44 protein-coding genes and 3 tRNA genes (1 of these 47 only partly in view) are annotated in these 47348 nt (G+C 66.7%); 26 read left to right on the top strand and 21 right to left on the bottom strand.

What is annotated here, in order from left to right; all coding sequences use genetic code 11:
* Positions 1-494 precede the first annotated feature (494 nt).
* Both A5767_RS21425 and A5767_RS21420 read left to right on the top strand, forming a co-directional pair.
* Positions 495-1640 (top strand): DNA cytosine methyltransferase, encoded by a 1146-nt coding sequence (locus tag A5767_RS21425; RefSeq protein WP_064853105.1) that lies wholly within the window; start codon positions 495-497, stop codon positions 1638-1640.
* 11 nt (positions 1641-1651) lie between these two features.
* Complete coding sequence (locus tag A5767_RS21420) at positions 1652-2101, top strand: very short patch repair endonuclease (protein ID WP_024102729.1); 450 nt, start codon at positions 1652-1654, stop codon at positions 2099-2101.
* A 30-nt stretch (positions 2102-2131) separates the two neighbouring features.
* Here the strand turns inward: A5767_RS21420 and A5767_RS21415 are convergent, their stop codons facing one another.
* From A5767_RS21415 to A5767_RS21395, 4 genes are all read right to left on the bottom strand, one after another.
* Positions 2132-3280: an acyl-CoA dehydrogenase family protein gene (locus A5767_RS21415; RefSeq protein WP_064853104.1), complete on the bottom strand. Its 1149-nt coding sequence runs from the start codon at positions 3278-3280 to the stop codon at positions 2132-2134.
* A complete protein-coding gene (locus tag A5767_RS21410; protein WP_064853103.1) occupies positions 3280-4512 on the bottom strand; it encodes an acyl-CoA dehydrogenase family protein in 1233 nt (410 codons plus the stop codon). The genes A5767_RS21415 and A5767_RS21410 overlap by 1 nt, the downstream gene beginning before the upstream one ends.
* A 1339-nt stretch (positions 4513-5851) precedes the next feature.
* A tRNA-Arg gene (locus A5767_RS21400) sits at positions 5852-5924 on the bottom strand.
* A 37-nt stretch (positions 5925-5961) separates the two neighbouring features.
* Positions 5962-6053 (bottom strand) — tRNA-Ser (locus A5767_RS21395).
* A gap of 148 nt (positions 6054-6201) precedes the next feature.
* On the opposite strand from A5767_RS21395, the gene hisC reads away from it, so the two are divergent.
* Positions 6202-7281, top strand: a complete 1080-nt coding sequence (gene hisC, locus A5767_RS21390) for a histidinol-phosphate transaminase (protein WP_064853102.1) — start codon at positions 6202-6204, stop codon at positions 7279-7281.
* Between the two features lie 100 nt (positions 7282-7381).
* The gene (locus A5767_RS21385) at positions 7382-9079 is read left to right on the top strand and encodes a bifunctional metallophosphatase/5'-nucleotidase (RefSeq protein WP_033097816.1); all 1698 of its coding nucleotides are present in this window, start codon (positions 7382-7384) and stop codon (positions 9077-9079) included.
* Between the two features lie 21 nt (positions 9080-9100).
* Here the strand turns inward: A5767_RS21385 and A5767_RS21380 are convergent, their stop codons facing one another.
* The gene (locus A5767_RS21380; protein ID WP_039584726.1) at positions 9101-10099 is read right to left on the bottom strand and encodes an alpha/beta hydrolase; all 999 of its coding nucleotides are present in this window, start codon (positions 10097-10099) and stop codon (positions 9101-9103) included.
* Between the two features lie 175 nt (positions 10100-10274).
* Positions 10275-12116, bottom strand: coding sequence for an NAD(P)/FAD-dependent oxidoreductase (locus tag A5767_RS21375; RefSeq protein WP_033097818.1), 1842 nt, complete (start codon positions 12114-12116; stop codon positions 10275-10277).
* Between the two features lie 147 nt (positions 12117-12263).
* Between A5767_RS21375 and A5767_RS21370 the strand changes: the two genes are divergently transcribed.
* From A5767_RS21370 to A5767_RS21360, 3 genes are all read left to right on the top strand, one after another.
* Positions 12264-13526 (top strand): helix-turn-helix domain-containing protein, encoded by a 1263-nt coding sequence (locus A5767_RS21370; RefSeq protein WP_019290322.1) that lies wholly within the window; start codon positions 12264-12266, stop codon positions 13524-13526.
* 81 nt (positions 13527-13607) lie between these two features.
* Positions 13608-14006, top strand: a complete 399-nt coding sequence (locus A5767_RS21365; protein ID WP_006553498.1) for a flavodoxin domain-containing protein — start codon at positions 13608-13610, stop codon at positions 14004-14006.
* A 31-nt stretch (positions 14007-14037) separates the two neighbouring features.
* Positions 14038-14781 carry an MBL fold metallo-hydrolase gene (locus A5767_RS21360; RefSeq protein ID WP_064853101.1) on the top strand — a complete coding sequence of 248 codons (744 nt, stop codon included), beginning with the start codon at positions 14038-14040 and terminating at the stop codon, positions 14779-14781.
* 245 nt (positions 14782-15026) lie between these two features.
* On the opposite strand, the gene A5767_RS21355 is transcribed toward A5767_RS21360, so the two are convergent.
* Both A5767_RS21355 and A5767_RS21350 read right to left on the bottom strand, forming a co-directional pair.
* Positions 15027-15114 (bottom strand) — tRNA-Ser (locus A5767_RS21355).
* A gap of 51 nt (positions 15115-15165) precedes the next feature.
* A complete protein-coding gene (locus A5767_RS21350; RefSeq protein WP_033097821.1) occupies positions 15166-15636 on the bottom strand; it encodes a MarR family winged helix-turn-helix transcriptional regulator in 471 nt (156 codons plus the stop codon).
* Positions 15637-15755: 119 nt separating this feature from the next.
* Between A5767_RS21350 and A5767_RS21345 the strand changes: the two genes are divergently transcribed.
* Positions 15756-16742 carry an NAD(P)H-quinone oxidoreductase gene (locus A5767_RS21345; protein WP_064853100.1) on the top strand — a complete coding sequence of 329 codons (987 nt, stop codon included), beginning with the start codon at positions 15756-15758 and terminating at the stop codon, positions 16740-16742.
* Here the strand turns inward: A5767_RS21345 and A5767_RS21340 are convergent.
* Positions 16739-17938, bottom strand: a complete 1200-nt coding sequence (locus A5767_RS21340) for a cysteine desulfurase-like protein (RefSeq protein WP_006553481.1) — start codon at positions 17936-17938, stop codon at positions 16739-16741. The genes A5767_RS21345 and A5767_RS21340 overlap by 4 nt on opposite strands.
* A 146-nt stretch (positions 17939-18084) precedes the next feature.
* On the opposite strand from A5767_RS21340, the gene A5767_RS21335 reads away from it, so the two are divergent.
* The 3 genes from A5767_RS21335 (at position 18085) to glfT1 (ending at position 20481) form a co-directional block, all read left to right on the top strand.
* A complete protein-coding gene (locus A5767_RS21335; protein WP_033097823.1) occupies positions 18085-18669 on the top strand; it encodes a bacterial proteasome activator family protein in 585 nt (194 codons plus the stop codon).
* Positions 18670-18746: 77 nt separating this feature from the next.
* Entirely contained in the window at positions 18747-19598 is an 852-nt protein-coding gene (gene wzt / locus A5767_RS21330) for a galactan export ABC transporter ATP-binding subunit Wzt/RfbE (RefSeq protein ID WP_085989319.1), read from the top strand.
* Complete coding sequence (gene glfT1 / locus A5767_RS21325) at positions 19591-20481, top strand: galactofuranosyltransferase GlfT1 (RefSeq protein WP_016692663.1); 891 nt, start codon at positions 19591-19593, stop codon at positions 20479-20481. Before wzt ends, glfT1 begins: the two co-directional genes overlap by 8 nt.
* A 12-nt stretch (positions 20482-20493) precedes the next feature.
* Here glfT1 and A5767_RS21320 read toward each other — a convergent pair whose 3' ends face one another.
* Genes A5767_RS21320 through A5767_RS23860 form a run of 3 tightly spaced genes read right to left on the bottom strand, consistent with a single transcriptional unit; the run spans position 20494 to position 23969 of the window.
* Positions 20494-20982 (bottom strand): hypothetical protein, encoded by a 489-nt coding sequence (locus A5767_RS21320; RefSeq protein WP_039584705.1) that lies wholly within the window; start codon positions 20980-20982, stop codon positions 20494-20496.
* Complete coding sequence (locus A5767_RS21315; RefSeq protein ID WP_064853099.1) at positions 20979-23438, bottom strand: molybdopterin oxidoreductase family protein; 2460 nt, start codon at positions 23436-23438, stop codon at positions 20979-20981. Before A5767_RS21315 ends, A5767_RS21320 begins: the two co-directional genes overlap by 4 nt.
* A 60-nt stretch (positions 23439-23498) precedes the next feature.
* A complete protein-coding gene (locus A5767_RS23860) occupies positions 23499-23969 on the bottom strand; it encodes a hypothetical protein (protein ID WP_156665181.1) in 471 nt (156 codons plus the stop codon).
* A 225-nt stretch (positions 23970-24194) separates the two neighbouring features.
* On the opposite strand from A5767_RS23860, the gene A5767_RS21305 reads away from it, so the two are divergent.
* Positions 24195-25976: an AMP-dependent synthetase/ligase gene (locus A5767_RS21305; RefSeq protein WP_064853097.1), complete on the top strand. Its 1782-nt coding sequence runs from the start codon at positions 24195-24197 to the stop codon at positions 25974-25976.
* Between the two features lie 43 nt (positions 25977-26019).
* Here A5767_RS21305 and A5767_RS21300 read toward each other — a convergent pair whose 3' ends face one another.
* Both A5767_RS21300 and A5767_RS23215 read right to left on the bottom strand, forming a co-directional pair.
* Entirely contained in the window at positions 26020-28512 is a 2493-nt protein-coding gene (locus A5767_RS21300; protein WP_064853096.1) for a response regulator, read from the bottom strand.
* 388 nt (positions 28513-28900) lie between these two features.
* The gene (locus A5767_RS23215; protein ID WP_156665180.1) at positions 28901-29068 is read right to left on the bottom strand and encodes a hypothetical protein; all 168 of its coding nucleotides are present in this window, start codon (positions 29066-29068) and stop codon (positions 28901-28903) included.
* Positions 29069-29241: 173 nt separating this feature from the next.
* Between A5767_RS23215 and A5767_RS21295 the strand changes: the two genes are divergently transcribed.
* Both A5767_RS21295 and wzm read left to right on the top strand, forming a co-directional pair.
* On the top strand, positions 29242-29655 hold the full coding sequence (locus A5767_RS21295; RefSeq protein ID WP_006553472.1) for a DUF2628 domain-containing protein: 414 nt from the start codon (positions 29242-29244) through the stop codon (positions 29653-29655).
* Positions 29656-29784: 129 nt separating this feature from the next.
* The gene (gene wzm / locus A5767_RS21290; RefSeq protein ID WP_006553471.1) at positions 29785-30633 is read left to right on the top strand and encodes a galactan export ABC transporter permease subunit Wzm/RfbD; all 849 of its coding nucleotides are present in this window, start codon (positions 29785-29787) and stop codon (positions 30631-30633) included.
* Here the strand turns inward: wzm and A5767_RS21285 are convergent.
* The 3 genes from A5767_RS21285 to rfbB form a co-directional block, all read right to left on the bottom strand.
* Entirely contained in the window at positions 30621-32126 is a 1506-nt protein-coding gene (locus A5767_RS21285; RefSeq protein ID WP_064853095.1) for a glycosyltransferase family 39 protein, read from the bottom strand. The two genes, wzm and A5767_RS21285, sit on opposite strands and share 13 nt — an antisense overlap.
* Before the next feature lie 3 nt (positions 32127-32129).
* On the bottom strand, positions 32130-34034 hold the full coding sequence (locus A5767_RS21280) for a glycosyltransferase (RefSeq protein WP_006553469.1): 1905 nt from the start codon (positions 34032-34034) through the stop codon (positions 32130-32132).
* 143 nt (positions 34035-34177) lie between these two features.
* Positions 34178-35185: a dTDP-glucose 4,6-dehydratase gene (rfbB, locus tag A5767_RS21275; protein WP_064853094.1), complete on the bottom strand. Its 1008-nt coding sequence runs from the start codon at positions 35183-35185 to the stop codon at positions 34178-34180.
* A 33-nt stretch (positions 35186-35218) separates the two neighbouring features.
* Here rfbB and rfbA point away from each other — a divergent pair, with 33 nt between their 5' ends.
* The 3 genes from rfbA (at position 35219) to A5767_RS21260 (ending at position 37212) form a co-directional block, all read left to right on the top strand.
* Positions 35219-36094 (top strand): glucose-1-phosphate thymidylyltransferase RfbA, encoded by an 876-nt coding sequence (gene rfbA, locus A5767_RS21270; protein ID WP_006553467.1) that lies wholly within the window; start codon positions 35219-35221, stop codon positions 36092-36094.
* A complete protein-coding gene (gene rfbC, locus A5767_RS21265; protein ID WP_064853093.1) occupies positions 36095-36697 on the top strand; it encodes a dTDP-4-dehydrorhamnose 3,5-epimerase in 603 nt (200 codons plus the stop codon).
* Positions 36698-36768: 71 nt separating this feature from the next.
* The gene (locus tag A5767_RS21260) at positions 36769-37212 is read left to right on the top strand and encodes a hypothetical protein (RefSeq protein ID WP_064853092.1); all 444 of its coding nucleotides are present in this window, start codon (positions 36769-36771) and stop codon (positions 37210-37212) included.
* 47 nt (positions 37213-37259) lie between these two features.
* On the opposite strand, the gene A5767_RS21255 is transcribed toward A5767_RS21260, so the two are convergent.
* Both A5767_RS21255 and A5767_RS21250 read right to left on the bottom strand, forming a co-directional pair.
* Entirely contained in the window at positions 37260-38108 is an 849-nt protein-coding gene (locus tag A5767_RS21255) for a DUF559 domain-containing protein (protein ID WP_230826324.1), read from the bottom strand.
* A gap of 117 nt (positions 38109-38225) precedes the next feature.
* Positions 38226-38759, bottom strand: coding sequence for a GtrA family protein (locus A5767_RS21250; protein ID WP_231913246.1), 534 nt, complete (start codon positions 38757-38759; stop codon positions 38226-38228).
* 19 nt (positions 38760-38778) lie between these two features.
* On the opposite strand from A5767_RS21250, the gene A5767_RS21245 reads away from it, so the two are divergent.
* Both A5767_RS21245 and A5767_RS21240 read left to right on the top strand, forming a co-directional pair.
* Complete coding sequence (locus A5767_RS21245) at positions 38779-40203, top strand: FAD-binding oxidoreductase (protein ID WP_019290337.1); 1425 nt, start codon at positions 38779-38781, stop codon at positions 40201-40203.
* Positions 40203-40964, top strand: a complete 762-nt coding sequence (locus tag A5767_RS21240) for a decaprenylphospho-beta-D-erythro-pentofuranosid-2-ulose 2-reductase (protein ID WP_006553461.1) — start codon at positions 40203-40205, stop codon at positions 40962-40964. The genes A5767_RS21245 and A5767_RS21240 overlap by 1 nt, the downstream gene beginning before the upstream one ends.
* A gap of 60 nt (positions 40965-41024) precedes the next feature.
* Here A5767_RS21240 and A5767_RS21235 read toward each other — a convergent pair whose 3' ends face one another.
* Positions 41025-41345: a hypothetical protein gene (locus A5767_RS21235; RefSeq protein ID WP_024102694.1), complete on the bottom strand. Its 321-nt coding sequence runs from the start codon at positions 41343-41345 to the stop codon at positions 41025-41027.
* Positions 41346-41500: 155 nt separating this feature from the next.
* Between A5767_RS21235 and A5767_RS21230 the strand changes: the two genes are divergently transcribed.
* Positions 41501-43429, top strand: coding sequence for an arabinofuranosyltransferase (locus tag A5767_RS21230; protein WP_197483285.1), 1929 nt, complete (start codon positions 41501-41503; stop codon positions 43427-43429).
* Here the strand turns inward: A5767_RS21230 and A5767_RS21225 are convergent.
* Positions 43404-43844, bottom strand: coding sequence for a DoxX family protein (locus A5767_RS21225; protein WP_006553458.1), 441 nt, complete (start codon positions 43842-43844; stop codon positions 43404-43406). The genes A5767_RS21230 and A5767_RS21225 overlap by 26 nt on opposite strands.
* A 128-nt stretch (positions 43845-43972) precedes the next feature.
* Here A5767_RS21225 and A5767_RS21220 point away from each other — a divergent pair, with 128 nt between their 5' ends.
* The 6 genes from A5767_RS21220 to A5767_RS21195 form a co-directional block, all read left to right on the top strand.
* A complete protein-coding gene (locus A5767_RS21220; RefSeq protein WP_064853090.1) occupies positions 43973-44275 on the top strand; it encodes an SAV_915 family protein in 303 nt (100 codons plus the stop codon).
* A complete protein-coding gene (locus A5767_RS21215; protein ID WP_006553456.1) occupies positions 44272-44547 on the top strand; it encodes a hypothetical protein in 276 nt (91 codons plus the stop codon). Before A5767_RS21220 ends, A5767_RS21215 begins: the two co-directional genes overlap by 4 nt.
* Entirely contained in the window at positions 44544-45704 is a 1161-nt protein-coding gene (locus A5767_RS21210) for a hypothetical protein (protein ID WP_064853089.1), read from the top strand. The genes A5767_RS21215 and A5767_RS21210 overlap by 4 nt, the downstream gene beginning before the upstream one ends.
* A gap of 8 nt (positions 45705-45712) precedes the next feature.
* Positions 45713-46372: a hypothetical protein gene (locus A5767_RS21205; RefSeq protein ID WP_024102688.1), complete on the top strand. Its 660-nt coding sequence runs from the start codon at positions 45713-45715 to the stop codon at positions 46370-46372.
* A gap of 200 nt (positions 46373-46572) precedes the next feature.
* Positions 46573-47028 carry a hypothetical protein gene (locus tag A5767_RS21200; protein WP_231913245.1) on the top strand — a complete coding sequence of 152 codons (456 nt, stop codon included), beginning with the start codon at positions 46573-46575 and terminating at the stop codon, positions 47026-47028.
* A protein-coding gene (locus A5767_RS21195; protein WP_064853087.1) for a hypothetical protein crosses the window boundary here: on the top strand, positions 47022-47348 show its 5' end (the start). The gene runs 333 nt beyond the window's last position; 327 of the gene's 660 nt are visible here — the first part of the coding sequence; it begins with the start codon at positions 47022-47024; its stop codon lies off the right edge, out of view. Before A5767_RS21200 ends, A5767_RS21195 begins: the two co-directional genes overlap by 7 nt.

Raw genomic sequence — 47348 nt, 5'->3', positions numbered from 1 at the left:
GATGGAGCGGAGTACCAAAAATATTTGGCACTGACATTCATCGGCACACTGTTGAGTTCTCAAAGAACACGCACACATCATCACGCTCCGGACTGACGTCCGACCCGCTCTGAGGCAACTGTTCCAGCCTACTTCCTCATCCTCACGAACGCAAGTCCGTGTGGCTTTCGGAACCAGGGGCGGCTCGAAACCTTACCAGAAGGTTCGCAGCCATCACATTCGCAGGCGCCTTCGTCCAACCTCGTTGTCCCGTTCCTCTCGGCCCGGGTCGGTGTCCGTGTCGCTCTGACCTGGAATAAGTTACGCGAACATCTCCCAGAACACCAAATCGCCAGTTCAATGGCTGTTTCGATGGCCCGTAGCCCTTCACCGGAGGGGTAGGACGACCCCTCCATCGTGGTGCTCGTCGCGTCCGCTCACGGATCGTCCTACTTCTCGAGTAACGTTCACCGTTGAGCTGAGCGAGGAAGGGTGCCGTGACGTCGACGGGGAACATGGTGGGGTTGTTCGCCGGTATCGGCGGACTGGAGCTCGGACTCGGGCGACACGGGTGGAACACCGATCTCCTCTGCGAGATCGAGCCGGGTGCTCAGGCAGTACTACGTACGCGCTTCCCCGACGTTCCGCTTCATCCGGACGTCACGCGTCTCCGCTCTCTCCCCCGCGATACGGAACTGGTCGCCGCAGGCTTCCCGTGCCAGGACCTCTCCCAGGCCGGACGCACGGCCGGCATCACGGGATCGAAGTCCGGGCTCGTCGACGAAGTGTTCCGTCTCGTGAAGCGTAAGAACGGCCCGCGCTGGCTCGTCGTCGAGAACGTTCCCTTCATGCTGCAGCTCGGCCGCGGTGCGGCGATGCGTCACATCACCGACGCTCTCGAGGAGCTCGGCTACATGTGGGCCTACCGCGTCGTCGATGCCCGCGCCTTCGGTCTCCCCCAGCGTCGGCACCGCGTCCTGATGGTTGCCTCTCGTACGGACGATCCCCGCACGGTGTTGTTCGGCCAGGACGCCGGCATGCCCATGGAGGGCAATCCCGATCTGTTCCCCTGCGGCTTCTACTGGACCGAGGGGGTGCGCGGTCTCGGATGGGCAGTCAACGCCGTGCCCACGCTCAAGGGCGGTTCGACGCTCGGTATCGCCAGCCCTCCGGCCGTGCGACTGCCGTCCGGTGAGATCGTCACCCCCGGCCTGACCGACGCGGAGAGACTCCAGGGCTTCGACGCCGACTGGACGGCTCCTGCCGTCGAGGCCCCCGGTGTCCGCGCCGGACACCGGTGGCGTCTGGTCGGCAATGCGGTCAGCGTGCGGATGGCGTCGTGGGTGGGCCACCGTCTGAACAACCCCATCGCGTACAGCTCCGACCACGAGACCCCGCTCCTTCCGGGCGACACCTGGCCGACCGCCGCGTGGGGCGCCCGCGGACAGGCGTTCCGCGTGCACGAGTCGCAGTGGCCCGTTCAAGCTCCCTACGAGGACCTCGGCGGTTTCCTCCTCGACGCCCGTCTGCTGTCGGCGCGGGCGACGGCAGGATTCCTCCGACGCGCACGCTCCGGCAACCTGCGCTTCCTGCCCGGATTCCTCGAGGACGTCGAGAACCACCTCGAACGCATGGGTGGCTTCCCGCGAGTGGCGGCCTGAAAGACACCGTGATGGCGGCGTCGGATCGGCCCGGGACGGATCCGCGTACGAGTGCGCGGATGAGCCGGCAACGCCGACGCGACACCGTTCCCGAAGTGGCGTTGCGCAAGGAACTGCATCGCCGGGGGCGGCGGTTCTTCGTCGACCGCGCTCCTCTGCCGGGGATGCGACGCCGGGCCGACCTCGTCTTCCCTCGTCGTCGGGTCGCGGTCTACGTGGACGGCTGCTTCTGGCACAGCTGCCCGCAGCATGCGACGTTCCCGAAGAACAACGCCGAGTGGTGGGTGGCCAAGCTCGCTGCCAACGTGCAGCGCGATCGGGACACCGATGCGCGCCTGCAGGCCGCGGGCTGGACGGTGGTGCGGGTGTGGGAGCACGAGGATCCCGTCGTCGCCGCGACGCGCGTGGAGGATGCTCTGTCGGCTCCGCCGGAAACGGATGCGGGGCCGGCGCAGGGGTGATCCCCCGCACCGGCCCCTGGACCGATCCGATCAGCCCTTCGTGAGCTGTGCGTACCGGGCGACGTGCTGTTCGGCGGTGCCGAACTCGTACTCGATCGCGGTCAGTCGCTTGAAGTAGTGCCCGACGGCGAGTTCCTCCGTCATGCCCATGCCGCCGTGGAGCTGGACGGCGTTCTGGCCGACGAAGCGTGCCGCACGGCTGATCGTCGCCTTCGCGGCCGAGACCGCGCGTGCCCGCGTGGCGTCGTCGCTGTCGAGATGAAGAACGGCCAGGTAGACGGCGGACACCGCCTGCTCGACCTCCATGTACATGTCGACCATGCGGTGCTGGAGTGCCTGGAAGCTGCCGATGGGCTGACCGAACTGCTGACGCTGCTTGGCGTACTCGACGGTGTCGGCGAGCACCTTGCGCATCAGACCCACGGCTTCGGAGGACGCGGCGGCGGTCGCCTCGTCGATGCCGCGCGAGACGGACGGCCATGCGCTGCCCTCCTCGCCGAGCAACGAGTCGGCGGGTAGTCGCAGACCCGAGAAGACGATGTCGGAGGCGCGTCGGTCGTCGATCGTGCGGTAGGAGTGGATCTCCACACCGGTCGGCGGGTTCGTGGGGTCGAAGTCGACGAGGAACAGCGAGATGCCGTCGGTGTCGGTGCGCTCGCCCGACGTGCGGGCGGTGACGAGCAGGTGCGTTGCGAGCGGAGCGCTGGTGATGACGGTCTTCTCACCGTCGACGACCCACTCGTCGCCCTCGCGACGCGCGGTGGTGGACACGTCGTGGAGGACGTATCCGGAGGTGGGCTCGGTCGCGGCGAACGCCGTGACGGCTTCACCGGCAGCGATCGCCTCGAGGACGGACCGGGCTCGATCGACCCCTGCACGACCGAGCAGCCCGCCCCCGAGGACGACCGTGTCGACGTACGGTTCGATGACGAGTGCGTGCCCGAGCGCTTCGGACACCACCATCAACTCGACCGGTCCGCCGCCCATCCCCCCTACCTCTTCCGGGAGCGTGGCCCCGAGGATTCCGAGATCCTCGGCGAATGCCCGCCACACCTCCGGTTGCCAACCTTCGCCGGTGGTCGCGACCTTCCGGCTTTGCGCCAGGTCGTAGCGACCGGCGAGGAACTTGGTGACCGAATCGCGAAGGAGCTCCTGCTCCTTGCTCAAACCGAAGTCCATCAGAGCCCCAATGCTGCTTTGGCGAGGATGTTTCGCTGGATCTCGTTGCTGCCGGCGTAGATCGACCCGGCGCGGTCGTTGAAGTAACGCAGCGGCGCGACAGCCTGCCACTCCTCACCGCTGACGTAACCGTCGGCGGGCGGCACGTAGTCGGCCACCGGACCACCGGGCGCGGTGATGTGCGGCTGGTAGACCCGACCGCGCGGACCGGCCGCCTCGAGGGTCAGCCGGGTGATCGTCTGGCTGAGTTCGGTGCCCAGGATCTTGAGCATCGACGACGCGGGGCCGGGGTTCTTGCCCGCGGATAACGCTGCAAGAGTGCGGTATTCGAGGATCTCGAGTACGTCGGTGCGGATACGTGCCTCGGCGAGCTTGGCGGAGAACGCCGGATCGTCGATGAGCCTGCCACCCGACGGACCGGGCTGTTCGGCGGCCTCCTCGGCGATTCGTTCGGCCATGACCTGCAGGGCCGGCGCTGCCGCCGCTCCCCCGCGTTCGAAGACGAGCAGGTATTTCGCGACGGTCCAGCCGTCGTCGATTTTCCCGAGCACGTTCTTCTTCGGGACGCGCACACCGTCGAAGAAGACCTGGTTCTGCACTTCCTCACCGGACGTCATGACCAGAGGGCGGATCTCGATGCCGGGCGAGGTCATGTCGATGAGCAGGAAGGTGATGCCCTGCTGCTTGCGACCGGTCTTCGACGTGCGCACGAGCGCGAACATCCAGTTCGCCTCGGTGGCGTGCGTGGTCCAGATCTTGCTGCCGGTGACGATCAGGTCGTCGCCGTCGTCGACCGCCGCCATGCTGAGCGACGCGAGGTCGGAGCCGGCCTCGGGCTCGGAGTAGCCCTGACAGAAGAAGACCTCACCTGTGAGGATCCGGGGCAGGAAGTAGCTCTTCTGTTCTTCGGTGCCGTAGGCGACGATCGCGTGCGCGACCATGCGGATGCCCATCGGCGACAGGTTCGGGGCGCCCGCGAGGATCGACTCGCGGCTGAAGATGTAGTGCTGCGTTTGCGTCCAGTCGCATCCGCCGTACTCGACCGGCCAGGCCGGCGCCGCCCAACCACGCTCATGGAGGATGCGCTGCCACTCCATGCTCGCTTCGTGGTCGGAGTACACGCTCGTCGCGAGTCGGCCGGCCCGCCGCAGTTCGGGCGTCAGCTTCTCCTCGAGAAACGATCGCACCTCGTCTCTGAAGGCGGCGTCGGCCTCTGACCACGCAAGTTCCATGTCTTCTCCCCGCAGAGCGCGACCGCCGTTGCCGGACCATCGTGCGAATTCTCGTTAACTTTTTGAGAGTGGTACGAAATCTACTTCCACCCCAGCGGGCTCGTCAATAGACGGATATCACCTGCGGTACCGGCAGGATCTCCGACCGGGGACACGAACGATCGAGTCCCCGACTCCAGGTGGAGGGTCAGCTCGACACAAAGACGGAACGTTCACTCGTAGCGCAGGACCGGGGACGGTGGCGTTTCACCTCATGACTGCGGTCACACACTCTGATGGAACCTTGTTCTTGATAATGTAAACGTCACTCTTTCATCGTCGGCGCGCATCGAAAATTCGGAGGGCATTCGAGTGAAGTTCCGTAGCGGGACCGCATTCATGAAGGCCACGGAGATGCCGGCCGCCGCCCGCATGCTCGACGACGCCGGATTCCACGGCCTGCTCGTCTCGGACCACCTCATCTACCCGAAGGAGTTGAAGACGGTCTACCCCGGGCACGAGAGCGGCAAGCCGTTCTGGTCGCCGGAGACCGGGTCTCCATCGGACTGTCCGCGCGCCGATCGAGGACTTCGCCGGGAGGATCATCGCGAAGCCCACGTGAGCGCAACCGGAAACAGCAATCCTCGAACGAGAAAACCCTCACCGACAGGATCGATGAGGGTTTGGTCTGTGTGCCCGAACTGGTCGAACCTAGCCTGTCAGGCGTTTGCAGCCAGTTCCCGGCCCTGAAAGTACCTGGAGTGCGTGCGACGAAGCGTCTCGAGGGAGTCGCTCACCAGCGAAACAATCTCCACATCTTTGTCCGTTCGAGACTTCTCGAGCTCGAGACGCCGACGCATAGCAGCACGTCGTCCGTCGACGCCGGGGAATGACGTAACCGTCCGGTCGGCAGTCTTCCGGTTGTACTCGATCACGAAAGCCGTCACTGTTCCATCCCCTTCCGCTGTGCGTCTCGAAGCAGCTTCTCTACATCGTCGAGCATAGGAGAGAGTTCGGCTTCGTCTTCCAGCACCTTGCACCCGAGCTGGCGCCGTGAACCTCTGCCGCCAACTCGTCGTACCAGATCATGACGTCGTCGTAGTCGGGAGCGCCCTCCGGTGTCGCGACATTGTCACGGAGGCACTGGGCAAGAATCTCCATCTGTTTGTTGGACCAGGACCGATCTTGCACACACCCTCCTGTAGTCCGGGGAAGTCACGTGACGTCCCTTGCCGAGTGAAGATAGCCACAAAGATGTCGCTGAAGCCGGTCAGCAAGCCGTGTCGATTCTGTGTCGTGGCGACTCCGTAACCAGATACGAGAAAACCCTCACCGGAGTACCGGTGAGGGTTTTCGTGTGTGCGCCCGAAGGGATTCGAACCCCTAACCTTCTGATCCGTAGTCAGATGCTCTATCCGTTGAGCTACGGGCGCATGTGTATTCAATTGTCGTTGGTGACGCTACACCAACTGGCGGAGGCGAGAGGATTTGAACCTCCGGTCCCCGGTAAGGGGGACAACTCATTAGCAGTGAGTCCCATTCGGCCGCTCTGGCACGCCTCCTCGGGGATTCGATGCTCTCGAACCGCCGGATCGAAACATTACACATGCCCCCAGGGGAAACGCAAAACGCCTGGTCAGAGGCGTGTAGATGGACGGTCTCCCCCATCCTGCCGACCGGCGGTCACACGACGAGGCGCATAATCGGCTCGTGACTCCACAGACCCGCCCCGACCTCGAATCGATCCCCGCCTACGTTCCGGGCCGCTCGTTCCCCGGTGCGGTGAAGCTCGCCAGCAACGAGACGACCATCGGTCCGCTCCCCAGCGTCCGGGAGGCGATCGCCGACGCTGCCGCCGGCCTCAACCGCTACCCCGACAACAGCGCGACGGAGCTCATCGCGGCACTGTCGGAACGACTCGGCGTCCCGACCGAGCAGATCGCCGTGGGCTGCGGATCGGTGAGCCTGTGCCAGGAGCTCGTGCAGATCACGTGCGATGCGGGCGACGAGGTGATCTTCGCGTGGCGGTCGTTCGAGGCGTACCCGATCATCGCGGCCGTCGCCGGCGCGACCGCCGTGCGCGTCCCGAACACCGCGGACCACGGTCACGACCTGAAGGCCATGCTCGCCGCGATCACCGACCGCACGCGGCTGATCTTCGTGTGCAATCCCAACAATCCCACCGGGTCGCTGCTGGGCAAGGAGGAGCTCGCGCAGTTCCTCGACGCCGTCCCCGAGCACATCGTCGTCGCCCTCGACGAGGCGTACTTCGAGTACGTCCGCCCCGAGCCCGGTGAGGATCTGGCCGACGGTCTCGAGCTCGCGGAGGGTCGCCGCAACGTCGTCGTGCTCCGCACCTTCTCCAAGGCCTACGGTCTCGCCGGTATCCGCGTCGGATACGCGGTCGCCGACCCGTCCGTCGTGACGGCGCTGAGCAAGGTCCACACCCCGTTCTCCGTGAACTCGCTCGCCCAGACGGCTGCCGTGGCCTCGCTCGCCGCCGCGACCGAGTTGCTCGCGCGCACCGAGGGCGTCGTCGCCGAGCGGGAACGGGTCCACGCGGCACTCGTCGAGGCCGGCTACGAGGTGCCCACGAGTGCCGCGAACTTCCTCTGGCTGCCGCTGGGTGAACGCTCCGCCGCGTTCTTCGAAGCCGCAGCGGAGGCAGGCGTGGTGCTCCGCAACTTCACGGGCGAGGGCACCCGGGTGACGATCGGCGACCCGCATGAGAACGATCTCTTCCTCGACTTCGCAACCGGGCAGGGACGGGCACTCGCCGGCATCGGCTGATCCTGTGACGAGACCCAACCGTTATAGCTGGGTATCGGTGGCGTGATCCGGCCCTGACAGACTCGGGCGGTCGGATCGGGTCGGGTGGCGGAGGAACTGCATGGGGGCAGGCAAGGTGCGGCGCGCCCTGTCGACCTGCGCAGTCGTCGGCTCACTGGTCGCCTTCGGTGGTGCGGCACCTGCCGGAGCCGCGCCGACGAGCACAATCCCCTCGAACGCCGTCCCGCTCCGGGTGATCGCATTCGGCGACCTGCACGGAAATCTGCTGCCCCCGCAGGGACTGCACGGCGAGGTCGTCCGGTCGGACGGCGTCTCGGTCCCCGCGGGGGGTGCGGCCTATCTCGCCGCCTACGTCCGGCAGCTCAGGGAACAGGCCGACAACTCCGTGCTCTACGCCGTGGGCGACACGTGGGGTTCGTCGCCGCTCGAGTCGGGCCTGTTCCACGACGAGCCGACCATCGCCCTGCTCGACGAACTCGATCTCACCGCCGCGACCCTCGGCAACCACGAACTCGACCGCGGCTACGCCGAACTCGAGCGACTGCGGGACGGCGGTTGCCACCCGAAGGAAGGGTGCATCTACACCGAACCGTTCGAGGGCGCGAACTTCCCGATCCTCGGCGCCAACCTCACCACGACGGACGGCACACCGGCCGCACTCCCCTACAGCATCGACTACGTCGACGGACTGCCCGTGGGCGTCATCGGTGTCGTGCCGAGCAACACCCCCGACATCATCCGGCCCGACGCGATCGCGGGACTGCAGTTCGAGGACGAGATCGCCGCTGTCAACCGCACCGCCGACAGCCTCGGTGCGCTCGGCGTCCGTTCGATCGTGGTGCTCTACAAGGGCGACATCGGGGCCATCGACGGCGACGATCCGTGTCCGAGCGGGGACGACGGAGCGGCGGCGATCGCGACGTCCGTCTCCCCCGACGTGGACCTCATCGTCACCTCCGACGGCGACCGGCACTTCAACTGCACCTACACCGACCCGGCGGGCAGGCCGCGCACCGTCGTGCAGGGTGCTTCGCACGGGCGCATCCTGTCGGTCGCCGACCTCGTCATCGACCGGCAGAGCCGGGAGGTGCTGCGCGACCGAACCGTCGTGTTCACGCAGGTCGTCACGCACGACATCGATCCGGATCCGACCACTCTCGAGTTCGTCGACCGGGCAGTCGAGAAGTCGGCGGAGGTCGCGAACCGGTCCATCGCGCGCATCGGCGCCGACGTCACGCGCAGCGAGAGCCCGAGCGGAGAGTCGGCGCTGGGCAATCTGGTGGCCGACGCACAACTCGCGGCGACGCGGCATCTCGGCGCGCAGATCGCGCTGATGAACCCCGGCGGACTCCGCGGCGACCTCCTCGCCGGCGACGGCACCGTCTCGTACCGGGAGACCTACGCCGTGCAGCCCTTCGGGAGCATGCTGCAGGTGCTCGACCTCACCGGAGCCCAACTCGACGTGCTGCTCGAGCAGCAGTTTCAGGACAGCCCGGTCGGCTCGGAGGTCGAACGCATCCTGGCGCCCTCGCACAATCTGACCTACACGCTCGACCGCCTGGCGCCGCGCGGCGAACGGATCCGTTCGATCACGATCGACGGCGAGGCCGTCGACCCCGAGCGTGTGTACAAGGTCGTGATGAACAACTTCCTGGCCGGCGGCGGAGACGGTTTCACCGTGTGTACGGAAGCGCACGGACTGGTCGGCGCGGGCAAGGATCTCGACGCCCTCAACAACTATCTGGCGACCCGCTCACGCGTGGAGCCGCCGGCCGTCGACCGCATCCGCCTCCACTGAGACGGTGCCGTCGACGCGCGATCAGCGGAGTCGGAGTGCGTCGGCGAGGGTCGGCCACGCGGCCTTGATGTCGTCCTGCCAGTAGCCCCACGAATGCGTGCCCCACGGGCGGTAGACGACCTGCGCGGGGATACCGAGTTCGCGGAGGCGACGGTCGTAGGTGACGGTGCACACGAAGGTGCCGATCTCGAGCGGCGCGCCGACGGTGAGCACGTCCTGGCCGGCGCCGAGATCGTGCGGGCCGAGCAGGCCGTTGCCGGTGCTGAGGAAGACCTCCTTGCCGCGCAGCTTCTCGGCGTGCAGGTAGGAGTCGTGCTCCTCCCATCGGGCGTCGTCGGGCGGTCCCCACATGTTGTCGGGGTTGCCGCCCTTGTACGCGACGGTTCCGCGGACGGTGTCGCGGGAGCGGTCGCTGGAGGTGTCGTAGCAACCGCTGAGCGCCGCGACTCCCTGGTAGAGGTCGGGATTGCGGGTGATCAGGGACATCGCCCCGGTGGCGCCCATCGACAGGCCCGCGACGGCGTTGGTGCCGTTGCCGTCGAACTCGGCGTCGATCAGCGGGGGTAGTTCCTCAGTCAGGAAGGTCTCCCACTTGTTGATCCCGAGCACGGGGTCGGGGTTGTTCCAGTCGGTGTAGTAGCTCGCGGTGCCACCCACGGGAAGGACGACGTTGGTGTTCTTGTCGGCGAAGAACTCCGCGATGTCGGTGCGTTGGGTCCACGTGCTCTCGCGGAATTCGGACTCCTCGCCGGCGCTGACGCCGTCGAGCAGGTAGAGGGTGGGGCGCGGCCCCGCCGAGGCCGGGTGCAGCACCTGCACCGGCACGACCCGGTTCATCGCGGCCGAGTGGACGAACAGCTTCGTCTGCCTGTCGCCGACCCGCTCGACATGGTCGATCCTGGCCGACACCGGCTGCACGTGCGCCGGTTGTGCATGGATCGGTTGGGCATGGGCGATCGTCGTGCCGGAGACCGGCACCATCAGGGCCACCGCTACAGCCGCCGCGCGTCTCTTCACCATCGAACTCCCCGTCCCCCGACGACCTGCAGTGATCTCACAGTCACTACCTGTACCCGGTCAAGCGGACCTGCACGCGACCCTAATATTCACCCTCCTATTCGTGACGAATCGGAGGATCCACGGCCGCGTCGCCCCCGCCGGGCGGCGGGAGCGACGCGTGGGAGAGCTGTGTCGGTCAGCGGAGGTGGTGCACCTCCTGCAACCCGTAGACCGGGGTCGGGAGGCCCTCGTAACGCGCCTTGAGTTGCAGCGCCAAGTAGAGCGAGTAGTGCCGCGACTGGTGCAGGTTGCCGCCGTGGAACCACAGGCCGTCCTGCTGCGTGGGCTTCCACATGTTGCGCTGCTCACCCTCCCAGGGGCCGGGGTCCTTGGTGGTGTCGGAGCCCAGGCCCCAGCACTTGCCCACCTTGTCGGCGACCTCCTGCGAGATCAGGTCGGCGACCCAGCCGTTCATCGAGCCGTAGCCGGTCGCGTAGACGACGAGATCGGCCTCGAGTTCGGTGCCGTCCTCGAGGATCACCGACGTCTCGGTGAGTTCGCGGACGTTGCCGTGGGCGAGCTTGATGTCGCCGTTCGCGACGAGTTCCGAGGCACCGACATCGATGTAGTAGCCGGATGCGCGACGCAGGTACTTCATGAACAGGCCCGAACCGTCGTCACCCCAGTCGTGCTGGAAGCCCGCCTTCTCGAGCCGGTCGTAGAACTCGGCGTCGCGTTCGCGGATCTTCTCGTAGATGGGGATCTGGAACTCGTGCATGATCCGGTACGGCAGGGACGCGAAGGTCAGGTCGGCCTTCTGGGTGGTGACGCCGGCGGCGAGGGCCCGCTCGGAGTACAGGTCGCCGAGACCGAGATCCATCAGCGAATCGGACCGGACGATGTGCGTCGACGAGCGCTGCACCATGGTGACGTCGGCGCCCACCTCCCACAGGGCACCGCAGATGTCGTGGGCACTGTTGTTGGCACCGATCACGACGGCCTTCTTGCCGGCGTAGGCGTCCGGACCCGGGTGGGCGCTGGAGTGGTGCTGCTCGCCGCGGAACAGGTCCATGCCGGGGAAGTCGGGGATGTTCGGCTTACCCGACATGCCGGTCGCGATGACGAGCTGCTTCGGCCGGAGGACCACCGGTTCGCCGTCGCGCAGGACGTTGACGGTCCATTCGCCCGTTGCCTCGTCGTAGCTCGCGGAGGTGCACTCCGACTTCGACCAGTAGGGGACCTCCATCACCTTCGTGTACATCTCGAGCCAGTCCGCGATCTTGTCCTTGGGCGCGAAGACCGGCCAGTTGTCGGGGAACGGCATGTACGGCAGGTGGTCGTACCAGACGGGGTCGTGCAGACACAGCGACTTGTAGCGGCTGCGCCACTGGTCGCCGGGACGGTCGTGCTTGTCGAGCACGATTGCGGGAACACCGAGCTGACGCAGGCGCGCACCGAGCGCGATACCGCCCTGACCACCACCGATGATCACGATGTAGGGCTGACGCGTGTAACCGAGTTCGCGTTCCTCGATCTCGCGCTGCTCCGACCACGTGACCCTCTGCTTGTCGGCGCCGTGCTTCGTGCCGCGGGGACGACGCGTGCCCTTGTTCTCCTCGTATCCCTTCAGCTCCTGCATCGTGGTCAGCAGCGTGAAGGCGCGGTCCTGGCCGCTCTCCTCGTCGCGCTTGAGACGCAGGTGGCCGACGCCGCGACCGACCGCGGTCTCGAACGCGATCCAGGCGCTGAGTACGCCGTCGTCGTCGCTCGCTGGTTCGGTGGTGCGGAAGCCGCTGGGATCGGTGTCGGCGAGTCGCGCGTGCAGCATGTCCGAGACGCCCTCGCGTCCCTCGACGGTCTTGAGGTTCCAGGTGAAGGCGACCAGGTCGCGCCAGAAGGAATCGGTGCCGAACAGGCCCGCAGCGGCGTCGACATCGCGCTGTGCGAGGGCGGTTTCGAAAGCTCGCAACCAGGCGTCGACGCGTTCGTCGGGCGTCGCGGTGCCGGAGGTCGTGGGCTTGTCGAGGGTGTCGGTCATGGTGAGTCCTTTCCCGTGGTGATGTGATCCAGGACACTCCTCGCGGCCGGTTCCCCGCAAGCGTTGCGTCACGTTGCACGGCGCCCCACTTGTGGCGCAGCACACATTTGCCACCTATGCTCCGAGGACGACGACGAAGAGGAGACCGTGACCACGTTCAGCGCGATCGCGCCCGGCACCGACCTGTCGCGCTACGCGCGCGAGTTGACGCGGATGCACGACGCGGTCATCGGCGGCGCCCGGTCACCCATGCGACCCCGTCCGCTCGTGTCCCGTTCGTGGCAGCGCGTGCTCGACGCGGGCCTCGATCCCACCGGCACCAACGAACGCAGCCGGCTGCCCGTCGCGGAGATCGAGCGACGTCGCCGCGCGTCCGCCCTCTCCGCGGTGATCGGCGATCTCGAGCAGGTCATCACACCCGTCGCCGACGCCTCGCATCTGCTGCTGGTGGTGACCGACGCCGACGGCGTGATCCTCTGGCGCAGCGGTTCGGCACCGATCCGGTCACGCGCCGACGCCCTCGGTTTCCAGGAGGGAACTGTGTGGACCGAGTCGACCGTCGGCACGAACGCCATCGGCACGGCGCTCGCGGAGGCCGCGCCCGTGCAGTTGTTCTCGGGTGAACACTTCGAGACGACCCAGCATCCCTGGTACTGCACCGCTGCGCCGATCCACGATCCGATCCGCGGCGACCTGCTGGGCATCGTCGACGTCAGCGGTCCCGCGCTGACCCTGCACCCGGCCATCATCGCCCTCGTCGACACCGCCGTCCGGCTCGCCGAAGCACAACTGTGGCGACGGCACGAGGTGCGACTCGAACGGCTGCGCACCGAGGCTGCTCCGTTGCTGTCGTCGACGCGGGGACCGGTGCTGCTCGTCGACGAGGACGGTTGGGTCGCGCACGCCTCCGGTATCGCCGCCGAGCGGGTCGCGGTTCCGCGGCACGCACGCCCACTGACCGTTCCCGGTATGGGACTGTGTGTGCCCGAGCGGCTTTCGCACGGCTGGCTGATCCGCGGCGCGGCCTCGTCGTCGCGCATGCGGATGGTGCTGCACGTGTCGTCGTCGCCCACAGTGGAGGTCTTCGGGGACGACGACTCGTGGCACAGCATCGTCACCGCACGTCAGGCCGAGATCCTGCTGTTGCTGCACGAGCGCGGCCCGGACGGCATGACGGTCGCAGCGCTCAGCCGGGCCCTCTACGGGGACGACGACCATGCCGTGTCGGTCCGCGCCGAGGTGTCGCGACTGCGACGCGCGATCGGGGACGTGATCGAGAGCAAGCCCTACCGGCTCGCCACCACCGTCGACCTGTCGCTGGATCTCGGTGCGGACGAACGCCTCGCCGACTCCGAGTTCGTCCGCCGGTCGGGGGCGCCGGGGGTGCGGGCACTCGGCGTCTACCGCTGACACGGCCGGGGGCATGTTTCCGCCCCTCGGGGACCGGGAACGCACCAGTGAACCCAAGTCGCCGAACATGCTGGAGACACAATGACCGTTCTCGTCGTCACGGACAGCCCCGAAGGTCCGGCACAGAAGATCGCCCGGCTCGTCGCCGACGCGCTGGGAGAGCGGGACATCGACGTCACCGTCGGTGACACCTCCGATCTCGAGCGGTCGGAAGAGTTCGAGGGCGTCGTCTTCGGAGGCGAGGTCGACGCCGGCGAGTACTCGCCCGACACCGTCGAACTGTTGTCGTCGCGGGCCTCCGGGCTGAGTCAGCAGCTCGTGTGGTTGTTCGCGGTGGGCGACGAAAGCACCGAGGACACAACAGATCTGGTGTCCGAACTCGCCGCGCTCGACTACCGGTCGTTCAGTCCGTCCGCAGGCGAGGACGAGGTGCGGTCGTGGGCCGCCTTCATCGCCGACGAGATCGACGGACACAGCTGAACCCGCACGTTCACCCGAGCGAAGGGCCGCCATGCTCCACACGGATGTCGCACCGGGCGTGCATCGCCTCGCGCACGCCGACGTCAACGTCTACCTGATCGAGGACGACGCCGGAGTGACCGTCGTCGACACGGGACTACCCGCGACCGCTGGTCGCATCGAAGAGGCGATTTCACGCATCGGTCGCCGGATCGACGACGTGCAGGGAGTCGTCCTCACGCACGCCCACTTCGATCACGTCGGGTCGGCGAAGCGGCTGCGTGAACGGTGGCGGGTTCCGGTATGGGCGCATCGCGACGAGAAGTTCCTCGCCGCCCACCCCTATCGTTACCAGCACGAACGCAACCGGCTGCTCTATCCCGTTCGATATCCCGCCTGCATCCCCGTTCTCGCCCGGATGACCGTGGCCGGTGCGCTGTGGGTGCGCGGGGTCCACGACGTGACGCTCTTCCAGGACTCCCAACCGCTCGACCTGCCGGGCCGCCCCGTCCCCCTGCACACACCCGGCCACACCTACGGGCATTGCGCGCTGCATCTCCCGGACCGCGACACCGTGATCGTCGGCGACGCCATCGTCACCCTCGATCCGTACACGGGCAGGCACGGTCCGCAGATCGTCTCGGGTGCGGCGACCGCCGACAGCAGGACGGCCCTCGCCTCGCTGGCGGCCATCGCCGGCACCGGCGCGAAGCACGTCCTCGTCGGCCACGGTGAGCCCTGGCACGACGGTGCGGCCGTGGCCGTGGAACGAGCGGTGGCCGCCGGACCGAGCTGACAGATGTGATCGGTCCACGGGAACCGGGGACATGCCCGCACTGCGCGGGCACACCGGCCGCATGAATGCTCTCGGTGCCACTCTTCTGACCGGCGTCGCCGACCCGAAGCTCGGGGCTTTCTCACGGTTCGACGGAAGCTGGGGACGAGGGGCGCACCTGGATCCTCGAGGAGAAGATGGTCGCCACCCGGCGGTAGAAACGAGAAGAGGCTCCGACTCCCTGACGGGTGCCGGAACCTCTTCCGTGGCGGAAGCGGAGGGATTTGAACCCCCGTTGGTGTTACCCAAGCTCGCTTTCAAGGCGAGTGCATTCGGCCGCTCTGCCACGCTTCCGTGGCAGATCCTAACCGCTCCGCGCAAGCAGGGCATAACCGATTCGCGACCTCAGCGGTCGGCCAGAGTGTGCTCGACGCGCGCGAAGACCCGCGCCAGCATGTCGAGCTCGTCGGCCGACAGCAGGTCGATGAGGTAGTTGCGCACGTCGTCGACGTGGGTGGGGGCGGCCTCCGCCAGACGCCGCCTGCCTTCGTCGGTGATGGTGGCGAGCACACCGCGACCGTCGTCGGGGCACGAGCTGCGCACGACCATCTTCTCCTGCTCCATCCGCCGGATCTGATGGGTGAGCCGGCTGCGTGAGGAGAGCACGCCGTCGGCGAGATCGCTCATGCGCAGGGCGCCGTCGGGGGCTTCGGAGAGCATGACCAGGATCCGATATTCCGCCAGCGACAGGTCGTGTCGGTCGTTGAGAGACCGACTGAGGGCGCTCATGAGACGGTTGTTGCCGTCCATGTAGAGACGCCAGGCCTCCTGCTCCTTTGCGGTCAGCCACTTGGGTTCGTCTCGTTCGCTGGTCACGCCGGGAGTGTAATGCCGACGGCCCGATCCGGTTACCGCACGGTAGCTTCGAGCAGGTGAGCGCGCGGCGAGCGGCGTGATCGTCTCCTCACTGCCCCGCACGCGATAGCGTCGAACACATGTATGCAATCGTCGCCACCGAACCCGGTGGTCCAGAAGTTCTCCGGTGGACCGAGCAGCCCGACCCGGACCTGCCTCCCGGGCACGTAATTCTCGATGTCGCGGCGACCGCGATCAACCGCGCCGACCTGCTGCAACGGCGCGGCCTCTACCCGCCGCCCCCGGGGGCGAGCGACATCCTGGGCCTCGAATGCTCCGGAGTGATCTCCGAACTCGGCGAGGGTGTGACGGGCTGGAACATCGGCGACAAGGTCTGTGCCCTCCTCACCGGTGGCGGTTACGCCGAGAAGGTCGCGGTCCCTGCCTCCCAGCTGCTGCCCGTCCCGAAGGGCATGGACATCGCGGTCGCCGCGTCGCTTCCCGAGATCGCGTGCACGGTGTGGTCGAACGTCGTGATGACCGCCGGCCTGAAGCGCGGCGACGTCCTGCTCGTCCACGGTGGCGGCGGAGGCATCGGCACACATGCCATCCAGGTGGGCAAGGCGCTCGGCGCGAAGGTGGCGGTGACGGCCTCGGCCGGCAAACTCGACCGCTGCCGCGAACTCGGCGCCGACCTGGCGATCGACTACCGCGAACAGGACTTCGTCTCCGAGGTGCGCACTGCCTTCGGTGGCGCCGACGTGGTGCTCGACAACATGGGTGCGAAGTACCTGTCCCGGAACATCGACGTCCTCGCTCCGGACGGACGGCTCGTCGTCATCGGCATGCAGGGTGGCACGAAGGGTGAACTGCACCTCGGCAAGTTGCTCGCCAAGCGCGGTCACGTCATCGCGACCGGTCTGCGCGGCCGTCCGGACTCGGGGCCGTCGGGCAAGAGCGCGATCATCGACTCCGTGCGCGCCGATCTGTGGCCGCTCATCGAGGAGGCGAAGGTCCATCCCGTCGTGCACGCCGAGCTGCCGATCACCGAGGCGGCACAGGCGCACGAACTGCTCGACAGCCCCGAGACCGTCGGGAAGGTCGTGCTGCGGATCGAACGGAACTAGAGGTTGCGGAGCTCACGGACGAGCTGATCGACCTCGAAGCTCGTGGTGTAGGGGGCGAGGCCGATGCTCACCGCTCCCCCTTCGTCGCTGACGCCGAGGGAGTCGAGGAGCCGGCTCGATCCGCGGGTGCTCGCCACCGTCGCGATGCGGCGGTCGGCAAGATGCGCGGCGACCTTCTCGGCCGGGACCCCGTCGACGGTGAAGCTGAGGGTGGGGACGCGGCTCGACGCGCGGCCGAGCACGATCACGCCGGTGAGACTGTCGAGCTGTCGCATCAGACGGTCGAACAGCACGTCCTGGTAGTTCTGCATCGAGCTGATCGAGATGTCGAGACGCTCGCGGCGCGAGCCGGTGGCGTCGTCGTCCAGTGAGGCCATGAAGTCGATGGACGCGGGGATACCGGCGAGCAGACCGAACTGGTGACCGCCCACCTCGAGGCGTTCGGCGCCGCGCGCGTGCGGGTTCAGCGACATGGCCGGAACCCGTTCGAGATGCGCGGGGTCGGAGAAGACGAGCGCACCGATCTGCGGGCCGCCCCACGAGGCGATGTCGACGGTGATGACGTCGGCGCCGAGATCGTCGATGTCGACGTGGGCGTAGGGGGCAGCGCCCGCGGCGTCGACGACCATGAGCCCACCGACCTCGTGGACGAGATCCGCGACGACCCGCACGTCGGGCGCGGTGCCGACGATCGACGACGCCGCGGTGAGCGCGACGAGCCGGGTGGTGGGCGTGACGAGTTCCTCGTACTGCCAGGTGGGCAGCTCGCACGTCTCGATCTCGACCTCGGCCCAGCGCACCTGCGCGCCGTAGCGGCTCGCGACCCGCAACCAGGGAGCGATGTTCGCCTCGTCGTCGAGCCGTGAGAGCACCATGCCGGTGCCGAGCCCGAGGCGGGAACTGAGTGCTTCGGCGAGCCAGGCGAGCAACACCGCGTGGCTCGGGCCCAGGACGACCCCGTCCGGATCGGCACCCACGAGTTCCGCGACCGCGACGCGCGCCTCCTGGAGGATCGCGGCGCTGCGACGTGACGACAGGTGCCGTCCGGTCGACGACGCGGCCGAGTTGCGGAAGGCAGTGGACACGGTGCGCGACACCACATCGGGGATCTGCATACCTGCCCGTGGATCGAGATGGATCCACCCGTCCCCGAGCGAGGGGATCAACCCCCGGATCCGGGCAACGTCGTAAGCCATGGCAGACACTCTAGGTCCCGATGTCAATGGGACGCGCCGTACCTGCACTCGGCGTTGCCCTCTCGGTAGGCTCGATCGGGGTACCCGGCACTCCGGGTCCCTCGGGTAACCGGGCACCCCCGAGGTGGGAAAGGGAGAATGGAGCCATGACACATCCGGACAACGACCAGGTTCTCGTGATCGGCCCCGACGGCCGGCCCATCCGTGTCTCCCGCGAGGAGGCGGCCCGCGTGGAGGCCGACGTCCGGCCGGAGGAGGAGAAGACCGAGAACGGCGGCGAATCCCTGGCCGACATGGTCGAGCAGCCGGCGAAGGTCATGCGGATCGGCACCATGATCAAACAGCTCCTCGAAGAGGTGAAGGCCGCGCCGCTCGACGACGCCAGCCGCACCCGGCTCAAGGACATCCACCTGTCGTCCATCCGCGAACTCGGTCAGGGCCTCGCCCCCGATCTGCGGGAGGAACTCGAGCGGCTCGCGCTGCCCTTCGGTGAGGACGCGGTGCCCTCCGACGCCGAGCTGCGCATCGCGCAGGCTCAGCTCGTCGGTTGGCTCGAAGGTCTGTTCCACGGCATCCAGACAGCGCTGTTCGCTCAGCAGATGGCGGCTCGTGCCCAGCTCGAGCAGATGCGTCAGGGAGCGCTTCCTCCCGGCGTCGCGCAGGGCGGTCGCGGCCAGAACGATCAATCGTTTCCCGGTCAGACCCACCCCGGAACCGGCCAGTACCTGTAGTCCCACCGGGTACGCCCCGGGACTCGGGTATCGGCGCGACGGGTACGCTCGGGTCCCGTGTCAGCGTCTGGAGCAGCATCGTGAGTCGGGTCAGCATCGAAACGCGCGGCGCGTGCGTCGACTTTCCCATCTTCGACGCCAAGACCCGGTCCTTGAAGAAGGCCTTCCTGGGTAAGGCGGGCGGGGCGATCGGCCGCAACGACTCCGATGTCGTGGTCGTCGAGGCTCTGCGCGACATCACGATGTCGTTGAAGGAAGGCGACCGCGTCGGGCTCGTCGGCCACAACGGTGCCGGCAAGTCCACGCTGCTGCGTCTGCTCTCCGGGATCTACGAGCCCACGCGCGGCCACGCTCGGGTGAAGGGTCGCGTCGCGCCGGTGTTCGACCTCGGCGTCGGCATGGACCCGGAGATCTCCGGCTACGAGAACATCATCATCCGCGGCATGTTCCTCGGGATGAGCCGCAAGCAGATGCTGGCCAAGGTCGACGAGATCGCGGACTTCACCGAACTCGGCGACTACCTCAACATGCCGCTGCGCACCTACTCGACCGGTATGCGGGTGCGTGTCGCGCTCGGCGTGGTCACCAGCATCGATCCCGAGATCCTGCTGCTCGACGAGGGCATCGGCGCGGTCGACGCGGAGTTCATGAAGAAGGCGCGGGTGCGTCTGCAGGATCTCGTCGCGCGCTCCGGCATCCTCGTGTTCGCCAGCCATTCGAACGAGTTCCTCGCCCAACTGTGCGACCAGGCGATGTGGATCGACCACGGCCAGATCCGCGAGCAGGGCGACATCGAGCACGTGGTGCGCGCCTACGAGGGCGACGAGGCCGGCGATCACGTGCGCACGATCCTCCACGAGCTCGAGCGTGAGCGGATCGCGAAGTCCGCCCCCGACGCCGCGGCCTCGACGGGTTCGAACGGTGGCTGACGAACGGATCATCGGCGTCGTCGTCACACACCGCCGACGCGAACTGCTGGCGGATTCGCTGAAAGTTCTTGCCTCGCAGTCCCGTCCGCTCGACCATCTCGTGGTGGTCGACAACGGCGACGAGGACGCGGTGCGTGAGCTCGTCGACGCGGTGGACCTGCCCACGAGTTATCTCGGCTCGAAGCACAATCTCGGTGGAGCAGGCGGCTTCGCCCTCGGCATCCTGTACGCGCTGTCGCTGGGAGCCGACCGGGTGTGGCTCGCCGACGACGACGGCCGCCCAGAGGGACCGGACGTGCTCGCGACGCTGCTCGACTGCGCGCAACGCAACGGCCTGGCCGAGGTGTCGCCGGTCGTGTGCGACATCGCGCAACCCGACCGCCTCGCCTTCCCGCTGCGTCGCGGTGTGGTGTGGCGGCGGTGGCGGCACGAACTCGGCGACGAGGACCTGTTGCCCGGCATCGCCTCGCTGTTCAACGGTGCGCTCTTCACCGCCGCGGCGATCGACGCGGTGGGTGTGCCCGACCTGCGCCTGTTCGTCCGTGGCGATGAGGTCGAGGTGCACCGGCGTCTCGTCCGCTCGGGACTGCCGTTCGGCACCTGCCTGCAGACGGCCTATCTGCACCCGGACGGTGCCGACGAGTTCAAGCCGATTCTCGGCGGCCGGATGCACACGCAGTATCCGGACAACGACACCAAGCGCTTCTTCACCTACCGCAACCGCGGCTACCTGCTGTCGCAGCCGGGACTGCGCCGGTTGCTGCCCCAGGAATGGGTGCGGTTCGGCTGGTACTTCCTGATCACGCGCCGCGACCCGGCCGGTCTGCGCGAGTGGATCCGGTTGCGCAGACTCGGGCGCGAGGAGAGATTCGAACGCCCCTGACGGTGCCGTCGCTCAGTCGGTGATGACCGTCTGCGCTGCGATCTCCTTGAGTTTCGCGTTCGCCCAGCGCAGTTGGCGCAGGGTCTGCGGATGGCAGCGTTCGGAGAGGGCGAGCAGTTCGCGGTCGCTCAGGGCCTGCGCCGTCTGGGCGAGGATCTCCCAGTCGAGTGAGACACCCGCCGCCCTGCGGTGCACGGTGCGCAGGTCCCGCAGCAGCAGGACACTCGGGGTGTGTCGGCGTCCGAGCATCTCGCTTCCCTTCCGCCGCACCTCAGCGAGCACCTCGTGGACGCCCTGAGGCTCGTCGTCGAGGTCGAGGTCGTAGTCGTGGCCGGCGCGGGCGAGTTCGCGCACATGCTGCTGCGACCAGCCGGCGATGTCACGCGCAACGTGGAAGATCTCGTGGTCGACCTTGTGCCGGTCCGCCGTGCGCAGCAGTTCGGTCGCCAGGTCGTTCTCCGAGCGGTGCAGTTCGCGGATCGCCAGGGAAACCTTGTTCATCGCGGTCCTCCGTCGTCGAGCGTCTCGGTGATCTCGGCGTCCGGCCCACCCGAGGTGGCGGGCACGCTGCCGGAGACCGGTGCCGAGGCGGTGGTGGTCGGTGCCGCGGACGGCCCGCCCTCGGCGACGGCGACCCGTTCGGCGCGCGCGGCGCCCGACTTGAACAGGGGTTGCTTCGACGCCGGGTCCCAGTCGGTGAAGGTCAGTTCGTTGGCCGCGCGCCCCTCGAGCGCCGGTTCGTGGCCCGCCGGGGTGTCCCAGTAGCCGTAGTGGAACGGCAGGAACAGCACCCCGTTCCGGATCCCGCTGATCCGCAACCGCGCGGTGACGTGCCCGCGCGGGGTGTCGATCCGCAGCAGGTCGCCCTCCGACCAGCCGTGCCGCTCGGCGTCGCCCGCCGACATCTCCACCCACACCTCCGGTGCCGCGCGTTGCAGTTGCGGGGCGCGGCCGGTCTTCGTGCGGGTGTGGAAGTGGTAGAGCGTGCGGCCGGTGGTGAGTAGATAGGGATACTCGTCGGAGACCGTCTCGTGCGGGGGAAGATACTCACCCGCCTTGATGATCGCCTTGCCGAAGGGGTTCAGCGCCCGGTACTCGGTGGGTTCGACCGGCGCTCCGGTGACCATGTCCCGTCCGTAGTTCTCGCAGTAGTCCGGTGCGGCCCAGAACTTTCCGCCCTCGTAGAGACGTTCGGTCCCGTCGGGTGCGTCGGCGTTGCACGGCCACTGGATTCCGCTTCCGCCACGTAGTTTTTCGTAGGTGATGCCCGTGTAGTCGCAGGGCCGCCCGGCCGTGCACTCCTTCCACGCCTCGAATGCCTCCTCGGGCGTGGACCACTTCACGAGCGGGTCTCCGTCCTTGTCACGCAGATCGATCCGGCGCGCGTAGTCGACGAAGATGTCGAGATCGGGTCTGGCCTGTCCGGGTGGTTCGACGGCCTTCTCCGACAGGTGCACGGTCCGGTCGGTGTTGGTGAACGTCCCGGTCTTCTCACCCCAGGTCGCAGCGGGCAGGACGACGTCGGCCAGCTGCGCGGTCTCCGACAGGAAGATGTCCTGCACAACGAGGAAAAGCCTGTCCAGGGAGAGGATCTCACGCACCCGGCGCAGTTCCGGCAGGGACACCGCCGGGTTCGTCCCGCTCACGTAGAGGAAGCGGATCGAGCCGTCCTCGACGTACCGCATCATCTGCATGAGGTGGGTGGGCGCGGTGTAGTGCGGGATCCGCATCGGATCGATGTTCCACACCCGGGCGAGGTCCTCGACGTGCGATTCGTTGGCCCAGTTGCGGAAGGCCGGCAGGTCGCCGTCGGCGCCGCATTCGCGGGTGTTCTGCGCGGTGGGCTGCCCATTCATCTGGAGGACTCCGCAACCGGGCCTACCGAGCATGCCGCGCACGAGATGGATGTTGTTCACCTGCACGGCAGCCGCGGTGGCCTGATGGGACTGGTAGAAGCCCTGCAGGACCGTCGAGAGCAGCCGCTCCGCCGTGCCGAGCAGTCGAGCGGTCTCCCGCAGATCCTCGATGGGGACGTCGCAAGTCTCGGCGGCCTTCTCGAGGGGATAGTCGTCGAGTTGGGTGCGCAGTTCGTCGAATCCGACGGTGTGGTCCTCGATGTATTTCTCATCGATCCACCCGCGTCGCAGGATCTCGTGCAACAGCCCGTTCATGAGGACGACGTTGGTGCCCGGGCGCGGGGCGAGGTGCACCGTCGCGGCCCGCGCGACCGGCGTCCGCCGCGGATCCACACAGATCACGGCCGGCGGATTCGGTCCGGCGAGCCGATCGAGGACCCGCGTCCATGTCACCGTCTGCGTCTCGGCCATGTTGTGTCCGTAGAGCGCGATGACGTCGGCATGATCGATGTCGGTGTAGGAGCCGGGCTGGCCGTCGCACCCGAAGGACTGTTTGAGGGCGGCAGCCGCCGTCGCTGTGCACAGCCTCGTGTTGCCGTCCATGTGGTTGGTGCCGATGCCACCGTGACCGATGAGCGCGAGGGTGTAGTACTCCTCCAGGAACAGCTGCCCGGTGGTGTAGAAGCCGACCGAACTGGGGCCGCGCTCGTCGAGCAGTTGTTTCGTGCGACCGGCAACGGCATCCATCGCGGTGTCCCAGTCGGTCTCGACGAGTTTGCCGTCGCGGCGGATCAACGGCACGGTGAGCCGGTCTTCCGAGTGGTTCGCCTGCCAGCCGAACAGATCCTTGGGGTCGAGCCGCCCGTGGTTGACCCGGTCGACGGCGCGTCCGCGCACCCCCACCATGCGTCCGTCCTTGACGGCGATGTCGAGGCCGTCGCCGTTGGAATGCAGGATGGTCGCCGACTGCACCCATCTGTCGACATCGTCCTCGGTCAGTCCGTCGGCGAGATAGGTGTCGACGCGGGTGGGCCAGCGTTGCCCGCGTCCGTAGGGTGTGCGCGAACCCCACGGATCCGCGATGCGATCCACGGTGGTCATGTTCCCGGCAGTACCCGGGGTGGGAGTGCTCAAACGTTGCACCCCCACACGACCGGACCTTCAGTTCCTCGCAGCGACGATGATGGCGTGGATGATCCATACCGGCAGCCACGCGCCGCACGTGATCAATGTGAGGACGAGATGCAGGAGATGGGGGCAGTCCGCGCGTTTCACATTATTGACGGTGACCTGCTGGATCGGCGCGAACGGCTGCGGGGGCGGGTACGCAGACTGCGGATGCCCGTGGAACTGCTGATGCGCGTAATTCTGTGGCGGGTACTGCTGTTGCGCGTGCGGATACGGCTGCTGATTCTGCTGCTGTGCATACAGGTTCTGCTGGTGCTCGGCGGCTCTCCGTTGCTGTTCTTCGAGCGCGATCTGCTGATGGTGGTCTCGAAGACGCTGAGCTTCGGCCTCGCGCTCCTGCTCTTCCTTCCAGGCGCGAAGACGGTTCAACTCCTCGAGTTCCCCTGGCTCGAGATCCCTCTGGTACTTCGGTTGCGGTTCCCAGTTTCCTGCCGGTCCGGTCATCGGTGGTTCCTCTCCCCTCGCCGGTTCCACGAAACCGGAACGAACGTCAAATAGGTCGAATCGTACAGACAGGAGTCACTACAGCCGAGATCTGACTCTGCCTGTTCCTCAGTCCATCCCATCAGGACACGCGCGCGAAATCTCGGAACACAATCCGGCAGATCCGACCGCGGATGTACGCACTTCGTCCTACACTTTCGCCACCCTCGACCTCGGGAGCCAGTGATGACCCCTCGTGCCACCTCACCGTCGACCCTCTGCGAAGCCTTCCAGACCACCGCCGCGGCGTACCCCGACAAGGTCGCGCTGCGCACCCCCGACGACTCCGTCTCCTACACCTGGCGTCAGTACGCGCAGCGCGTCGAACGCCTCGCCGCCGGACTCGCCGGGCTCGGCGTGAACCGCGGGGACACCGTCGGCCTCATGCTCACCAACCGGCCCGAATTCCACCTTCTCGACACCGCCGCGATCCACCTCGGCGCGGCGCCGTTCTCGATCTACAACTCGCTGACCGCCGAACAGATCTCGTACGTGCTCGGCAACGCCGGCAACCACGTGATGATCGCCGAGGAACAGTTCGTCCCCGTCCTGCGGCAGGCGATCGGCGACACGAAGGTCGAGCACCTGGTGTGCATCGACGGCAAACCGGAAGGCACCATCTCCCTCGACGACCTCGAGGCCGCCACCGATCCGTCCTTCGACTTCGAGGCCTCGTGGAAGGCCGTGCAACCGCCCGACCTGCTGACCCTCATCTACACCTCGGGCACCACAGGCCCGCCGAAGGGTGTCGAACTCACCCACGCCAACCTGCTCGCCGAACTCGAAGCGACGAGCTCGTATCTGCCCATCGGTCCGGACGACCGGATCCTGTCGTATCTGCCCGACGCGCACATCGCCAACCGCTGGGGCTCGCACTACTCGAGCCTGTACAGCGGCATGCAGATCACCACACTCGACGACCTCAAGCAGGCCATCACCGTGCTACCGAGCCTGCGGCCGACGCTCTTCGGCGCCGTCCCCCAGGTCTGGTACAAGCTCAAGGCCGCGATCGACAAGACCCTCGCCGAGGAGTCGAGCCCGATCAAGAAGAAGCTCGCACTGTGGGCGATCGACGTCGGACGCAAGCGCGCCCGGCTGCAGTCCGACGGCAAACCGGTCCCCCGGTCCCTCGAGGTGCAGCACGCGGTGGCCGACAGGCTGGTGCTGTCCGCGATCCGCGGCAAGCTCGGTCTCGACCAGGTCCGCGCCGCCGTCACCGGCGCCGCGGCGATCTCGCCGGAGGTCCTCGAGTTCGTTCTCGCCCTCGGCATTCCGTGCTCCGAGGTGTGGGGCATGTCGGAGACCTCGTGCGTGGTCACGATGAACCGGCCGGGCGCCATCCGCATCGGTACCGTCGGCCAGGCCGTGCCGTGCGCGCAGATCAGGATCGCCGAAGACGGCGAACTGCTCGTCTCGGGTCCGCTGCTCATGAAGGGCTACCGCAACGACCCCGAGAAGACTGCCGACGCAATCGATTCCGACGGCTGGTTGCACACCGGCGACATCGGTGAGATCGACGCGGACGGTTACCTACGGTTGATCGACCGGAAGAAGGAGATCATCGTCAACGCGGCGGGGAAGAACATGTCGCCCACCAACATCGAAGGCGCCCTGCGTGCCGCGTGCCCGATGCTCGGTGGCGCCGTCGCCATCGGCAACGACCGCCCCTACAACGTCGCCCTGCTCGCACTCGACCCCGACGCCCTGGCCGTCTTCGCCGAACAGCACGGTCTCAGCGGCACCCACGAGGAACTCACCCGGCATCGGGTGGTCCTCGAATCGATCGCGAAGTCGGTCGAGGAGGCGAACAGCAAGCTGTCGCGGGTCGAGCAGATCAAGAAGTACACGGTGCTGCCGACGATCTGGGAACCCTCCGGCGACGAACTGACCCCGACGATGAAGCTCAAGCGCAAGCCCATCGATGCCAAATACGCGGAGGAGATCGACAAGTTGTACGCGGGAGCCTGATCCGTCACCGCGCCGACCGGTTCGCAGGACCGTTGATCGCGCCCTACCTCGACGAATCGCTGAGCGAGACGGTGTAGTCGCCGACGATCTGCTCAGCGATCTCACGCACCTTGACGTTGCGGTGCTGGGAGAAGGCGACGAGCTTGTCGAAGGCCGCGTCGGCATCGCACTTGAACGTAGCCATCATCAATCCGACGGCCTTGCTCAGCGCCGAACGGGTCTCCAACGCCGTCTTCAACTGGTCGGATTCACGTTCCCGCGCGACGAGCATCTGCTCACGCAGCCACGACAATTCGAGGTTCACGCGAACGCGGGCGACGAGTTCATCGGGGTGGAACGGTTTGGTGATGTAGTCGTCGGCGCCGGTGCGCAGACCACCGATCGTGGCCTCCGCGCCGGCACGTGCCGTCAGGAGGATGACCGGCAGACGGGAGGTCGCCGGGTCGCGGCGGATCTCCTCGAGCAGCTCCACCCCGTCCCGCCCGGGAAGCATGATATCGCTCAGCACGAGATGCGGCGGTCGCGATCGGATTCGCTCGAGTGCGGTATCGCTGTCCTCCACCGCATCCACGTGCCAACTCTGGCGACGCAACAACTGCGTCAGATAGTCACGCATGTCCGCGTTGTCCTCGATCACGAGGATCCGCGGTAACGAATCCACATCCTCTCCCTGCGCGTATGATTCGTCCTCGTCGAGAGTGACCCTGTCCCACTGTTGCGCTTCGCCGACGTACATGGCGCCCAGATCCCCCGGAACGGTTCCGGCCGGAGACTCCGACGTCGGGTCGAGGACGCGGGGAACGGACACGGTGAAGGTGCTGCCGCGTCCGAGTTCACTGGACACGGTTACCTCTCCCCCGAGCGCGTGGACCCAGTCCGAGACGAGGGACAGACCCAGCCCGATCCCTTCCCGGCTGCGTCCGCCGGCGCTCTCGACGCGATGGAACCGTTCGAAGACGCGGGCGAGTTCCGACTCCGGAATGCCGAGACCCGTATCGGCGACCTTCAGGACCAGTCGATCGCCCTCGACGTCCAGATCCACCTCGACCGACCCCGAAGGGGTGTACTTGATCGCGTTCGAGAGCAGGTTCAGCACGATGTGGGCCCACGTCTGGGGATCGAGCCGGGTTTGCTCGGCCGCCGCGTCGGCGATCCGGCTGCGCAGGTCCAGGCCCGCGCGGTGCGCCACGTCGGCGAACAGGTCCACACATTCGGCCGTGAGCGCCGCCGGATCGGTCGGTTCCAGGGACTTCCTCGACGGGTCGGTCTCGGCACGCGTCGCTTCGAGCAGTGCGTCGACAAGTCGCCGCAATCGGATCGCGGCGCGCTGGGAGGCCTCCAGCGATTGCCGCTGCGCCTCCGTCAACGTCGTGGCCTCGTCGAGCACACTCTGCAACGGGCCGAGGAGCAGCGTGAGCGGCGTGCGGAACTCGTGGCTGATCGATTCGAAGAACCGCGTCTTGGCGGCGTCCAGCGCCGCGAACGCATCGGCCCGGCGACGCTCGGCATCCATCGCCGACGCATCGCGCAGCAGCCCCGAAATCTTCGTGACCACGAGGTCGACGAAGGTCGAGTACGCGGCGTCGAACACCCGGTACGGACTCAGTCCGACGGCGAGGACACCGAGCGGGAAGTCGTGTCCCGACGCCGTCAACGGCACGAGGAGGAGGGTGCCGATCGGATGGTCGCCGAGGGCCCGCTGCGGGTCGAGCAGATCCGGGGAACGCTCGGCGACGCCGGAGACGACGAAGGGTTCGGAGGCCCTGGCGGCCTTCGACAGCAGCTGGTCCTCATCCGGTCCGAGCAGGGCACCCGAGAAGCCGGGCTTCGTCCCCATTACGGCGAGCTGCTTCCAGTTCGGTTGCGGATCATCGGGATCCACCACCCGGCTGTCGAGGAACAGCGCGGCCAGGGGAATGTCCTGATGGCTCGGAGCGAGCGCGTCCAGCGCGTTCCGGCACGTGTCGATCACCGACAGGCCCGAATCGGTGATCGCCACCGTACCCAGGCGGCTCAGAGCCTCCAGACGACGCTCACCGAGTACCCGTGAGGTGACGTCGGTGGTCGCGACGAAGACCCCCGCGACCTTGCCGGACTCGTCGCGGATCGGGCTGTAGGAGAAGGTCCAGTAGGTTTCTTCCTCGTAGCCGTGGCGCTGCATGAACAGCAGTTCTTCCTCGGCGAAGGTGGCGGTGCCCGCCATCGCCCGTTCGACGCGCGCGCCCACCTCGTCCCACACCTCGTGCCAGCATTCCGGCGCCGGTTGCGCGACCGCCGCGGGGTACTTGTCGCCGAGGACGGGGATGATCGCGTCGTTGAAAATCTGCACCAGCTGCGGCCCCCACCACAGGAGCATCGGCACCTCGGACGGCAATACCGTCCGCACTGCCATGCGCAGTTCCGCCGGCCAGGACTCCACCGGCCCCAGAGGGGTGGCCGACCAGTCGGTCTTCCGAAACCGTTCCAGGCATTCTCCCGGCCCCGCGAACAAGCGTTCCGCCGACCACGCCTCTCCCGACTCGGCTGTCGCCCTCATGCCCCGTCACTCCCATCTCCGGTACGTCCCGCCCGCCGTCATTCTCCCCCGATATCGCGCAGAACGACGCCACATGGAGGACATGCGTCCTCCTTTCCCCAGGTGGGCGGCATGGGTGGAAATGGTGGTACGTCGGCGGACGCTGGGAACAGTGAAGGCGGCGGCTTCGGCGTCGGGGCCCGACCCGCCGGCGCCTACGTCATCAGCGGTGGGAACGTGTCGGGCGACCCGCCGTGGACGTCAACCGTCTGGTGCGCTCGATCGCGGGGGGTGGTGATCACCTTCCTGATCACGCGCACTGTCGTCGACCGTCCGCCGAGTCGAACCGTTGGTGTAGTACAGGACCGACCGTTGCCCGTATTGCGCTTCCGGACGGTCCCGTAGAACTTCACCGATGGCGGCCTGCCTGCACTTCCTTCGACGCGCGCTCGGCCTCCACCACAACTGAGGGCGAACCCTCGGCGCGCTCGTCGCCGGTGCATGGCTCGGCGAGACGCAGCAGGTGCAGATACAACCGACGTCGGAACTGTACGAGTGGCTGGGCGACTCCGGCCATATGGACGACGGCGCCTGACGAGGAGCCGAGCGAGTCCGACGTTGTGTGCGAGGAAACGCCGAGAACTCGACAACAACGTCGGACTCGATTGCACCCGATCGTGTTTCCCGCGTGACAGATGTGCATACTGTTGCGGGTCGTTCAGGGGGAACGACCGCGACGATCGGGGGATCATGACCGACCTCAGCATGCCCGCAGCCGGCTCCGACAGGTTCGAGGGTCTGAGCGAGACGTGGCGGTTCCGCTTCGAATTCTTCGCCGCATACGGCGTCCCGGGATCGCTGAAGACGTCTCCCGAATACACCGCGGCCTTCCGCGCCCTGCCGCTGCGGCAGCGCATGAAGCTGAACATGAATCTGCTCGGGTTCCTGTTCGGCATCTTTTATCTGCTGTATCTACGGTTGTGGAAGAAGGCGCTGGTGGTGTTCGGCGTCGGCCTCATGCTGGGTCTCCTCGTCGTCGCGCTGGCGCTGCCCTCGACCGTCGACACCGCTCTCACACTCGGCCTGTGGCTCTACGCCGCGAGTCGCGTGAACGTCTACCACTACGAGAACCGGGTACTCGGCCGTCAGACGTGGGGCCTGTAGCCCCGGCTCCGGCGTGCACTTCTCGTCGTGAATACCGCGCAAGATCGACAGGACCTGCACACGCACGGCGGTCCCGTCGACCCCGCGCCCCGGCAGGTCACATTTACGCCGCGGGTAGGCTCGGGACCCGTGTCTGATGCCCTCACCGTCGACGACGAACCCATCGAGTCGTCCTCACGTTCGTTCCGGCGCGCGTTCCAGGATCTGCGCGAAGGCTTCAACCACCGCGAACTGTGGTTGCTGCTCGGCTGGCAGGACATCAAGCAGCGCTACCGCCGGTCGGTGCTCGGCCCGTTCTGGATCACGATCGCCACGGGTGTGTCGGCGATCGCGATGGGTGTGCTCTACGGCACGCTGTTCAACCTCGATGTCCCGGAGTTCCTGCCGTACGTCGCGCTCGGCTTCATCATCTGGAACCTGATCCAGGGGTCGATCCTCGAGGGCGCGGACGTGTTCATGTCCAACGAGGGCCTGATCAAACAGCTGCCGACGCCGCTCAGTGTGCACGTCTACCGGCTGGTGTGGCGGCAGATGATCCTGTTCGCGCACAACATCGTCATCTACATCGGCATCTTCATCTTCTTCCCACGTCAGCTGTACTGGACGGCCTTCCTCGCCATCCCGGCGCTGGCGTTGATCGCGATCAACGCGGTGTGGGTGTCGCTGGTGTTCGGCATCCTCGCCACGCGCTACCGCGACATCGCGCCGCTGCTCGGCAGCATCGTCCAGCTGCTGTTCTTCATGACACCGATCATCTGGACGGAGAAGACGCTCGAGGGCACCGGCAACGAGGGGCGGGCGCGGATCGCGGAGATCAACCCGCTCTACCACTTCCTCGACATCGTGCGGACCCCACTGCTCGGCGGCGACCAGCAGCTCTACCACTGGGTCATCGTCCTGATCATCACCGTCGTCGGCTGGGGTATCGCCCTGCTCGCGCTGCGCAACTACCGCTCGCGCGTCGCCTACTGGGTCTGAGCCGGTTCGAGCCGGACCAGCTGTGAACGGTGGATCGGCTCCCGGTCGGTGATCCGGAAACCGACGGCCTCGAGCTCCCGGTAGGTGTCGGTCTCGGTGAACCGGTGGGGTTCGAACCGCCACCACACGTTGTTCGGGTGCCACACCCGGAAGCCGGTCTCGCGCTCGCCGTCGGCGACCACCCACAGCACCTCGCATCGAGCCGCCGCGCGTCGGGCGAGTTCCGGCGGCGGAGCGTCGGTCGACCACAGGTTCACGCGGTCGACGGCGTCGTAGCCGAGCCCCACGTCGTCGAGTCCTTCCACCGCGTCGGGCCGGGCGTCAACGACCGCGCGCAGTGAGGTCGGTGCCCACGAGACGCGCGGTTCGAAAGCGACACAGTCGCCGGGTTCGGAGCGTTCGACCAGCCGGTCGGCGATCACGCTGTAGTCCATCCCGCCGGCCTTGCCGAACGGCTGTCGCTGCTGCACGTAGGCCGGCGCAACGCTGACGGCGACCGCAGTCAGCACCACCAGCATCGACCACCAGCGGGTTGCGGTGCGGGCCGCCGCCCAGCCCACGAGCAGCACCATCGCGGGAACCGTGAACGACAGATAGCGCTCGAGGTACATGTTGTCCTCGAGCAGCGAGTAGCCGAGCAACAGCACCATGGGCACGGCGAAACCCGGCACAGCGAGCCACAGCAGGGTCCGCTCCCCAGGCTCCGCGCCACGACGGCACGCGGCGATCACCCCGGCGACGACGATCGCGGCGAACAAGGTGGCCGTCCACGGGGCCTGCGGGAACCACTGATCGAGAGCGATCGTGCGGACGATCGTCGAGTCGAGCGGAGGAATCCAGGCGACCTGCTTGGCCTGCGAATAGGCGAGCAGGACGAACGGCGTCGACAAGGCCGCGCCCACCCCTGCGGACAACAGGAACGCACCGCGCCCACGACCACGGACCAGCACGGTGAGGAGATGCGCGACAACGACCGTCGCGGAGTACACGAACATCACCGTCGCGACCGGCAGGACGACGGCGTACAGCGCCCACCACCGTCTACGGCCGGTCGCGCAGCCGAGCGCGACCAGCAGCGACAACACCGCGACCAGCGCCGCAGCGAAGGCATAGGACCGCGCTTCGGTGGCCGCCCAGGTCACCCGCGGCGACAGCGCGAACAGCACCCCGGCGGCGATCCCCACGCGACGACCCGCCAGCACCTGGCCGGTCGCCGTGACGGCTGCGGCACCCACCCCGAGCGCGAGCACACCGGGCAGGCGGGCGGTGAACTCGTCGACGCCCACGAGGGAGAACCAGTAGTGCAGCAGCAGATTGTGCAGGCCGTGGACGGCGTCGATCCGGGTGTGGACGCGGAGCATCCCCTCGACCGACCGGTCGGCACTCGAGATGGTGGCGGCCTCGTCCCACCACAGCGAGGGGACCCACGAGAACGCCCCTGCGACGAGCACGGTCGCAACCCCGATCAGCAGGGGAAACGACCATGCCCTCACGGTCTACCCGTCGATGCCGTACAGGCGCGCCCAGTTCTCGCGGCTCGTGAGCTTGGGGAGCGCTTCCTGCCAGACCGTCTTCATCCGGGGCGCTTCCTTGCGGAGCTGCCAGCACACCTTCGCGGCCTGCTTCGCGAGGTCGACGGCGGTGTCCTTGTCGCGGTGACGCACCCGCACGGCGTTCTGCGAGGCGTCGGTGACGACGGCCTTGTCGAACAACGACACGTGCCACCACGATGCGAAGTGAGCGGGAACGGTGACCGTCCGGCGGTCGACCTTGCCGGCGAACTGCTGCACGGCACGCTTGAGCAGCACCAGGCCCTCGCGCTTCTTGTCGGGCTCGAACTGCCAGACCGACATCTGCGTGTGCGGATCGGATTCCTTGCCCACCTGCGCGGCCGGAAGCGGCTTCGTCTCGGGATAGCGGTCGCGCAGTTCGCGCAGTTCCTTCAGCACGGACTGGCCGCCGTCGTAAAGGAAGTCCGGTCCGGCGAGGAAGTCCTCCGCAGCCTTGATGAAGGTCGCGGCGAGACCGTACTGCATCGAGACGATGAGCTCACTGATCTTGCGGAACAGGTACTTCGACATGTCGTTACCGTCGAAGCGCCCGTAGATGGACGAGACGATCAGGCCGTTACGGATGCTGAAATAGCGCGCCCAGTCGTCGTAGTCCTTGAGATAGAAGTCGGCATGCCACACACCCGCATTGGGCAGGGTGACCGTCGGATGCCCCGCGTACCGGGCACGGATGCCGTATTCGATGTCGTCCCACTGGAAGAACAGCGGGATGGGCAGACCGCAGTCGGCGATGATCTCGGCGGGCAGCAGGCAGGTCCACCAGCCGTTCCAGCCGGCGTCGAAACGCATGTCCTGCTTCTTCTTCACGAGGTCGATGCCCATGCGCGCACCCGGAGTCAGTGCGCCGGCGGTGATCTCGTCGAGCACCTCACGCTCGGCCGAGACGTGCAGGACCTGGGGATTGCTCAGCGACAGCATCTGGGCACCGACGATCGTCGGCTGCACCGTCATGTTCGCGAAAGCGTTGAGACGCAACACCGATTCGGGTTCGCACAGGATGTCGTCGTCCATGACGATGACGTTGGCGTGCTCGGCCTTGGCGGAACCGGTGATCTCGTACATGCCGCGCGAGAAGCCACCCGCACCACCGAGATTCGGCTGGGTCAGGTAGATGAGCTTGTCGCCGAGCTTGTCGGCGACCTCGGCGAACGCCGAGCGCGAGCGCACCTGGTCGGTGCCCTGGTCGACGATGCACACCGCTTCGATGTCGGCCATCGCCCCGTCGTCCGAGGCGAGAGTGCCGACGGTGACGGTGCAGTCGTCGGCGCGGTTGAACGTGCAGATGACCACAGCCGCGGGACGCAGGTGCTCGGGAGCGGCGACCGTCCAGCGCGCGTCGGAGACGAGCACCGATCCGTTGCCGGCATCGATGGAGAACCACATCGCACCGCCGTCGACGAACCGCTCGATCGGCAGCTCGAGGTCGAGCTCGCCCGAACCCGACACCGTCTCGACCGTCACGATCCGCTCGCGTCCGCGTGCATCGGACGCCCACACGGTGAACTCAGCCGTACCGGAGCAGCCGTAGGTGAGCTGCAGGTTCACGGTCTTCACGTCGGTCCAGCGCTGCCAGAACGTCGCGGGAAAGCGGCCGAAATAGGTGTTGGTGTGGGCGGTCGCGCCGTCGGCGAGCTGCAGCCCGTAGCGGTCGGACGCCGCGCCACCCTTCGTGTGGACGTACATCTTCTCCGGCACGCGCGGCGACAGAGATGCGAAGACACCGCGCTGGACGATCAGCCGGTCGCGACGCACCGGCTCGGTGAGAACCTCGTCCAGTGTGTCCGCCTCATGTCCGATCGTGCTTGTGTCGCCGGCAGCTGCCTGCTCCATCGGGCTACTCCCCGCTCGTGGTCGATCCGCTGTTTTCGATGCGACAGTAGCAGCGGAAACAGGAGCTCCACGGTTGTGTGCGTCGACTACCGGTGTTTCGACCCATTCGCGAATTGTGCCGGGACTACCCCGAACGGCGCGGGTTATCGGCCCAGAACGCGCTCGACGCGCCTGTAGGCGGCCTCGGTGGCCTGTTTCTGTGGCGTCCACCACTGCTCGTGGGCGCGGTACCAGTCGATGGTCGCGGCCAGCCCCTCACGGAAGTCGCGGTAGCGGGGCGCCCAGCCCAGTTCGGTGCGCAGGCGGGTCGCGTCGATGGCGTACCGCAGGTCGTGGCCGGGGCGGTCGGTGACGAAATCGAACTCGTCACGGCCCTTGCCGCACAGCTCGAGGACGGTTTCGACGACGGTACGGTTGTCGGTCTCCCCGTCCGCGCCGATCAGATAGGTCTCGCCGAGCCGGCCGTGTTCGATGATCGTCCACACGGCGCTGTTGTGGTCGTCGACGTGGATCCAATCCCGCACGTTGGTGCCGGTGCCGTAGAGCTTCGGGCGCACACCGGTGAGCACGTTGGTGATCTGGCGGGGGATGAACTTCTCCACGTGCTGATAGGGGCCGTAGTTGTTCGAGCAGTTGGAGATGGTCGCGCGGACGCCGAACGAACGCACCCAGGCGCGCACCAGCAGATCCGAGCCGGCCTTCGTCGACGAATAGGGGCTCGACGGATTGTAGGCGGTGGTCTCGGTGAACTTGATCGGATCGTTCAGCGGCAGGTCGCCATAGACCTCGTCGGTGGAGATGTGGTGATAACGCACGTCGTACTTGCGGACGGCCTCGAGCAGGGTGAAGGTGCCCACGAGATTGGTCTGCACGAACGGTGCGGGGTTCGCCAGGGAGTTGTCGTTGTGGGATTCGGCGGCGAAGTGCACCACCAGATCGGTGTCGGCGACGAGCCGGTCGACCAGCTCGGCGTCGGCGATGTCACCTTCGACGAAGGTGATCGTGTCGGCGACGGGGTCGAGGGAGGCGCGGTTGCCGGCGTAGGTGAGCTTGTCGAGCACGGTGACCTGCGTGTCGGGTCGTTCCGCGACGGTCTGATGGACGAAGTTCGCGCCGATGAAACCGGCACCACCGGTGACGAGCAGCCTCATTGGCGCAAGCCTACTCATGCGAGACTGTCCGACATGCGCGGAATCATCCTCGCGGGTGGGACGGGCTCGCGTCTGCATCCGATCACCCAGGGCGTGAGCAAGCAACTCGTGCCCGTCTACGACAAGCCGATGATCTACTACCCGCTCTCGACGCTCATGCTCGCCGGGATCCGCGACATCCTCATGATCACCACCCCGCACGACGCCGGACAGTTCCGCTGGTTGCTCGGCGACGGTTCGCAGTTCGGCGTGAACATCACCTACGCGATCCAACCCTCACCCGACGGCCTGGCACAGGCCTTCGTGCTCGGCGCCGACCACATCGGAACCGAGCCGGTCGCATTGATCCTCGGCGACAACATCTTCTACGGCCCCGGCCTCGGCACCCAGCTCAAGCGCTTCGCTCACATCGACGGTGGTGCGGTGTTCGCGTACCGGGTGTCCGATCCGTCGGCCTACGGGGTGATCGAGTTCGACTCCACCGGCCGCGCCCTGTCGCTCGAGGAGAAACCCGACGACCCGAAGTCGAACTTCGCGGTGCCCGGGCTGTACTTCTACGACAACGACGTCGTCGAGATCGCCCGGTCGCTGAAGCCGTCGGCGCGCGGGGAACTGGAGATCACCGACGTCAACCGCACCTATCTCGAAGCGGGGAAACTGCAGGTCGAGGTGTTGCCGCGCGGTACCGCCTGGCTCGACACCGGCACCTTCGACTCGCTGCTCGACGCGTCGAACTACGTGCGCACCATCGAACAACGTCAGGGATTGAAGATCGGTGCGCCCGAGGAGGTCGCGTGGCGCCTCGGGTTCATCGACGACGAGCACCTGCGCGCCGCGGCCGAGCCGCTGGTGAAGTCGGGCTACGGCAGCTACCTGCTGGATCTGCTCGAACGAGGAAAGGACCGCTAGGTGCACTACCGCGAACTGAAGGTCGCCGGGGCGTGGGAGATTACGCCGAAACAGTTCGGCGACGACCGGGGCGTGTTCCTCGAATGGTTCAAGCAGGAGAGTTTCACCGACGCCGTCGGCCGGCCCCTGGAGTTGGCGCAGGCGAACTGCTCGGTCTCCGCCGCCGGAGTACTGCGCGGCATCCACTACGCGGATGTGCCTCCCGGACAGGCGAAGTACGTCACGTGCGTGTCGGGGTCGGTGCTCGACGTTGTCGTCGACCTGAGGGTGGGGTCGCCGACCTTCGGGCAGTGGGATTCGGTGCTGCTCGACACGAAGGACCGGCGCGCGATCTTCCTGTCCGAGGGCCTCGGTCACGGTTTCCTCGCCCTCGAGGACAACTCGACCGTCGTCTACCTGTGCTCGACGGGCTACGACCCCGACCGTGAGCACGAGGTGAACCCGTTCGATCCGGAGATCGGGATCGATTGGCCGACAACGGGACCTGACGGCAGGTCGCTGACCTACGAACTGTCGGCCAAGGACCGGACGGCACCCACCCTCGCCGACGCCCGCGAAGCGGGTCGTCTCCCGCACGCACAAGACTCAGCCACCGATCCGTAACATCTTGGGACTCTTGCCGATAGCCAGGGCAGTGCTTCCGCACCGACATACCGAAGAGACAGGATCCGACCGTGAACTTGAAGACCACCCTCGGACGGGTAGCGAGCGTCGGCGTCGCAGCCGCCGTTACCGCCGGCCTCGCTGTTGCCGGAACTTCCACCGCTTCCGCGGACTCGAACTGGACCACGTTCACCAATACGGTGGGTCTGCACCTCGATACGGGTTCGAGCGGGTATGCCGGCAACGCAACCCCGTTCATCGATGCACCGGTCGTGCTCCGAACCGACCCCGCCTCTCCTGAACTGCCACTCTGGATCGGGGGAATCGGATCACCGTTCTGCCCCTGCACCGTGCACTGGCACAACGAGACCACAGGTGAGCGCGGGAAGGTACGTGCCAACAGCACTCTGCTCCCCTCGGAAACGGGTGCCGGGGAGATCTCGGCATACGTCACCATCGACGGCAACATCAGCGTCACCGCCGTTCGTGGCGTCGCCAACTGGACCGCCCGATAGCAGATCTGGTTGTTCCGACGGCGTTCAGCGCGGTCGGAACAACCAGATCATCGGGTGCGGCCGAGTGCCGCACGGATCCGGCGTACGACCCCGTCCGGGTCCTGCGTCAGCATGTGCCAGGTGAATCGCAGAACGTGCCATCCTGCGTTGATCAGGACGTTCTGTCTTTCGATGTCGTGGCAGTGACGGTCTGCGTCGCGATGCCACACCCAGCCGTCGATCTCTATCGCCACCCGTTCGGCCTCGAACGCGACGTCGATCTCGTATCCACAGCTCATCACGTGTGCACGCCAGCCGGTGAACCCTGCCTGACGTAGCACCCGATGGAAGATGCGTTCGGCCTGGGAATGCCCGCCGTCCCGGGCGGTGCACAACAATTTCTCCGCAGCGCGCGACCCACGACGTCCCGGATTCCTCAGGTGGGACCGCTCCAGCAGAGCCAACGACGTGTGTCGTTGAAGTGCTCTGTCCATGAGGACGGAACCCTCTTTCAGCTCGACCGCTGCCTCCAACACCGTGAGAGGTACACCTGTGACCCGCAGCCCGCGCACGGTCACGATGTCGTCGGCGGGCAGGTCCCTGCGACGGAGGTGCACATTCCCGTTTCTCACGATGGCCCGCCCATGTGGGACGGTGACGAAGTAACGGGCGGGAGGCCTGTCGAGGATTCCGTGCCACCACGCGGCGCTCGGACCCCATGCCGTCGCCGCACGTCCCGCACCGTAGACAGCGGCGCGAAGGTGCACCGAAGGGGTCCGCTCCCGATCGGCCCGGAGATACACACCGGGAACCAGTGAGACCCATTCACCCGACCGCACGTAGTGATCGATGATTGCGATGCTCAGACCGCACCGCACCGCCTGATCGCGGGTGACGACACCGTCCTGCCTGGCCATGATCGCGTGTGCTCGGGAGCGTGACATATCCGGTTCGACGCCACAGGAGCCGGACCGGTTCCACACAGCTCGGATCTGGTTGGTCCGACCGTGTATGTCGCCGTCGAACCAACCAGATCAGCGCAGGCGGAAGATCACGACCCGCTGGACGACGAAGTTGATCACCGTCGCGGTGCCCTGGGCGACGACGAAGGCGAAGGGCGTGACCCACCACTCGTCGCCGAGGGCTTCGTTGAGTACGCGGTTGATGCCGACCTGTGCGGCGAAGGTCACTGCGTAGAGGACCACCACGGCTGCGAAACGAACGCGGCTCGGCGGGGCCTTGAAGGTCCAGCGGCGGTTGATCAGGTAGGCGGTGGTGGTGCCGGCCACGAACGACAGGGCCTTCGCGACGTCGCGCGTGACGCCCAGTGCCATGAGCAGGACGTACAGGCCGTAGTCGACGATCGCCGAGAACCCACCGGTCAGGACGAACCGTGTGAGCTGCGTCTTCAGGTCCAGCGCTTCGTCGGCCGTCGAATCGGTCAACGGCAGTTCGGGAGCCAGTGGGGCGTGATGCTCCGGCAGCGGCTGCACATGGTCGTGGGATTCCGGCACGCAGACGAGGGTAACGCCCGTGAGCAACAGCATCTTGCCGGGTGACCAGGACACACGGGTAGCCTTTACCCCGATGTCCACGACAGCTACGGAGCAGGCGAGCGAGCCGCTCCCCACCCAGACCCGCACCCTGACCGGCTGGGGGCGCACTGCGCCGACCACCGCAGAGGTGCTGTCCACCCCCGACGTCGAAGTGATCGCCAAGGCGGTCGCGCGGGTCGCGGAAGACAACGAGTCGAAGCCGTCGCACCTGCGGCGCGGCGTGATCGCACGCGGGCTCGGACGCTCCTACGGCGACCCCGCGCAGAACGCGGGCGGGCTCGTCGTCGATATGACGGCGCTGAACAAGATCCACAGCATCGACCGTGACTCCCGCAAGGTCGTGGTGGACGGTGGTGTGAGCCTCGACCAGCTCATGCGCGCCGCGCTGCCGTTCGGTCTGTGGGTGCCCGTCCTGCCGGGCACGCGCCAGGTCACCATCGGTGGTGCGATCGGTGCCGACATCCACGGCAAGAACCACCACAGCGCGGGCAGCTTCGGCAACCACGTCAAGTCCATCGACCTGCTCACCGCCGACGGCCAGGTCCGCACGTGCACCCCCACCGGGCGCAACGCCAAGCTGTTCTGGGCGACCGTGGGCGGAATGGGTCTGACAGGCATCATCCTGCGCGCGACCATCGAGATGACCCCCACGGAGACGGCGTACTTCATCGCCGACAGCCGCCGCACCGAGTCTCTCGACGAGACGATCGCCCTGCACAGCGACGGTTCGGAAGCGAACTACGACTACTCCAGCGCATGGTTCGACGCCATCTCGCCGGAGCCGAAGCTCGGCCGCGCCGCAGTCTCCCGAGGCAACCTCGCGAAGCTCGACCAGCTGCCGAAGAAGCTGCAGAAGGACCCGCTCAAGTTCGACGCGCCGACCCTGCTGACCCTGCCCGACGTATTCCCCAACGGGCTGGCCAACAAGTTCAACTTCTCGGTGATCGGTGAGCTGTACTACCGGAAGACGAAGAACGCCGACAACCAGGTCCAGAATCTGACGGCGTTCTACCACCCCCTCGACCTGTTCGGGGAGTGGAACCGCGGCTACGGACCCAACGGCTTCCTGCAGTACCAGTTCGTGGTGCCGCCGGAAGCGGTCGAGGAGTTCAAGAAGATCATCCGCGACATCCAGGCGTCGGGACATCACTCGTTCCTCAACGTGTTCAAGCTGTTCGGTGAAGGGAACAAGGCTCCGCTCAGCTTCCCCATCCCCGGCTGGAACATCTGCGTCGACTTCCGGATCAAGCCGGGCCTGAACGAGTTCGTGCGCGAACTCGACAAGCGGGTCCTCGAGTTCGGTGGTCGCCTCTACACCGCGAAGGATTCGCGGACCGACGCGGAGACCTTCCACGCCATGTACCCGCGGATCGACGAGTGGCTGAAGGTGCGCCGCTCCGTCGACCCCACGAACGTCTTCGCCTCCGATATGTCCAGAAGGTTGGAACTCCACTGATGATCAACGCCGTCGGCAATCCCCAGACCCTGCTGCTGCTCGGTGGCACCTCCGAGATCGGCCTGGCCATCGTCGAGGAGTACCTCCGCAAGGCACCGGCCCGCGTGATCCTCGCGGCCCTGCCCGGCGACCCGCGTCGTGAGGACGCCGTCGCCCAGGCGAAGTCCGCGGGTGCGACGCAGGTCGACCTGATCGACTTCGACGCGCTCGACACGGCGAGCCACCCGGCCGTCATCGACCAGGCGTGGAAGGACGGCGACGTCGACATCGCGATCGTCGCCTTCGGTCTGGACGCCGACGCCGAGGAGCTGTGGCAGAACCAGAGCAAGGCCGTGCGGGTCGCGGAGGTCAACTACACGGCCGCCGTCTCCGTGGGTGTGCTGGTGGGCGAGAAGATGAAGGCGCAGGGCTTCGGGCGCATCATCGCGATGTCGTCGGTTGCCGGCGAGCGCGTCAAGCGCGCCAACTTCGTCTACGGTTCCACCAAGGCCGGCCTCGACGGCTTCTTCCTCGGACTCGGTGAGGCGCTGCGCCCGTTCGGGCCGCGCGTGACCGTCGTGCGCCCCGGCCAGGTGCGCACGCAGTTCAGCGCGCACGTCGACGAGGCCCCGCTCACCGTGAACAAGGAAGATGTCGCGAAGCTCGCTGTCGCGGCCTCCGATCGCGGCAAGGAGATCGTCTGGGCGCCGGGCACCTTCCGGTTCGTGATGATCGTGCTGCGTCACCTGCCGCGCGCGATCTTCCGCAAGCTGCCGATCTGACAGACGTGCACCCTCTGCCCCGCCGGACCCGTTTCGGCGGGGCAGTCGTCTTTTCGGGGTCTACCGGACGTAGCCGGTTCCGCTGTGGATCATCCCGGGCGGCCCGTAGCACCAGTGGTTGATCGACCCTTCGTTCACGAAGACACCGTTCACGATGCCGTCCTGCCCCGCCTCGTTCGTCGCGTAGCCGACACCCGGCGCCCCGACGACGATGCACTGGTAGGGATCGACGCCGTGGTGGTCGTACAACCGGCCGTCGATGGGACCGCCGGGCGCACCCGGTTCGATCACCGGATACGCCGAGGCCTGCGCCGCCCCGAAGACGAGGAGAGGTGCCGTCGCGAGCGTTGCGAGGGCCGCACGAACTGCTTTACCTGTCATGATCTGAGCCTTCCGTTCGGATTCCCCGGGCGGTACCGACGGCCCGGTTTCCCGACGCAACTTCCAGGATGAAGGTCCCGACCGGTGGACGGCGGCGTTTTGCGGCGCGGATCGGGCCACCACTCGTCTCGCGGACGCATCTCTATGCTCGTGGGGTGCTCGCCGACACTCCTGTAGCAGTAGCCCCGTTACGCCGTGCCGTCTCGACGCTCGTGCAGTTCGTCTGCGCAGCGCTCGTCGCAGCACTCGTCGCCGCGGTGGGGCTGTTCGCTTTCGACCGTGTGCAGTGGCCGGCGTTCAATTCGTCGAACGTGACGCAGGCCGTCACCACCGTGATGCAGTTCGCGGCACTCGCCGTGCTCGGCCTGTCGATCTATCTGTTGCGTCGCCGCAGATGGGTGACGGGGGCGCGGGTGCTGTCGTGGGCGGCGCTGTCCGGCCTGGTCACCGCGACCCTCGGGATGCCGCTCGCCGCGACCCGCCTCTACCTGCACGGCATCTCCGTCGACCAGGAGTTCCGCACCCAGTTCCTCACGCGACTGACGGACAGCGCGGCGTTGCGCGACATGAACTACGCCGACCTGCCGTCGTTCTATCCGGCCGGGTGGTTCTGGATCGGTGGCCGTGTCGCGAATCTGCTGGGTATGGACGGCTGGGAAGCGTTCAAGCCGTATGCGATCGGCTCGCTGGCGGTCGCGGCGGTCGTCGCGCTGGTGCTGTGGTCCGAATTGGTCCGCTCCGATCTGGCGGTGCTCGCCGCCACCGCGACGACGCTGGTCGTGCTGGCCTACGGTTCGCCGGAACCCTACGGAGCGGTGATCGCCGTGCTGGTCGCGCCGGCGTTGGTGCTGGCCTGGGGTGGTTTCCTACCCGCTACACGCGGTGGCCGGGGACGACAGGGCTGGGGTGCCGTCGTGGGGACGGGCCTGTTCCTCGGTCTCGCCGCGACCTTCTACACCCTCTATCTCGGTATCGCGGCGTTCGCGGTGACGGTGATGGCCGTCGTCGCGGCGTACCTCGCGCGTCGCGCCACCGGGTCGTGGCGGGCGGTCCTTCCGGTGCTCGTCCGTCTCGTGGTGATGGCGTCGATCGCGGTGCTCGTCGCGTTGATCGTGTGGGCGCCGTTCGTGTTCGACGTGCTGGGCGGTAATCCCCCGTCCGAGTCCGGGACCGCGACCCACTATCTCCCCGATGCCGGTGCGCGACTGCCGTTGCCGATGTTCCACATGTCCCTGATCGGACTGTTGTCGTTGCTGGGCACCGTGTGGCTCGTGGGCCGGGCGTCGTCGTCGCATCGGGCGCAGGCGCTCGGGCTCGGGGTGATCGCGGTCTACCTGTGGTACCTCGCCTCGATGGCGTTGACCGCCGTGGGCAACACCCTGCTCGCGTTCCGTCTCGAGGTCATCCTGCTCGTACTGCTCGCTGCGGCAGGCGCATTCGCCTTCGTCGACTTCTCGCGTTGGATCAGCCTGGCGACCAGCGAGAATCCGCGCGTGCGCAGGGTGCTCGTGGCAGTGGGGGCTCTGGGTGCGCTGGCGTTCGCGCAGAACATTCCGCAGGTACTCGCCGGCGAGATCACCGTCGCCTACACCGATACCGACGGGTCGGGCGAACGCGCCGATCAGCGACCCGCCGGTGCCGCGTCCTATTACGCCGAGGTGGACGACGTCCTGCTGTCGCAGTTGGGCGGCGAGCGTGACGACCACGTGGTCCTCACGGCCGACACGTCTTTCCTCGCCTACTACCCATACTTCGGTTTCCAGGCCCTGACCTCGCACTACGCCAACCCGCTGGCGGAGTTCTCCGCGCGGGCCGCAGCGATCGAGGAGTGGTCGGAACTCTCCTCCCCCGGCGAACTGCTCGCCGCCTGGGAGGAGCTGCCGTGGAGAGCCCCCGACGCCGTCGTCTTCCGACAGGGTGCCGAGGGCTACACGCTGCGTCTGGCCGAGGACGTCTACCCGAACGATCCCAATGTGCGGCGGTACACGGTGACCTTCCCCAAGGAACTGTTCGACGATCCCCGATTCACCGTGACCGAGGTGGGGCCGTTCGTCATCGTCACCGCGACGGGCGAACCGGCATGATGCGACGAACCCCGATGTCGCGCAACCACAATCCACCCCACACCAGAATTCCGGTGTAGATCGGGAAGAGAGTCGTGCTGACGATGGGCTGTTCGGTGAGCAGATTCGTCGCGACAGCACCGCCGAGATAGCCGGTGAGGAGTACGGCGCCGAGGATTGCCGTAGGCGGCAGGACGTAGGCGATCAGGCAGACGAGTAGGACGACGCCGAACACCCGGTTGAGGCTCGGGTCGAACCCGAGATCGGCCATCGCTTCCTGCACCTGCGAAACGTTGGCGATGTGGATGATCGAGTCCCACAGCAGAAACAGGACGACGAGACCGCTGACGATCAGGCCTGCGATGCGGGCGGCGCGTGAGGGTGCCGCGGCGATGTCGTCGCGGGTGCCGGTGGTGGATGCGGTGAAGGTGTTCATGACGGCCTCCTGGTAGGTGGGCAGCGGTGCTGTCGCAGATACCGACCGGGCAGGAGCCGGAAACTCATCGCCGCTACGGTAAGGTCGCGGCGAGTCGTACGGGGGGTACGACGGAATCGGGGGATTCGATGAGCGACGTTCTGTATGTGCCGATCCGACGCCGCGACAGTTCCGGGCAGGTTCGGCTCGAGATGCGCACACTGCCCGACGGCCGGCTGGCGTTGCCCGCCTACACCTCGCCGAAGGAACTGGCCCGCTGCTGCGGACCGCAGCAGCCGTGGATGGGCGTCGACAGCACAGGGCTGCAGGAGATCCACCGGACCACCGGGTACGACGTGGTCCTGCTCGACGGCCGACAACCACCGCCACCCCCGATCGCGGACGACGACCGTCCGTTCGAGGACCCGCTCGGCAGGAGAGCGACCCGGTGAGCATCGACATCGGTGACCTCGACACGGTCGCGAAGCTCCTGGCGACCGGAGCGATGGGAATCGACGAGCTCGGATCCGATCCCGCACCGATACCCGACGCGGGTGCCGCCACCGCACTGCTCGTCGACGCTCTCGGGTCGATTGCTTCCGCGCTGGACGCGGCGGTCCGGTCGCTGGCCAACGCAGCGGACGCCACCCAGGACAGTCTGCGCGCCTACCAGGACGCCGAGTCGCACACTGCTCAGGAGATGGCGAAGGCCGGTGAGGGATGAGCCTCGACACCCGAGTCTTCGGCGACCCCACCTCCTGCTACGCATGCGCGGATTCGCTCACTGCCCTCGCCACGGGTGTGCACGACCGACTGAAGGCGGCGCGCGACGGACGCACCGAGTCCGAGTACGAATTCAGAAGCCCTGCGGGAGATGCGTTCCGCACGACGCTCGACCGCATCATCACGGGGACGACCGAGGCCGCAGACCAGATCGACGTGGTCGCCGCTGCCCTGCGCGCATTCGCCGACGGACTCGTCACCGTCCGGTCACGCATGTCACAGGCCGAGGCGACAGCGGCGGAAGCCGGTATTCCCGTGGAGTTCGGCGTCGGGATCGGTGAGCCACTCAACGTCGATCCGAACTCGTACGACATTGCACCCCAGGTTTTTCGGACGAAGCAGATCGCAGCCTACGAGGCGGCTGCGGGGCTCGTTGCGGAAGGTCGCGCGGCCGAAACCGGGGCGCACAGCGCGCTCGCGGAAGCCTTGCGCGGCCCGACGACAATTCTGAAGGACGCAGAAGCCCAGTGGGGATGGCTGGTTCTACACACAGTCGGTGGGTATCTGGCTACGGCGGTTTCCGAGCTGTCGAAATGGGGAGACCTGGCCGAGGCACGCGGCGCGAACCTTGCTCGGCTGCGTGAGCTTGCCGCGGAAGCGGCGCGGTTGGGTGATCCGTACCCAGAAGCTACTGCGGCCAGGGCTGTTCGGGCCTTCCAAGGGGGTGCGGACGATGCTGCACGATTCGCTGCGGAGAACTCTCGACTGCTTGCCGGGCTCGGTGACAACAAGGTCATCCGATTTCTTGGCAGCAGTTTCGGCGAACATATCCCTAAAGGGACCGAACTGGCGCATTTCGGGTCGAAAGTTCCTGTCGTGGGTGGAATTTTGACCGCCGCCCAGACATATGGCGACGTCATGAATGCCGAAACAACGGGAGATGCCGTAAAGGCGGTCGCAAAGGATGTCGGTGGATTCGTCGCTGGAACGGTTGCAACCGAGTTGATTCTTGCAAGTGCGGCCGGTGGTCCCGTCACTTTGCTTGCGGTCGGCGCCGGGGTCGGTGTCGCGTTTGGTGTGGGCGAAGTAATCGAACACTGGGACGACATATCCGGTGCCGTCGGTTCGGCGGCGCGCTGGGCTGGAAACCTGTTCTGAGGACGAGAATGAACGAGGACAATCTCCCTCCCATGCCTGACACGATCACCGGTGTACCTCGCCCGCCTCACGCACCACGCATTCATAACGGCATCGAGTACACACCGACCGACCGACAACCACGAAAACCACCGGAAGCACCGGACCATCTCGGTCCCACTCTCGAATGGTTCCAACCTCACGTCCGCGAAAAATACATCAGCGCATTTACCCTGATGACCATTACGGTCGCGTTCTTCACAATCTCCAACGGGGATCTTCGCTGGATTCACTGGTGGGGTGCGTGGCTCATCATCACTGCGGGTGGCTGGCTGATGTTTCGCGGGATCAGGAACCATTGGACGGCAGCAGGATCCACATGGGTGCAATGTCGCGACAGCTGGGTCGACACCTACCACCTCACCCGTATACGTTTCTCCGCAGACGGGCCGAACCGCGTTCTTCGTTTGAAAGACGCTCACGGCAACGAGATCCACTCGTTCAAGATCAGCGACATTCAAGGAAACCCTGACCTGTGGGATCTGGTCTACAACGGCATCCTCCACTCCGTCGCGTCGGACAACTGCGACATCGACGCCAAGACCCGCCACATCCTGAAGATCCCCTACGAACTCGGGCCACGCCCCACCCGTAGCGAACGCATCAGAGGACGACGCCGCAGATGGTGAACCCCATCGATCTACCACCGATGCCGGATTCGATCACAGGCGAACCCCGCCCACCCCGGGCGCCCCGCATCTACCACGGCACGGAATACACACCAGTCAAGCGCTCCCCACGAAAGCCGCCCGAGGCACCGGATCATCTCCGCCCCACGCTCGAATGGCTCCAGCCCACCGTCCGCGACAAGTACACTAGTGCCCTTTCCATGGTCTTGCTCTTGGTCGTGTATCTCACCGTCCTCAACGGAGACTTCCGCTGGGTCCACTGGTGGATCATGTGGGTCATCATGGCGGTAGGCGCCTGGATGATGTTTCGCGCTACCGCGAACCATTGGACCGCAGCCGGTGCCAGTTGGGTGCAATGGCGCAGCAGCTGGGTCGACACCTACCACCTCACCCGCATCCGCTTTTCCGCAGACGGCTACAGCCGTGTGCTCCGGTTGAAAGACGCCCACGGCAACGAGATCCATTCGTTCAAGATCAGTGAGATCCAACGCAACCCTGATCTGTGGGACCTCGTCTACAACGGCATCCTCCACTCCGTCGCGTCGGGCAACTGCGACATCGACGCCAAAACCCGCCACATCCTGAAGATCCCCTACGAACTCGGGCCACGCCCCACCCGTAGCGAACGCATCAGAGGACGACGCCGCAGATGGTGAACCCCATCGATCTACCACCGATGCCGGATTCGATCACAGGCGAACCCCGCCCACCCCGGGCGCCCCGCATCTACCACGGCACGGAATACACACCGCTCGACCGCAACCCACGGAACCCACCAGATGCACCGGAGCATCTCGGCCCCGTTCTCGAATGGCTCCAGCCCACCGTGCGCGACCGATACATCGGCGCATTCCTCATAGCGGCAATCTTGGTCGTGTACCTCACCGTCATCAATGGAGACTTTCGCTGGATCCACTGGTGGATCATGTGGGTCATCATCCCTGGAAGTTCACTATTGTTGTTCTTCGGCAAGGGA

Source organism: Rhodococcus sp. 852002-51564_SCH6189132-a (genome assembly GCF_001665495.1).
Classification (GTDB): Bacteria; Actinomycetota; Actinomycetes; order Mycobacteriales; family Mycobacteriaceae; genus Rhodococcus; species Rhodococcus pyridinivorans.
This window is presented reverse-complemented; position numbering and strand designations above follow the sequence as displayed.

Bases quoted from the DNA above. Each gene is read 5' to 3' on its own strand.
- A5767_RS21205 (WP_024102688.1), top strand. From the start codon at position 45,713: ATGAACGAGGACAATCTCCCTCCCATGCCTGACACGATCACCGGTGTA.
- A5767_RS23215 (WP_156665180.1), bottom strand. From the start codon at position 29,068: ATGGCCGGAGTCGCCCAGCCACTCGTACAGTTCCGACGTCGGTTGTAT.
- A5767_RS21245 (WP_019290337.1), top strand. From the start codon at position 38,779: ATGTCCACGACAGCTACGGAGCAGGCGAGCGAGCCGCTCCCCACCCAG.
- A5767_RS21335 (WP_033097823.1), top strand. From the start codon at position 18,085: ATGACACATCCGGACAACGACCAGGTTCTCGTGATCGGCCCCGACGGC.
- A5767_RS21425 (WP_064853105.1), top strand. From the start codon at position 495: ATGGTGGGGTTGTTCGCCGGTATCGGCGGACTGGAGCTCGGACTCGGG.
- A5767_RS21225 (WP_006553458.1), bottom strand. From the start codon at position 43,844: ATGAACACCTTCACCGCATCCACCACCGGCACCCGCGACGACATCGCC.
- A5767_RS21380 (WP_039584726.1), bottom strand. From the start codon at position 10,099: ATGGTGAAGAGACGCGCGGCGGCTGTAGCGGTGGCCCTGATGGTGCCG.
- A5767_RS21360 (WP_064853101.1), top strand. From the start codon at position 14,038: ATGCTCCACACGGATGTCGCACCGGGCGTGCATCGCCTCGCGCACGCC.
- A5767_RS21235 (WP_024102694.1), bottom strand. From the start codon at position 41,345: ATGACAGGTAAAGCAGTTCGTGCGGCCCTCGCAACGCTCGCGACGGCA.
- A5767_RS21305 (WP_064853097.1), top strand. From the start codon at position 24,195: ATGACCCCTCGTGCCACCTCACCGTCGACCCTCTGCGAAGCCTTCCAG.
- A5767_RS21365 (WP_006553498.1), top strand. From the start codon at position 13,608: ATGACCGTTCTCGTCGTCACGGACAGCCCCGAAGGTCCGGCACAGAAG.
- A5767_RS21320 (WP_039584705.1), bottom strand. From the start codon at position 20,982: ATGAACAAGGTTTCCCTGGCGATCCGCGAACTGCACCGCTCGGAGAAC.
- A5767_RS21315 (WP_064853099.1), bottom strand. From the start codon at position 23,438: ATGACCACCGTGGATCGCATCGCGGATCCGTGGGGTTCGCGCACACCC.
- A5767_RS23860 (WP_156665181.1), bottom strand. From the start codon at position 23,969: ATGACCGGACCGGCAGGAAACTGGGAACCGCAACCGAAGTACCAGAGG.
- A5767_RS21295 (WP_006553472.1), top strand. From the start codon at position 29,242: ATGACCGACCTCAGCATGCCCGCAGCCGGCTCCGACAGGTTCGAGGGT.
- A5767_RS21220 (WP_064853090.1), top strand. From the start codon at position 43,973: ATGAGCGACGTTCTGTATGTGCCGATCCGACGCCGCGACAGTTCCGGG.
- rfbB (WP_064853094.1), bottom strand. From the start codon at position 35,185: ATGAGGCTGCTCGTCACCGGTGGTGCCGGTTTCATCGGCGCGAACTTC.
- A5767_RS21420 (WP_024102729.1), top strand. From the start codon at position 1,652: ATGGCGGCGTCGGATCGGCCCGGGACGGATCCGCGTACGAGTGCGCGG.
- A5767_RS21345 (WP_064853100.1), top strand. From the start codon at position 15,756: ATGTATGCAATCGTCGCCACCGAACCCGGTGGTCCAGAAGTTCTCCGG.
- A5767_RS21340 (WP_006553481.1), bottom strand. From the start codon at position 17,938: ATGGCTTACGACGTTGCCCGGATCCGGGGGTTGATCCCCTCGCTCGGG.
- rfbA (WP_006553467.1), top strand. From the start codon at position 35,219: ATGCGCGGAATCATCCTCGCGGGTGGGACGGGCTCGCGTCTGCATCCG.
- A5767_RS21415 (WP_064853104.1), bottom strand. From the start codon at position 3,280: ATGGACTTCGGTTTGAGCAAGGAGCAGGAGCTCCTTCGCGATTCGGTC.
- A5767_RS21210 (WP_064853089.1), top strand. From the start codon at position 44,544: ATGAGCCTCGACACCCGAGTCTTCGGCGACCCCACCTCCTGCTACGCA.
- A5767_RS21255 (WP_230826324.1), bottom strand. From the start codon at position 38,108: ATGGCCAGGCAGGACGGTGTCGTCACCCGCGATCAGGCGGTGCGGTGC.
- A5767_RS21240 (WP_006553461.1), top strand. From the start codon at position 40,203: ATGATCAACGCCGTCGGCAATCCCCAGACCCTGCTGCTGCTCGGTGGC.
- A5767_RS21200 (WP_231913245.1), top strand. From the start codon at position 46,573: ATGGTCTTGCTCTTGGTCGTGTATCTCACCGTCCTCAACGGAGACTTC.
- A5767_RS21385 (WP_033097816.1), top strand. From the start codon at position 7,382: ATGGGGGCAGGCAAGGTGCGGCGCGCCCTGTCGACCTGCGCAGTCGTC.
- A5767_RS21375 (WP_033097818.1), bottom strand. From the start codon at position 12,116: ATGACCGACACCCTCGACAAGCCCACGACCTCCGGCACCGCGACGCCC.
- A5767_RS21300 (WP_064853096.1), bottom strand. From the start codon at position 28,512: ATGAGGGCGACAGCCGAGTCGGGAGAGGCGTGGTCGGCGGAACGCTTG.
- A5767_RS21410 (WP_064853103.1), bottom strand. From the start codon at position 4,512: ATGGAACTTGCGTGGTCAGAGGCCGACGCCGCCTTCAGAGACGAGGTG.
- A5767_RS21280 (WP_006553469.1), bottom strand. From the start codon at position 34,034: ATGGAGCAGGCAGCTGCCGGCGACACAAGCACGATCGGACATGAGGCG.